This window comes from Kribbella sp. NPDC055071 (assembly GCF_053608045.1).
This window is the reverse complement of record NZ_JBSGUS010000003.1, coordinates 180,784-237,593: the sequence shown is the minus strand read 5'-3', so window position 1 is coordinate 237,593 and position 56,810 is coordinate 180,784. Positions and strand designations below refer to the sequence as shown.

The following is a 56,810-nucleotide window of genomic DNA, read 5'->3' as shown; positions in this document are numbered from 1 at the left end:
GCCAGGCGTCGTACGACGGGGTCCGGCCGGCCGCCGCGATCTCGGCCCGCAGCGCCGCGAGCAGGTCGGTGATGACCTCCTTGCAGTCGCCGACGATCGGCACGTCGACGGCCCGGTTCTTGCCGATCTCGGCCGGGTCGATGTCGGCGTGGATGACCTTCGCTTCGGGCGCGAACGAGTCGAGCTTGCCGGTCACCCGGTCGTCGAAGCGGGCGCCCAGACAGATCAGCAGATCGGACCGCTGCAGCGCGCCGACCGCGGAGACCGAGCCGTGCATACCGGGCATCCCGAAGTGCAGATCGTGCGTGTCCGGGAGTGCGCCGCGGGCCATCAGCGTGGTGACCACCGGGATGCCGAGGAGCTCCGCGAGTTCCTTCAGCTCGGCGTGTGCCTGGGCCCGGATCACGCCGCCGCCGACGTACAGGACCGGCTTCTCGGCCGCGGCGATCAGGCGGGCCGCCTCGCGCACCTGCTTGGGGTGCGGGCGGGTCACCGGGCGGTACCCGGGCAGGGACAGCTCGGTCGGCCACTGGAAGTCGACCTTCGCCTGCATCGCGTCCTTGGTCACGTCGACCAGCACCGGACCGGGCCGGCCGGTCGAGGCGATGTGGAACGCCTCGGCGACCGTGGTGGCGATGTCGTTCGGGTCGTTGACCAGGAAGTTGTGCTTGGTGATCGGCATGGTGATGCCGCGGATGTCGGCCTCCTGGAACGCGTCCGTCCCGATCGCGGCACCGGCCACCTGACCGGTGATCGCGACCAGCGGGACCGAGTCCATGTAGGCGTCGGCGATCGGCGTCACCAGGTTCGTCGCGCCGGGGCCGGAGGTCGCCATGCACACGCCGGTCTTGCCGGACGCGGAGGCATAGCCCTGCGCGGCGTGGCCGGCACCTTGCTCGTGACGTACCAGGATGTGGCGAATCTGGGTCGAGTCGAGCATCGGGTCGTACGCCGGGAGGATCGCGCCCCCCGGGATGCCGAAGACGGTGTCCACTCCGGCATGTTCCAGTGCGCGGATCAGAGCCTGTGCCCCGGTCAGCTGCTCACTCATGAGTGCCTTCCCTGTCAGTCACGTTCGTTGGGCTTGCCTTTTCGCGACCGATCCATCCTCGCTTGTGGTTGTCGTAGGGCTTCCGCTGGGTCTCAGATAGTCGCCCGTGCAACAAAAAACCCCTTCGGCCGGTTTGGCTGAAGGGGCGCGCTCGACTCGGAGGTCGCGTCAGTCGGCGCGCCGCACAAGTACGAGGAGAATCGATCGCATGTAGGCATTATTCGCCGATACCCGGCAACCGGGTCAAGCCGGGCAGCCAGTCGTCTCGACAAATGAGACGACTGTCTTATCAACGCGACGGTCAGATGCAGACGGCGCCTTCGGAGGCTGAGCGGACCAGGCGGGTGTACTTGCCGAGGACGCCCTTGGTGATGGCGGGAGCCTTCGGGGTCCAGCCCTCTTGTCTGCTCGCGAGTTCTTCGGGGGTGAGGTGCAGGTCGAGGGTGCGGTTCTTCACGTCGAGGGTGATCCGGTCGCCGTCGCGGACGAACGCGATCGGGCCGCCGTCGACGGCTTCGGGGGCCACGTGGCCGACGCAGAGTCCCGTCGTACCGCCGGAGAAGCGTCCGTCGGTGAGCAGGAGGACGTCCTTGCCGAGGCCGGCGCCCTTGATCGCGCCGGTGACGGCGAGCATCTCGCGCATCCCGGGACCGCCCTTGGGTCCTTCGTACCGGATCACGACGACGTCGCCGGGGTTGAGTTCAGGTACGGCGTCCATCGCGGCGCGCTCGCCGTCGAAGACGCGCGCGGTCCCTTCGAAGACGTCGGAGTCGAAGCCGGCGCTCTTCACGACCGCACCTTCCGGTGCGAGCGAACCGTGCAGGATCGTGATGCCGCCGGTGGGGTGGATCGGCTTGTCGAGCGCGCGAATGATCGCGCCGTCGACGTCCGGCGGCGCGATGTCGGCGAGATTCTCGGCCATGGTCTTGCCGGTGACGGTCAGGCAGTCGCCGTGCAGCAGGCCGGCGTCGAGCAGTGCGCGCATCACGACCGGAATGCCGCCGACCCGATCGACGTCGGTCATCACGTACCGGCCGAACGGCTTGAGGTCGCCCAGATGCGGGACCCGGTCGCCGATCCGGTTGAAGTCGGCGAGAGTGAGGTCGACCTCGGCCTCACGGGCGATCGCGAGCAGATGCAGTACGGCGTTCGTCGAGCCGCCGAGCGCCATCACGACCGCGATCGCGTTCTCGAAGGCTTCCTTGGTGAGGATCTGGCGGGCCGTGATTCCCTGCCGGAGCAGGCCGACGACTGCCTCGCCGGACTTGCGGGCGTAGCCGTCGCGGCGGCGATCCACGGCCGGCGGCGCGGCCGATCCGGGCAGCGACATGCCGAGTGCTTCGGCCGACGCGGCCATCGTGTTCGCGGTGTACATCCCGCCGCAGGCGCCCTCACCCGGGCAGATCGCGCGCTCGACCGCGTCGACCTCCTCGCGGGTGATCAGACCGCGAACGCAGGCGCCGACCGCCTCGAACGCGTCGATGATCGTGACGTCCTTGTCGCCGAGCTTGCCGGGCATGATCGAGCCCGCGTACAGGAACACGCTGGCCAGATCCAGCCGCGCGGCGGCCATCAGCATGCCGGGCAGGGACTTGTCGCAGCCCGCCAGCAGGACCGAGCCATCCAGCCGCTCGGCCTCCATCACGGTCTCGACCGAATCGGCGATGATCTCGCGGCTGACGAGCGAGTAGTGCATGCCGACGTGACCCATCGAGATGCCGTCGGAGACGCTGATCGTGCCGAACTCGAGCGGGTACCCGCCGGCCGCGTGCACGCCGTCCTTGACCGCCTTCGCGAGCCGGTCCAGCGACAGGTTGCACGGGGTGATCTCGTTCCAGCTCGACGCCACCCCGACCTGCGGCTTCACCCAGTCGTCGTCCCCCATCCCCACCGCACGCAGCATCCCCCTGCTCGCCGTGGCTTCCAGCCCATCGGTCACCGTCCGGCTACGAGGCTTCACATCGACCATGCGGATCACTCTAAGCGGCCTCCTGCATGCCGACGGCTCAAACCGTGCAGGTCGACAGGACGTATACCTCCACTGAGGCGCCCGCGGCGGTTGTCTGAGCGTGCGTTGGCCCGGCCGATACGGACACATCCTGTCGATCTGCACATTGCGCTGGCCTAAGCTGAGTGAACCGCGACTGGCGAGGGTGGAGTACCACCGGGGAGCGGGATACCGACAGGGCGTCGTCCGCCTGGGCGCCTCCGATGAGTCACTCGGAGGTTTCTGATGCGCTATGGGATGAATCCACACCAGCCCGCCCGCTTGACGGTTCTCGGGGTGGCGCCGTTCGCGGTGGTTTCGGGGGTGCCGTCGTACGTCAACGTGCTGGATGCGCTGACCGGGTGGCAGTTGGTGCGGGAGGCTGCCGAGGGGTTGGGGTTGCCGGCGGCCGCGTCGTACAAGCACGTGTCGCCGGCTGGGGTGGCTGTTGGGGTGGACGCTTATGTGCGGGCCCGGGATGTCGATCCGAAGTCGTCGTACGGCGATTTCATTGCGGTGTCGGAACCTGTGAGCGCGGAGCTTGCGGGGGTGCTCAAGCGGGTGGTGTCGGACGGGATCATCGCGCCTGGGTACGACGAGGGCGTGGTCTCAGTGTTGGCGGCGAAGAAGCGTGGGACGTTTCTCGTGTTGGAAGGGGACCCGTCGTTCGAGCCGCCTGCCGAAGAAGTGCAGGAGGTCTACGGCGTGCGGCTGACTCAGGCACGGGATGACGTGCCGCTGACACGGGAGCTGCTGGAGCCCGCTGTTCCGGAGGCGGCGGCGCGGGATCTGGTGCTGGGGATGATTGCTGCTCGGTACACGCAGTCGAACTCGGTGGTGATGGTCAAGGACGGCACGGTGATCGGGGTTGGGGCTGGGCAACAGTCGCGGGTGGACTGCACCCGGCTGGCCGGCGAGAAGGCGGCCGCTTGGTGGGCTCGGCGTTCGGATGAGCCGCTCACCGGAGTGTCGATGGTGTCGGACGGCGCGCTCCCCTTCGTCGACAACATCGAGGAAGCGCACCGGTTCGGGGTTGCGCATGTCGCTGAGCCAGGTGGTTCGATCCGCTCAAGTGAGGTTGCGGCTGCCTGCTCGGAGCGTGGGATTACCTGGTCGCCGACCGGCGTGCGGTTGTTTCGACACTGAGGCCGGTCATGGGCCGGCGACGACGTTGATGAGCGGCTGGCCCGCGGCGTACCGCTCGAGTTGGGCACGCACGAGGCGAGCCACCCGAGGCGCAAACGCGGTCGACGCTCCCCCGCGGTGCGGATTGATGATCACGTTGGGCGCCGACCAGAGCGGATGCCCCGACGGAAGTGGCTCGGGGTCCGTCACGTCCAGGGCCGCGCTGATCCGCCGGGTGTTGAGCTCAGCCAAAAGCGCGTCGGTGTCGATCAGCACGCCGCGACCGACGTTCACGAGGAGCGCGCCGTCCTTCAACTGCGCCAGGAACTTGGCGTCCACCATCCCGCGGGTCTCATCGGTCGCGGGAGTCAGCAGTACGACGACGTCCGCGCGCGGCAGCAACTCCGGCAGCTCGGTGATCGGATGTACGCCGTCCCGAGCCCGCCGCGCAACCCGGATCACGTCGCACTCGAACCCGGTGAGCCGTCGCTCCAACGCCTCGCCGATCGACCCGTACCCGAGAATCAGCACGGTCCGATCCGCGAGCGAGTCGTCGAGTTCGTCGTACCCCGGCCAGACGTGCTGCTCCTGGTTCTGGACCGCCCGCGGCAACCGTCGGTACGACGCGAGAATCAACGCAACCGCGAGCTCGGACGTCGAGGCATCGTGCACCCCACGTGCGTTGCACAACGTGACACCGGCGCCCAGGTGCGGCTGGACGTTCTCGAAACCGGCCGTCTGGAGCTGCACCACCTTCAGCGCCGGCATCTCCCGCACCACCTCGGCCACCTTGCTTCCACCCATGTAACTGGGCACGTAGAACTCGACCTCGGCGAGCGACCCCGGCAGCTCGCCACCGTTGTAGAAGTCGACGTCGAACCCCGCCGGCAGTCCGCCGAGAAACGCATCGGGGTCCTCCCACGGCAGCCACGCCTTCACATCAGCCATGGACTGAACTTACCTCCGCGTGATCCAACTCCCATGCCAGATCCCGGGCGTCGTCGTACTCTTGATCGGTGCCTTCGACATCGGATCTGGCGGGGACGCTCGAGCATGACCAGGCCGTAGGGCGGTTGCGCGAGTCGTATCAGCGCATTCCCGCCGGTGATCCGGTCCGGCTGGCCAAGCGCAGTTCGAACCTCTTCCGCCCGCGGACCGAGATCGAGCGGCCCGGCCTGGACGTGTCGAAGCTCACCGGCGTGATCAGCGTCGATCCGGTCGCGCGGACCGCGGATGTCCAAGGCATGTGCACGTACGAGGACCTGGTCGCGGCGACGCTCCCGCACGGGCTGACCCCCATGGTCGTGCCGCAACTGAAGACGATCACGCTCGGCGGCGCGGTGACCGGGCTCGGCATCGAGTCCTCGTCGTTCCGGGCCGGTCTGCCGCACGAGTCCGTGCTGGAGCTCGACATCCTCACCGGCGCCGGTGACCTGGTGACCGCGAGGCCCGAGGGCGACCACGCCGACCTGTTCCGGATGTTCCCGAACTCCTACGGCACGCTCGGCTACGCGACCCGGCTGACGATCGAGCTCGACAAGATCTCGCCGTACGTCGCACTCCGGCACGTCCGCCTCGGCCTCGACGAGCTGGCTCCCGCGATCGAGGAGATCGTTGCCTCCGGCACATATGACGGCTCGCCGGTGCACTTCGTCGATGGGGTCGCGTTCACCCCGTCGGAGGCTTATCTCACCCTCGGCCGCAACAGCGATGCCGCCGTGCGGACCAGCGACTACACGGGCCAGCAGGTCTACTACCGCTCGATCCAGCAGCGGCAGGAGGACTTCCTCACCGCACACGACTACCTCTGGCGCTGGGACACCGACTGGTTCTGGTGCTCCGGTGCGTTCGGCGCGCAGAACCCGGTCGTACGGCGGCTCTGGCCGTCGCGCTACCGCCGCAGCGACGTGTTCCACAAGATCGTCGGTTTCGAGAACCGGCATCAGGTTGCCGCGCGGATCAACCGGCGCCGGGGCCGGCCGGATCGCGAACGGGTCGTCCAGGACGTGGAGATCCCGGTCGACCGGCTGGCCGGGTTCCTGCGCTGGTTCGACGCCGAAGTGGGGATGCGGCCGGTGTGGCTGTGTCCGCTGCGGCTGCGTGGTTCCGAGGCCTGGCCGCTCTATCCGCTCAAGCCCGGCGAGACGTACGTGAACGTCGGCTTCTGGGGGACCGTGGCAATCGCCGACGGCGCCGCCGACGGCGACGTCAACCGCCGGATCGAGGCGGCCGTGACCGAGTTCGGCGGGCACAAATCGCTGTACTCCGACGCGTACTACGACCGTGACACGTTCGACCGACTCTACAACGTCCCGGCCCTGACCGAGGTGAAACAACGCTACGACCCGAACGCCCGGCTTACTGGACTCTACGAGAAGGCGGTGACGCGGCGATGACCACGCTCGCGACCCAGGTTTCGATCGCTGACGCACTCACGACGGTGACGCCGGACGGGCTGCCGTTCCGGTTCACGGCGTACGACGGCAGCGCGACGGGCCCGGAGGACTCGCCGATCCACATGCATCTGGCCACCGAGCGTGGCCTGTCCTACGTACTCACGGCACCCGGTGACCTCGGCCTGGTTCGCGCGTACGTGATGGGCGACCTGGAGATCACCGGCACGCACCCAGGCAACCCGTACGAGCTGATGCGGATGATCCTCAACCAGGTGCACTTCGAGCGCCCGACGCCGACCGAGGCACTTCGGATCGTCCGCGGGCTCGGCTGGAGTCACCTGAAGCCGCCGCCTCCCCCGCCGCAGGAGCACCTGCCGAAGTGGCGTCGTACGTTCGAGGGGTTCCGGCACTCGAAGGCCCGCGACAAGGCCGCGATCCACCACCACTACGACGTGTCGAACACCTTCTACGAGTGGGTCCTCGGGCCGTCGATGACCTACACCTGCGCGGTCTATCCCTCAGTGGATGCAACGCTGGAAGAGGCGCAGCACGAGAAGTACGACCTGGTCGCGCGGAAGCTCGACCTCAAGCCCGGGATGCGTCTCCTCGACGTCGGCTGCGGCTGGGGTGGCATGGTCCGTCACGCGGCCCGCGAGTACGGCGTGACCGCGCTCGGCGTCACCTTGTCCGCGGCGCAGGCCGAGTGGGCTTCTGCGGCGATCAAGCGGGAGGGGCTGGAGGACAAGGCCGAGGTGCGGTTCCTCGACTACCGCGATGTGCCCGAGCGGGACTTCGACGCGATCAGCTCGATCGGCCTGACCGAACACATCGGCGTCCGCAACTACCCGTCGTACTTCGGCTTCCTGCTGGACCGCCTGAAGCCGGGCGGCCGACTGCTGAACCACAGCATCACCCGGCCGGACAACCGCTTCCGGTCCACGGGTGCGTTCATCGACCGCTACATCTTCCCGGACGGTGAACTGATCGGCTCCGGCCGGATCATCGCCGAGGCCCAGGACGCCGGCTTCGAGGTCCGCCACGAGGAGAACCTCCGCGAGCACTACGCCCTCACCCTGGCAGCCTGGTCCGAAAACCTCGTAGCCCACTGGGACGAGGCCCTCGCCGAGGTAGGCCCCGGCACCGCCAAGATCTGGGGCCTCTACCTGGCCGCCTGCCGAGTCGGCTTCGAACGCAACAACACCCAACTCCACCAGGTCCTGGCCGTAAAACTGGACGACGAAGCCAACGCCCACTTCCCCCTCCGCCCCACCTGGCAAAGCTGACATACGCCCCGCGCATGAACTAGTCGCCAGATCGGCATTGGACCGACCCGAGCTCGACGGGTGAAGGTGAAGCGGTGACCGTCGAGTTCGGGGTACTGGTGGACGTCCGGCAGGAAGGCGCCGGCTACTCGGCCGAGCGGATCGACGAGGTCGTACTTGCCGATCGGCTCGGTTTCGACACGGCCTGGCTGTCCGAGCACCACCTGGCCCCGGACGGGATCCTGCCGTCGCCGCTGGTGATGGCAGGGATCCTGGCCGCACGGACCGAGCGAATCCGGATCGGCACCAACGTCGTCGTCCTGCCCCTGCACCACCCACTCCGAGTCGCCGAGGACGCCGCCGTACTAGACCTCGTCTCCGGCGGCCGCTTCGTCCTAGGCGTCGGCCAGGGCTACTCAGAACGAGAGTTCGCCGCCTTCGGCGCCGACCGCCGCCGCCGCGGCGCACTCCTGTCGGACGGCGTCGCGACGATCCGGCAGGCCTGGGCCGGCGAGCTCGGCGTGACCCCACGCCCTCACGGCACCATCCCCATCTACGCAGCCGGCGTAACCGCCGCAGGCCTCCGCCGGGCCGCCAGCATCGGCGACGGCATCATCATCTACTGCGCCACCCCCGCCGACCTCATCGCCCGCCGGACTCTCCTCGACGAGGTAGTCGAAACTCCCCCACCCCTCCTCTGCACCGGCATCATGCACGTAGCCGAAACCCCGACCAAGCCTGGTCCGACGCCGCCCCCGGAATCGCCTACCTAGAAGGCGAAATCGCCTCGTACGGCGCCACCGAACCCCCACCCCTGAACCGCGACGACTACCTGGTAGGCACCCCAGCCGACATCACCGCCCGCCTAATAACCCTCCACAAAGCAACCAACTTCACCCACTTCGCCCACTGGCTCCGCCTACCCACCATGTCCCACAACACCGCCATGCACTCCCTCGAACTACTCGCCACCGAAGTCATTCCGGCCGTACGAGCGGGGTGCGGAGCCACCACTCCGCACCCCAGTCCGTCACGACCCGACTGAGATCCGGACCTCGGTCGGCCCGGCGCTCCGGTTGCCGGCCCGGTCGAACGCCCACGCCTTGATCGTGGTCGGACCCGACGACGTCAGCTTGAGCTTCACCTTGCCGGGGCAGACAGCCACGTGACCGGTTGGCTCGTCGGTGCCGAGGGAGTAGCCGTAGTCGACGACGTCCGTGGAGCCCGCGTTCCCGAACGTCAGCGTGATCTGCTGGCCGACCTTGTACGGGCCTGGGCTGACGGTGAGGTCGGGTGAGTTCGGCCGGACGATGTCGACAGTCAGCTCACACGGGTTGGACCAGGCCGACGTACCGGTGTTGTTCACGACTCGGGCCTGCCATGCATACGTGGTGGCGTCGACCAGGTTCGGCGCGAGCCCCGGCTCATACCACGTGCCAGTCAGCTTCTGAGAGCTCTCGCCGGTGAAGATCTCTGTGCCGTCGGCTGTGTTCGTGACGCGGAACTGCACCGACGCCGAGGTGCCGTCACTGGGTACGAAGGCTTGCAGGCGCGGGTGCAGTCCGTTGACGACGGGCCGAGCCGCTCCGCGGACACACGCGCTGGTGGGATCCAGGGTCTTGAGATTCGCATCGGTGATCGGCGCCGGGGCGGCGTACGCCGTCGTCGGGAGGACGATGGCGGCCACCGCGGCGGTCAATGCCACGGCTAGCAGGCGTGTGCGCATGTGAATTCCTTGCTGAGATAGGCGTCCCCGAGCCTGAGCAGACTACGGTCGGCGATCGGGCGACCTCAATGTCAATAGCTGCAATGCAGGGGCGGGCTGGCGTCGGCGGATAGTTTTGGGGCAGGGCTACTGGAGGAGATGGCGTGCTGGGTCGGGGTGTGGTGATGGTTGCTGCGTTGGCGTTGGTGGCTGGTTGTTCTGAGGACACGCCTACTAGTTCGGGGACTACGTCCGCGCCAAGTACGACGAGCGCGGTTGCGGGGACTGTGAAGGTGGCGGTGGCTTCTACCGTCGCTACGGGGATTGAGGTGCCTTGGGGGTTGGGGTTTTTGCCGGATCAGAGTGCGTTGGTGGCTGAGCGGGATTCGGGGAAGATCAAGCGGATCGTTGATGGCTCGGTGAGTGACGTCGGCGAAGTGGAGGATGTGAATGCGTCGTCCGAGGGTGGGTTGCTCGGGCTGGCGGTGGATCCTGGGTATCCGGGTCGGCCGTACATCTACGTCTACTACTCCGGTAAGGACGACAACCGGATTGCCCGGATCACCTACCAGGACGGCAAGTTGTCGGATCAGCAGGTGATCCTGGAGGGGATTCCGGAGGCGGCGATCCACAACGGTGGGCGGTTGCGGTTCGGGCCGGACGGGTTTCTGTACGCCGGGACCGGCGACGGCGCGGATCAGCCGAACTCGCAGGACGACGGGTCGCTCGGTGGCAAGATCCTGCGCATCACCACAGAGGGCAAGGCGGCGCCTGGGAACCCGGACGGGCGCGTGTGGATCACCAAGGGACACCGCAACGTGCAGGGTCTCGCCTTCGACGGGAGTCAGTTGTACGCGGCGGAGTTCGGCCAGAACACGTGGGACGAGCTCAACGCGATCCAGCCCGGCAACAACTACGGCTGGCCGGCCGCCGAGGGGATCAGCGGGCTCGACGGCATGACCGACCCGATCGCCCAGTGGCCCACGACCGACGCATCGCCGTCGGGCATCGCGTTTACCCAGGGACACATCTTCATGGCGTCACTCAGGGGCCAGCGGCTCTGGGCGATTCCCGTTGCCAACGGCAAGCGAGTCGGCGAGCCACAGGCGTTCTTCACCAACCAGTACGGGCGTTTGCGCACCGTCGAGCTCGCCCCCGACGGCTCCCTGTGGCTGACCACGTCGAACCGGGACGGCCGCGGCGACGCGAAGAAGGGCGACGACCGCATCCTCCGGATCACGGTCAGCCGGCAGTAGACCACTTGCCAACCGTTTCAGCCCTTCGGTCGTCTGGTACTTGTGGAGAGAGTCCCACGACCTCAGGAGGAGATCGGTATGCCAACCGGCCAGGTGCCCGTTCCCAGCAGTGTGATCGCGTCAGTGAGCAGCTTCGACGATGCTCGGGCGACGGTCGGCTATCTGCGAAGTTACGGGATGGATGCGGCGAGCCTGGAGGTGGTCGGCGCCGAGCTCCGGCAGTCCGAGAGACAGCGGGCCGTCCCGGTCGCGCGACTCGCCGGCGTGTCCGCGCTGCAGGGCGCACTCCTCGGCGTTCTCGCCGCGATCTTCGTCACGCTCGTGGCCGAGACGACACTCAACGGTCTGGCCGTCGCCGTCTGGGGCTTCGTGTACGGCGTACTCGTCGGCGCACTGTGGGGATTGTTCCGCGGCCTCGTCCGGAACCGCCCGGATGCCGTCACCACCGAGGTCGTACCGACCCGGTTCGAGGTCCGCTGCCCAGCCGAGGATCTCGCCGTCGCCCAAAGCCTGCTCGCCGACGTCAGCGACGGCGGGGTCGAGCCAGAGCTGGATGAAAAGAACGACGAAAAGCACGCAGCCTGACAGTTCCGGGCCCCAGGTGAAACCACCCTGGGGCCCGGACGGTCAGATACCGAGCTTCGCGTTCAGCAGCTCGCGGACCTTCGCCGCGTCCGCCTGTCCACGCATGTCCTTCATGACGGCGCCGATCAGTGCACCGGCCGCGGCCGGCTTCCCGGAGTTGACCTTCTCGACCACGTCCGGGTTGGCCGCGATGGCCCGGTCGATCGCCTCGATCAGCGCCGAGTCGTCCGAGACCAGGGCAAGGCCGCGGGCCGCGATGATCGCGTCGACGGTCCCTTCGCCCTTGAGCAGACCGTCGAACACCTGCCGCGCGAGCTTGTCGTTCAGCGAACCGTCGTCGACCAGCTTCTGCACCGAGGCAACCTCGGCCGGGCCGACACCGAGCGCGTCGAGGTCCTGACCCGACTCGTTGGCCGCGCGGGCAAGCTCACCCAGCCACCACTTCTTGGCCGCCGCCGGGCTGACCCCGAGCTCGACGGTCGCGATGATCGGCTCGAGGGCGTTGCCGTTGACGACGTCGCGCATCTCGAGATCGGTGAAACCCCACTCCTCCTGCAGCCGGACCCGTCGCAGCGACGGCACCTCGGGCAGCGAAGCGCGGATCTCCTCGACCCACTCGCGCGACGGCGCGATCGGGACGAGGTCGGGCTCCGGGAAGTACCGGTAGTCCTCCGCGTCGGACTTCAACCGGCCGGACGTCGTGATCCCGGTGTCCTCGTGCCAGTGCCGGGTCTCCTGGACGATCTTCCCGCCCGCGGCCAGCACCGCAGCCTGCCGCGTGATCTCGTACGTGACCGCGCGCTCGACCGAACGGAACGAGTTCACGTTCTTCGTCTCGGTCCGCGTGCCCAGAACGCTGGACCCGCGCGGCTTCAGCGACACGTTCGCGTCACACCGCAGCGACCCCTGGTCCATCCGGCCGTCGGAGACGTCGAGCGCGAGCACCAGGTCACGCAGCATGCTCACGTACGCGCGCGCCACCGCGGCGGCCTTGTCCCCCGGCACCTCGATGGTCTTGGTGACGATCTCGATCAGCGGGATGCCGGCCCGGTTGTAGTCGACCAGCGAGTGCGACGCGCCGTGGATCCGGCCGGTCGCGCCACCGACGTGAGTGGACTTGCCGGTGTCCTCCTCCATGTGGGCGCGCTCGATCTCGATCCGGTAGACCTCACCGTCGACGACTACCTCGGTCCACCCGTTGAACGCGATCGGCTCGTCGTACTGGGAGGTCTGGAAGTTCTTCGGCATGTCCGGGTAGAAGTAGTTCTTCCGGGCGAACCGGCACCACTCGGCGATCTCGCAGTTCAGCGCGAGGCCGATCTTGATCGCGGACTCGACGCCGCGCCGGTTCATCACCGGCAGGGCACCGGGCAGACCGAGGCAGACCGGACAGGTCTGCGTGTTCGGCTCCGCGCCGAACTCGGTCTTGCAGCCGCAGAACATCTTCGACCTGGTGTTCAGCTCGACGTGGACCTCGAGGCCCATCACCGGGTCGTACTGCGACAGCGCGTCAGAAATCTCGAGAACGTCTGCGGTCATCGGGTCACCTCCAGCTCCGGAGCCTTGGTCATCAGCACGCCACCCCACTGGTCGGCCAGCGCGGACTCCAGCGCGGCACCGACGGTGTAGCACAGGTCGTCGCGCAGGACCGGCGCCATCACGTGGAAGCCGACCGGCAGCCCGTCCTCGTCGGCCAGGCCGCACGGGAACGACGCCGCGGCGTTGCCGGCCAGGTTGGACGGGATCGTGCAGAGGTCGTTCTTGTACATGGCGATCGGGTCGTTGATCCGGTCGCCGATCGCGAACGCCGTCGTCGGCGTCGCCGGTGAGACGAGCACGTCGACCTGCTCGTAGGCCTTCTCGAAGTCGCGGGCGATCAGCGTCCGCACCTTCTGCGCCTGCCCGTAGTAGGCGTCGTAGTACCCGCTCGACAACGCGTGCGTGCCGAGGATGATGCGGCGCTTCACCTCGGCGCCGAAGCCCGCCTCGCGGGACAGGCTCGTCACCCGCTCGGCGCTGTTCGTGCCGTCGTCACCGACGCGCAGCCCGTACCGCATCGCGTCGAACTTGGCGAGGTTGGACGACGCCTCGCTCGGCAGGATCAGGTAGTACGCCGGCAGCGCGTACTCGAAGTGCGGACACGAGACCTCGACCACCTCGGCGCCGAGCTTGGTGAGCAGCTCGACCGCCTCGTGGAAGCGCGCCTCGACACCCGGCTGGTATCCCTCACCGCCGAGCTCCTTGACCACACCGATCCGCAGACCGGTGACGTCGCCGTTGCGCGCCGCCGCAACCACGGCCGGGACCGGCTGGTTGATCGACGTCGAGTCCATCGGGTCGTACCCGGCGATCACCTCGTGCAGCAACGCCGCATCCAGCGTCGTCCGCGCACACGGCCCAGGCGTGTCCAGCGACGACGCCAGCGCGATCAGCCCGTACCGCGAGGTCCCGCCGTACGTCGGCTTCACACCGACCGTCCCGGTGAACGCACCGGGCTGCCGGATCGAGCCGCCGGTGTCGGTGCCGATGGCAAGCGGCGCCTCGTACGCCGAAATCGCGGCCGAGGACCCACCTCCCGAACCACCGGGGATCCGGCTCAGGTCCCACGGGTTGTGGGTCGTCCCGTACGCCGAGTTCTCCGTGGAGGAGCCCATGGCGAACTCGTCCATGTTGGTCTTGCCGAGGATCACGATGCCGGCCGCCTTGAGCCGCTGCACGACCGTCGAGTCGTACGGCGGCTTCCAGCCCTCGAGGATCTTCGAACCGGCTGTCGTCGGCACACCCTCCTGGGTCAGCACATCCTTCAGCGCGAGCGGGACACCGGCCAGTGGGCCGAGCGTCTCGCCCGCCGCGCGCTGCGCGTCCACGGCAGCGGCCTGCGCCAGCGCGCCCTCGGTGTCGACATGCAGGAACGCGTGCACGTCACCGTCGACGGCGGCGATCCGGTCCAGATGCGCCTGCGTGACCTCGACCGAACTGGCCTGGCCGGACGTCATCAACTCCGCGAGCTCGGCCGCGGTCTTGCGAGTGAGGTCAGACATCAGTCCTCCTCCAGGATCCGCGGCACCCGGAAGCGCTGCTCCTCCACGGCCGGCGCGCCGGAGAGCGCCTGCTCGGGTGTGAGGCACGGAACATTCTCGTCCGGGCGCATCACGTTGGTCAGCGGCAGGGCGTGTGAGGTCGGCGGAATGTCGTCCGCGGCCACCTGGCTGACCTGCCCGACCAGGGTGATGATCTGGTCGAGCTGTGGCGCGAGGTGGTCGAGCTCGGCGTCGCTGAGCTCGATCCGCGCCAGTTGCGCCAGGTGCGCAACCTCTTCGCGGGTAATCGAAGGCATGAACTGTCCAATGCTTGCAAAGTTGCCGATGGAGCCACAGGTTTCTAGTGGCACCCGAGCCATCCTAGTAGGCGGGAATGACAGTCTCGTGTCCTTGTCCCCCGGGCTGTGGACAAGCGGGTCGTGACCGTGGTGAGTTCAGTTGCTGGAAGGGCCGGGCGTGTCTTCGCGTTCCGCTCTGTAACATTGGCGGCGACAGGGCGTTACGCGCATGGTGATCGGCTGGGAGATGATCGTTCGGTGTTCCTGCTGCGATTGATCATCCCGGACCGGCCTGGTTCGCTCGGCACCGTGGCGACCGCCCTCGGTGAGGTGAACGCCGACATCCACGCGATCGAGATCGTCGAGCACCGGCGCGAGAACGGCACCGCCGTCGACGACATCGTGGTCGACCTGCCCCCCGGCGTGCTGCCCGACCGCCTCGTCTCGGCCTGCAACAGCGTCGAGGACGTCGAAGTGATCTGGTTCTCGCGGTACGGCGCCGGCGGCGGACTGCACATGGATCTCGAGGCCGTCGAGCAGATGACCTCGGCCCCGATGGACGCGATCGACATTCTGGTCGAGCAGTCGCCGGCCGTGCTGCACGCCGACTGGGCCGTGTTGCTGGACGGCACCGGTAGCGAGGTCAAGGTCGCGCTGGAGACCAGCGCCACGCCCGAGTTCGGCGAGAAGGCCGCTCAGTGGCTGCCGATGGAGAAGGCGACGACGCTGGAAGCGCCGGATCACAAGGGTTTGTCCGAGTCGGTGCTGGTCGCGGCGCCGCTGGAGTCCGACCGCCGGATCCTGGTCATCGGCCGCCGTGGCGGGCCCGAGTTCCTCGGCTCCGAGGTCGCCCGCCTGAGCTACCTCGCCTCCCTGGCCGTCACCATCCGCGCCAGCGCCTGACGACAGACAGACAAGGACCGCTCCCCGGTAAGCCGGGGAGCGGTCCTTTCTACGTGTACTGGAAGTAGGCGAGGGTCCACAGGCCGGCGATGATCAGCAGCACGACCACGCCGACCAGGATCACGATCAGGATGGCCTGGCTGTTGCTTCCGCCCCGGTCCGGCAGATCGAACTGGGTGGGACCCCAGGCCCCACCACCGTCGACGCGCCGAACAGCCTCCGGGGGTGGCGCGACCACGTCGCGTGAATCCCGCTTCTCCCGGGGGAACTTCATCCAGCCACTCCTCGTGTTTGCCCCAGCGCCAGATCAGACGTAGAACGACTCGTAGGTGATGTTGACCTCCTGCGAGGCGTAGCTGTCCGAGCCGTTGACCGTGATCTCGACCCGCCAACCGGCCACATAAGAAGCGTACGACTTGCCGTCGGAGTGGGCCTTGATGTACGCCTGCAGCGCTCCGACATCCGGGCCCTTCAGGCTCGCGAACACGTCGTTCATGGCGGACGTCAGCGTGTTCTTCACGTCGGACGGATCGCCGGAACCGCTCATGTCGACCACCTTCAGGCCTTCGCCCTGGCTGCCGTACATGTACACGCGCTGCTGGCCGGACCGGCCGACCGTCTTGAGGCAGGACGCCGTACAGACGTACTTCTTCGACTTCAGCACCGTCACCAGCTGGGCCTGCGTCGTCTGGAACGTCTTCTTCGGCAGGTCGTACGAGTCCGCACCGGACTTGCGGCCGGTCAGCTCGACCAGGTCACCGTCGTTGCTCAGCTGGAACTCGCCCCACTCGGTGCCGACCTTCTGGTCCTTCTGGCCGTTGCTGACCGCGTCCTGGACCTTCTTGACCGGGTCACCGCCGATGGTGTCGTTGCCGAGCGCCTGAAGCTGCGCGTCGAAGGTGACCTTGGCGTTGTTGACGTTGTCCTGGTTCTTCGAGATCAGGCGTACGCCGATGATCGTGCCGTCGGGCTGGAACTGGAACACCGCCTCGGCCTCGGTGGCGCCGTCGTACTTGAAGCACCCGCGCTGCGCACCCTGGGTGGTGTTGAACAGATCGCTGCAGCCGTAGCCGATGCCCTGCAGCTTCTCGGTCGCGGTCTTCGCCTGACCGGTCGCGTTGCCGAGCTCGCCGTTGTCCCCGCCACCCTCGCTCGGGTTACCGGACGGCTGCGTGGTGGTCGGGTTGTTGGACTCCGGCTCGTCCTTGCCGCCGAACGCGTGAATACCGAGGAAGACCAGCAGACCGATCAGCACGATGCCGACCACACCGCCACCGATCACCAGCGGCATCTTGTCCTTGCTGATCCCGCCAGGACCCTTGGAACCGCCACCAGGACCGCCCTGCTGCCACCCGGGCTGTCCGCCCTGCTGCTGGTGCTGCTGTTGCCAGCCGCCCTGTGGCTGCCCCTGCTGACCCCACGACTGCTGCTGGTACGGACCGCCTTGCTGCTGCGTGGAGCGCTGACCCCAACCACCCGGCTGCGAGGGCGGTTGACCCTGCGCGGGCTGACCCGCCTGCGGGCGCTGACCCCAACCACCCTGCTGCGGCGGCTGCTGCCCTTGCTGCGGCGGCTGACCCTGCTGCGGTGGCTGTTGAGCCGGTTGCTGAGCCGGTTGTTGGGCCGGTTGTTGGGGCCGTTGACCCCACCCACCCTGGCTCGGAGGCTGCTGCCCCCACCCGCCCTGCTGCGGCGGCTGTTGCGGCTGGCCGCCCTGTCCCCCTTGCTGCCCGCCTGGCTGGCCCCCCGGCTGCCCAGGACCCCACGGTCCCTGCGGCGGCGTCGTCATATTCGCTCCTTTTGACCCACGTCTCGACGTGCAAAGCTAACAGTCCGGCGGCTCAGTCAAGCCGCCGGACTCACCGAGCTACGACGCGCTCAGGCCTGCTCAGGATCCCCGGTCGTCGCCACGTCCGCCGCGGCCTCCGCGCCCTGGTCCAACAGCACCTGGAACCCGGCCGCGTCCAGGATCGGTACGCCGAGCTGCACAGCCTTGTCGTACTTGGATCCCGGTGAGTCACCGACCACCACGAACGACGTCTTCTTCGACACCGAGGACGCGACCTTGCCGCCACGCGACACGATCGCCTCGGTCGCCTCGTCGCGGCTGAATCCTTCGACCGTCCCGGTCACGACGACCGAGAGCCCGGTCAGGGTCTGCTCCACGGTCGGTCCGGTGCGGTCCGCGTGCAGCTCGACGCCGGCGGCCTTCCACTTGTCGACGATCGCCTCGTGCCAGTCGACCTCGAACCACTCGATCACCGCCCACGCGATCGTCGGCCCGACACCCTCGATCTCCGCCAGCTCTTCCTCGCTCGCCGCGCGAACCGCGTCGATGTCCGCGTACACGGCCGCGAGTGCCTGCGCCGCGGTCGGCCCGACGTGCCGGATCGACAGCGCGACCAACCCACGCGACAGCGGCTGCGTCTTGGCCTGCTCGAGGTTCGCGATCAGGCGATGAGCGTTCGCCGACAGCGCTCCGGCCTTGGTCGTGAAGAACGAACTCCGCGCCAGGTCTTCCTCGGTCAGCCCGAACAGATCGCCCTCGTCGGTGATCAGCCCATCGCCGATCAGCGCATCCGCCGCCTTGAACCCCAGCACCTCGATATCGAACGCCGATCGCCCGGCCAGATGGAACAGCCGCTCGCGCAACTGCGCCGGACACGCCTGGGTGTTCGGGCAACGGATGTCGATGTCGCCCTCCTTCATCGGCCGCAGCACCGTGTTGCAGGACGGACAGTTCGTCGGCATCACCCACGGCTTAGCGTCCTTGGGCCGCAGCTCGATCACCGGGCCGAGGATCTCCGGGATGACGTCACCGGCCTTGCGCAGTACGACGGTGTCGCCCGGATACACACCCTTGCGCTCGACCTCGCGCGCGTTGTGCAGGGTCGCGAACTCGACAGTCGACCCGGCGACGCGGACCGGCTCCATCACGCCGTACGGAGTGACTCGACCGGTGCGGCCGACGTTGACCTCGATGCTGAGGAGCTTGGTGGTGACCTCCTCCGGCGGGTACTTGTAGGCGATCGCCCAGCGCGGCGCGCTCGACGTGGACCCCAACGCGCGCTGCAGGTCGACCTCGTCCACCTTCACCACGACACCATCGATCTCGTGGTCGACCGAGTGCCGGTTCTCGCCGTAGTACGCGATGAACTCGTTGACCTGATCAAGCGTCTCGACCTTGCGAGCCCGGTCACTGACCGGCAGACCCCAAGCCTTGAACTGCTCGTACGCCGATGACAGCCGGCTGACGTGATATCCGTCCACCCGGCCCAGACCGTGGACGACGAAGCGCAGCGGGCGGGTCGCGGACACGCGCGGATCCTTCTGCCGCAGCGATCCGGCCGCACTGTTGCGTGGATTCGAGAACGGGTCCTTGCCCGCCTCGACCAGGTGCGCGTTCAGCTCCTCGAAGTCCTCGACCCGGAAGTAGACCTCGCCGCGGACCTCCAGGAACGACGGCAGGTCCTGGCCGGTCAGCTCGTTCGGGATGCTCTTGATCGTGCGGACGTTGAGCGTGACGTCCTCACCGGTCCGGCCGTCGCCGCGGGTGGCACCGCTGACCAGCTTGCCGTCCTCGTACACCAGGTCGAGCGCGAGCCCGTCGACCTTCAGCTCGCAGATGAACCCGCTGTCGTGGATCTGCTGGAGCGTAACCTCGCGCTCCAGACGCTTGGCCCACGCCTCCATCTGCTCGGCGGAGAACGCGTTTCCCAGGCTCTCCATCCGGGTCGGGTGCTGCTTGGGGGTGAACAGCGTGGAGATCGGAACGCCGACCTTCTGCGTCGGTGAGTCCGGCGTCCGCAGCTCGGGGTACTTCTCCTCGATCGCCTGCAGCTCGTGCATCAGCGCGTCGAAGTCCGCGTCCGAGATGGTCGAGGTAGCCAGGTAGTACCGCTCCCGGTGCTCCTCGATCTCCTTGCTCAACGCCGCATGCCGAGCCCGAACTTCCGCAATCTCCTCGCTCATAAGCAGAATCTACAAGGCGCCACGGACATTTCAGGAAGGAAAGATGAGCCGCCTCCGGCGGCGATGTGGGGGCGGCACCGACGTTTTAGCTGTTCTCCGCACCTTCGGCGACTGCATCTGCGGTACGGCGCAACAGTTCCAGGCGGGTCCGTGCGTCGGCCGGCGACGGTGCGGCAGCGAGCCCACAGGCGGGCGTGATCACGACCTGCTTCAAGAACTCCGGGTCCAGCCCGAGCTCTCGCCACCGACGAACCAGCGGGTCCGCGGCCTGCTCCGGATTCGGCAATGCGCCCGTCGTAGGGATGAGACCGGCGTACAGCGTGGTTCCAGCCTCCACCGCGATCGCAATCTGATCCCAGGCGGCGTTGTTGAGCAGCGAGACGTCCACAGCCATCCCAGTCGCACCAGACTTGGTGAACACCTCGATCGGCGGCCGCGCAGCACAGCAATGGACGACTGTAGGTGCCGCAGTAGTGACAAGACTCAACAACTCAACCGCACCCGGCCCATCCACCGACCGGTGCTTACTCCAGCCAGATGCAGTCGGAACAGCCCCAGCCAACACAGCAGGCAGCGCAGGCTCATCGATCTGTACGACGACCTCCGCGCCAGGCACCCGCCGCCGCAGCTCGGCCACGTGGTCCGCCAGCCCCATCGCCAGTGCCTCAGCCAGGTCCCGCCGAGCGCCATAGTCGGCCAGAACCTTGTCCCCGCGCGGCAGCTCGACAGTAGACGCCAGCGTCCACGGCCCGGTCAGCTGCACCTTGAAAGGCCCGCTGTACCCGTCCGCGAACTCCTCGACCACATCCATGTCCTCAGCCAGCAACGACCGCGCCCGCCGCTGATCCAGACTCGCCCGCGGGTCAGTCCCCCCGGTCAGCCGCCACCCGGCCGGCTGCAGATCCGCGGCCAGCTCAGTCAGTACGGCGACCGCCCGGCTCACCATGTCGCCGTACGGACGGACCGGCAGCTCAGCCAGGAACGGGATGTCCACCGCCTCGAGCAGGACCTTGGTCCACTCGCGAATGTCGTCTCCCGGCAGTGAACCCAGACCGGTAGTCGTCATGCGTGCTGCGCCGCCACGCGCGCGACCGTGTCGATCGTCGCCGATCCGATCACCCGCGTCCCGTCGTACAGCACCACTGCCTGACCTGGCGCGACCGCGGCCGTCGCCTCGTTGAAGGCCACGTGCACCTCGTCGCCCTCGAGCCTGGCCGTCACAGCGACCTCTTCGCCGTGTGCACGCAACTGGGCCTTGACGTTCAGCTCCGACGCGGGCGCCGGACCACACCAGCGTGGCTTCGACGCGGTCAGATGCGAGACCGCCAGCTCCTCGCGTGAACCGACCGTCACCGTGCGATCCACCGGGCTGATGTCCAGCACGAACCGCGGCTTGCCGTCGGCCGCCGGCGTACCGATCTTCAGGCCCTTGCGCTGACCGACGGTGAAACCGTGCGTGCCCTTGTGCTCGCCGAGCTTGTTGCCCTGGGCATCGACAATGTCACCCGGCGCCTCGCCGAGCTGCTGGCTCAGGAAGCCCGGAGTGTTGCCATCGGCAATGAAGCAGATGTCGTGGCTGTCCGGCTTGGCGGCAACGGACAATCCACGGCGCTCCGCCTCTTCCCGCACCTCGGTCTTGACCGTGTCACCGAGCGGGAAGAACGCGTGCGCGAGCTGCTGCTGGGTCAGGACTCCCAGCACATACGACTGGTCCTTGGCCGGATCGACAGCGCGGTGCAGCTCCCGACCTGACGGCGCGTCCACGATCCGCGCGTAGTGCCCGGTCGCGACCGCGTCGAAGTCGAGGGCGAGCGCCCGTTCGAGCACGGCGCTGAACTTGACCTTCTCGTTGCAGCGCAGACACGGGTTCGGCGTGCGGCCGGCGGCGTACTCACTGACGAAGTCCTCGACCACGTCGGCGTGGAACCGCTCGGCCAGATCCCAGACGTAGAACGGGATGCCGATCACGTCCGCGGCCCGGCGTGCGTCGCGGGAGTCCTCGATCGTGCAGCAGCCGCGCGCGCCGCTGCGGTACGACTGCGGGTTCCGGCTCAGGGCCAGGTGCACTCCGACCACGTCGTGCCCGGCCTCGACCATCCGCGCCGCCGCGACGGCGGAGTCGACCCCGCCGGACATGGCTGCGAGTACCCGCATCAGTGATTCCTTCCTACGTTCTGCAGACCGGCGGACTTCGCCCGCTCCACGACCGGTCCGATGTTCGTCAGTACGGCGTCGATGTCAGCGGCTGTGGTCGTGTGTCCAAGGGTGAACCGCAGCGACCCACGGGCGCGCTGGTCGTCGTACCCCATCGCAAGCAGCACGTGGCTCGGCTCGGCAACCCCGGCGTTGCAGGCGGAGCCGGTCGAGACCTCGATCCCGCGCGCGTCCAGCAGCAGGAGCAGCGAGTCACCCTCGCAGTCGCTGAAGGACAAGTGTGCGTTGTTGGGCAAGCGGTCGGTCGGATCGCCCGACAACTGAGCGCCCTCGACGGTACTCACCACGCCGTCGATGAGGGCGTCCCGCAACTCCGTCAGCCGGGCCGCCTCGTCCGCCTGATGCTTGATCGCGTGGTCGACGGCCGCTGCGAACCCGGCCGTCGCGGGTGTGTCCAGCGTGCCGGACCGTACGTCGCGCTCCTGCCCACCACCGTGCAGGATCGGCGTCAGCTTGGTCTCCTTGTGCACAACGAGCGCACCGATCCCGTACGGCCCGCCGAGCTTGTGAGCCGAGACGGTCATCGCGTCGACACCCAGCTCGGCGAAGTCCACCGGCACCTGCCCGATCGCCTGGACCGCATCGGTGTGCACGGGTACGCCGTACTCCTGCGCGATCTCCGCGACCGCACGGATCGGCTGGATCGTGCCGACCTCGTTGTTGGCCATCATCAGCGTGACGAACGACACTGACCCGGGATCGCTCTCGATGGCCCGGCGTACGTCGTCCGGCCGCACCCGGCCGAGGCCGTCGACCGGAAGCCACTCGATCTCGGCCTGCTCGTGCTGGCCCAGCCAGATGGCCGGATCGAGCACGGCGTGATGCTCGATACCGCTCAGCAGGATCCGGCGCCGGCGGGGATCCTCGGCCAGCCGGGCCCACCACAGGCCCTTCAGTGCGAGGTTGTCCGCCTCGGTACCGCCGGAGGTGAACACGACCTCACTGGGCTGTGCCCCGAGCGCCGCGGCGATCGTCTCGCGCGATTCCTCCACCGTCCGCCGGGCCGCCCGGCCGGAGCCGTGCAGCGACGACGCGTTGCCGGTCCGCCCGAGGTGACAGGTCATCGCCTCGATCGCGGCCGGGAGCATCGGAGTCGTCGCCGCGTGATCCAGATACACCACGCGCCGCTCGGAAGAAGTCATAACAGTTTCAAGGGTATGTCCGCCGAGCTTGTTCCCACGCATCCGACCAGAAATGAGACCGCCCGGGCCCCACTGTGGGGACCCGGACGGCAGGCGTCAGCCCTTGCGCTTGGTGACCTCTTCGGTGGCGGCGGGGAGGACCTTGTGGAGGTCGCCGACGACGCCGAAGTCGACCAGCTCGAAGATCGGGGCTTCCTCGTCCTTGTTGACCGCGACGATCGTCTTCGAGGTCTGCATGCCGGCGCGGTGCTGGATCGCGCCGGAGATACCGGCCGCGACGTACAGCTGCGGCGACACCGTCTTGCCGGTCTGGCCAACCTGGTACGCGTGCGGGTACCAGCCGGAGTCGACGGCCGCACGCGACGCGCCCACCGCGGCCCCGAGCGAGTCGGCGAACGCTTCGATCGGTCCGAAGTTGCCACCGGTGCCACGTCCGCCGGACACGATGATCGCGGCCTCGGTCAGCTCCGGGCGACCGGTCGCCTCGCGCGGCTTGGTGTCGGTGATCCGCGCGGTCTTGGCGGCGTCGGAGATCGTCACGTCGAACTCCTCCACCTCCGGCGAGGTCTCCGCCGCTTCCGGCGTGGCGGCGTTCGGCTTGACCGTGATGATCGGCGTGCCGTGGGTGACCTTCGCCTTCACGGTGAAGTTGCCCGCGAACACGGACTGCGTGGTCACCGGACCGGCCTGAACGTCGACCGCGTCGGTGATCAGCCCGGACTCCAGCTTGACCGCCAGCCGGGCCGCGATCTCCTTGCCCTCGGCGTTCGACGAGATCAGGATCGCCGACGGCTCGATCTTCGCCGCGACCTGCTGCAGCGCCTCGGCCTTCGGAGCGACCAGGTACTGCGTGAGGTCCGGATTCGTCAGCGCGATCACCTTGGTCGCGCCGTACTGACCGAGCGCGGGCAGTGCGTCCTGCACACCCTCGCCGATGAAGACCGCGACCGGCTCACCCAGCCGCCGCGCGATCGTGAGGAGCTCGGCGGTCGTCTTGCGGACAGTGCCCGCGGTGTGGTCAACGAGAACCAGAACGTTCGACATGAACTGATCGCCCCTCAGAGGAACTTGTTGGTGGACAGGAACTCGACGAGCTGAGCGGCACCACTACCGTCGTCGGTAACGATCGTGCCGGCGCTGCGCGGCGGACGGGCGGTCACCTCGACCACCTCGGTCCACGCACTCGCGCCACCCACCTGCTCGGGGGAGATCTCCAGGTCGGTCAGCGACCAGGTCTCGACCGGCTTCTTCTTCGCGGCCATGATCGCCTTGAACGACGGGTACCGCGGCTCGTTGGCCTGGTCGGACACCGACAGCACCAGCGGCAGCGTGCCCTCGATCGTCTCGCTCGCGGTGTCGCCGTCACGGCGGATCCGGACGGTCTGCCCGTCGACGGTCACCTCCGAACCCAGCGTCACCGCCGGCAGCCCGAGCCGCTCCGACACCATCGCCGGCACGACACCCATGCCGCCGTCGGTCGAGCCCATCCCGAACACGATCAGGTCCGCTTCGAGCTTGGCCAGCGCCTTCGCCAGGATCAGCGAGGTCGCGACCGCGTCGGAGCCGTGGATCCCGTCGTCGATCACGTGGACACCGGCGTCGGCGCCCATCTGCAGGCCCTTCTTCACCGCGTCCGCCGCCTGCTCCGGGCCAACGGTCAGCACCGTCACCTCGGCATCGCCGGCTTCTTTCACGGTCAGGGCAGTCTCGACGGCGTACTCGTCCAGCTCCGACAGCAGCCCGTCGACCCCGGCGCGGTCCACCGTGTTGTCCTCGGAGCGGAACCGACGGTCCGCCGTGGCATCCGGCACGAACTTCGCGCAGACGACGATCTTCATAGCGTGTGGGACCCCTTCTGGTTAACGGTCTCTGCCCAGCCTGCCACGGATGTTACTCGCGAGAAACATAAGCCACGTGCGAGCCCCATCACACCCCCGGCGCGCCCTCAGGCTATCCGACCGTGATCCGCACCGATCCGGACGGGACGATCACCCAGAGCGTTTGGCCGATCACCCGTCGGGTACCCGTCGGGTGTTAGTTGCTCACCGCAAACAACACACGGGGTTGATCGCAATGACCATGCAAGGAATCGAGAAGGTTGTCGGCGAGACGGCGTACGACGGAGCCGGCGACAAGGTCGGGTCGGTCGGGAATCTGTATACCTCCGACACCACCGGACAGCCGGAGTGGGTGACGGTGAACACGGGGATGTTCGGCACCAAGCACACGTTCGTCCCGCTCGCCGGTGCGCACGTCGAGGGCGATGGCCTCCATCTCGCGCCGACGAAGTCGAAGATCAAGGAAGCACCGCGCGTCGACGCCGGCGGACACCTGTCCGAGCAGGAGGCATCGCAGCTCTACCAGTACTACGGACTGCGGTTGCCGCAGCAGACCCGTGGCCAGCAGATGGGCCAGCAGGCCGGTGGTAAGCATCGCGATACCGAGAGCGGCCAGCAGAACGGCGATCAGAGCATGATTCGGTCCGAGGAGCAGTTGCGGGCCGGGACCGAGACGGTCGAGTCCGGTCGGGTCAGCCTGCACAAGTACGTCGTGACCGAGGAGCAGCAGGTCACCGTGCCGGTGAGCCATGAAGAGGTTCACGTGGTTCGCGAGCCGCTGGCCGAAGGTGACGGACGGCGTGGCGACGCCGCGATCGGCGACGAGGATCGCGAGGTCGTCCTGCACGAGGAGCGGGTGGTGGTCGCGAAGGAGACCGTGCCGGTCGAACGCGTCGGCCTCGAGACCGAGACGGTCCGCGGCGAGGAGCAGGTCTCCGACACCGTCCGCAAGGAACAGATCGAGGTCCAGGGCCTCGACGACACCAAGAAGAAGCACTGATCCACCGGAGCTCCTAGGGTGGCAGCTGTGATGGAGACGTTGCAGCTGACCGGGGAGCGGACCGCACCGGGGATCTGGCATGAGAACTACTGGTTCGCGCGTCATGACGCCGCTTACCGGTGGATCATCGCCAACCTGCCGGCCGGAGGACGCGTACTCGACGCGGGATGTGGTGAAGGGTACGGCGCCGAGTTACTCCGGTCGGCAGGCGCGGGCTTCGTGGCTGGTCTCGACTACGAAACCGCGACTCTCGAGCACGTACGCCGGGTCTATCCACAGATCACCGTGGTTCGCGGCAACCTGGTGCAGACGCCGTACGCGAACAGTTCCTTCGACCTGGTCACGTCGATGCAGACGATCGAGCATCTCTGGGAGCAGCCGCGGTTCGTCGCCGAGTGTGCGCGCATCGTCGGGCCGGCAGGCACCGTCGTCCTGAGTACGCCGAACCGCCTGACCTTCCCGAGCGGCAACTGGTACCACACCCGCGAACTGACCGCCGCCGAGTTCACCGAGCTCCTCGAACCACACTTCGAGATCACCCACGCTCTCGGCCTCCACCACGGCGACCGCCTACGGACGTGGGAGGGTCAGCACGGCTCCTGCGTGGACGCACAGCTCGCATCGCCGTACGACGAATGGGACGCCGGGCTCAGCACCCTCGTCCGGACCACCACCGCCGCCGACTTCGAGATCCGCCCAGGCACGCTGGACGAATCTCTCGATCTCATCCTCGTGGCGAAGCCTACGGACGGACGAAGCGCTCGATGATCTTGCCGGCGATCAGGTAGACCAGGGCCGCGATCCCCCAGTTCACCAGGAGCGTGTTCTTCGCGGTCTCGAGCCGGAACAGGTCCTTGAACGGGCCGACCAGGTCGTGTCCGCGCTCGAGGATCCAGCGCACGATCTCGTTGCTCTGGTTGGTCTGGTCGAGCGCGGTGAACAGCGCACCGAGCGCCAGCACGGCGGCGGCGAGAACGGCGATCAGCCAGATCAGCGATGCGATCAGGTTCCGCAGTTTGCGTACGCCGGAACCCACCGAGCTCAACGCCTGCTGGCCCCGGCCTGACGAACCCTTACCCGACGAACCCTTGCCCGAGCTGACCGCGGTCCGGCCGGTCGGCGGTTTGTTGCCGGATGCACCGGCTGACGCCGCGGACACCCGCCCGACCGGCTTCGTCACCGAGGTCTCGGCCGGACCAGTGCCGTCGCCGGCAGGCTTCGGCGCGGCCTCCTCCGAGTCGGTCGCACCCCCACCAGCACCCGAACCGGCACCTGAACCAGCACCCGAACCAGCAGCAGCACTTGCGGCCGCCTTCTCGCGGGCCTTCTGCTCGGCGACGATCTCCGCGGCGGTCTTCGCCCGGCCCGTCTTCGTGGCGGTCGCGGTCGAACCCGAACCCGAACCCGTCTCCGCACCGGCGTCCGTCGTACCGGCCTGCTCGGCTTCGGCGGCCCCAGAGCCCGCTACAGAGCCCGCAACAGGGCCCGATCCTGCCTTCTCGTCCTTGGTACTCACGTCGTCCATCTCCTCAGCCGGGGTCGGTTCCTCGTCCGTCACCACTGCTGCTACCTCTGCTTCTGGCCCTGGTATCGGCTCGGTGGCCGGCGGTCTCCTGCGCCGGTTCACCGGGACCGGGCGCGGCGACAACCTGCGCCGGGCGCCCGCGATCGGCGCCGGTGCCGGGGTTGATGCCCCTGTTGATGCCGGGGTTGATGCCGGCGCGCCGTCCGCAGCTGCTGTCTGCGTCTGTACCTCTGAGTCCACCTTGCGATTCACGCCCATATCCGGATCGTTTGTTTCAAGCACTGGTTCCAACGTAGCGCCCTGGGGTTCCGTCACGATCGGAACCGGGTCGACGGCGCGGATCCGGGCTCGCGTGATCGAGTCGTCGGCCGCCGCCTGGTCCAGCAGCGACGGCCCACCCGAGGGCGCGCCAGAGGGCGCGGCAGGGGGATCCAGCCCGGCCTGATCAGCCATGGCGGGTCTCCTTTCCGGCCGTCAACCGATCGTGAGGGACGTCTGACGCCTCGTGCGGGCCATAGTGCCCGACCGGTGAGTAACTTGAGAACCCCTCACCGAGATCCTCTTTCGCACCCGCCTCCGGCGGAGCCCCGGTCCGGAGCCGTTCGGCGATCCGGTCGTTGGCCTCGGCCAGCCCGGCCAGGTACCGGCGGCGGGCCGCACCGGCGGCGTAGCGCGTGGTCCGATCGGCGACGACGACAGCGGGAACTCCAGCGGCGACGGCGTACGCAGGAATGTTGCCACGGGCAACACTGTTGGCGCCGATCACCACGCCGCGGCCGATATCGGTGCCGCGGGTGACGGTCACCTTCGTGGCCAGCCAGCAGTCCGGGCCGATCCGGACCGGCGTCTTGACCAGGCCCTGGTCCTTGATCGGCAGATCCAGATCGTCGGTCTTGTGGTCGAAGTCGCAGATGTAGGTCCAGTCGGCGATCAACGTGGACGCGCCGATCTCGATGTCCAGATAACAGTTCACGGTCACGTCCCGGGCGAACACGACCTTGTCGCCGATCCGCAATGTGCCCTCGTGCGCACGCAGCCGGGTCTCGTCACCGAGGTGCACCCACTTGCCCAGCACGATCCGGCCGTGGCCGGGCCGCGCCACGATCTCGAGGTGCTTGCCCAGGAACACGAATCCCTCGGTGATCACCTGCCGGTGGCGCAACTTGAACCAGGCGAACCGCCAGTAGCGCTTCAAGTAGTACGGCGTCCAGGCCCGATGGCGCACCACCCAGCCAAGATTCGCCGCGGTCAACAACCGCATTGCGTCACCCTACTGCTCTGAATTCCTTCCCCGCCCCGGGGCCACTCCAGTAATCGAGACGTTGTAGTACAGCTCGTCGGGCACAACATTCGACAGCACCTTGTCCACCTTCGACAGCTGCAGCCACGACTTATACGCGAACATCCGCCACCCGAACCCGAGCTTCTGCTCCGGAACCGCCGCCTCGAACGTCCGGATCGGCCACCCGACCCACGCCGCCAACAGCTCCTCGGTGACAGTCCGTACGTCGGAAGCCCCGGCCCGCGAAGCCATCCGGGCCAGCGTGTCCGGGTCGAACGTGTGCAGGTCGACGACCGCTTCCAACGCGGCCGCGCGCGACGACTCGTCCAGCTCGGCCTGCGGGCGACGCCAGTCGGTCAACGCGGGCAGCTTGGTGACGTTGGTGGTCGCCCACCAGGTGAAGCGGGACAGGCGTCGCGCCACGAAGTCGCCGTACCGGGTCGGTTCGCCGCAGATGACGAAGCGGCCGCCGGGCTTGAGCACGCGCAGCATCTCGCGGAAGGCGAGCTCGACGTCCGGGATGTGGTGGATGACGGCGTGCCCGATGACGAGGTCGAAGGAGTTGTCGTCGTACGGGAGTTTCTCGGCGTCCGCGACCCGGCCCTCGACCGCGAACCCGAGGGTCTTCGCGTTCTTCTTGGCCGCCTCGACCATGCCGGGCGAGAGATCGGTGACGTGGGCCTCGTCGAGGACTCCGGCCAGCTTGAGGTTCAGGGTGAAGAAGCCGGTGCCGGCGCCGATCTCGAGCGACTTGCCGTACGGCCAGCCGTCGGTGCCGGCGATCGCGGTGAAGCGGTCCCGGGCGTAGGTCACGCAGCGTTCGTCGTACGAGATCGACCACTTCTCGTCGTACGTCGACGCTTCCCAGTCGTGGTAGAGCACCTGAGCGAGCTTGTTGTCGTTCCAGGCCGCCTCGACCTCTTCGGCGGTCGCGGCGGGCTTCTCGGCAGAGGTCGTCATCAGATTCCCTTGAATTCGGCTTTTCCGGGCCCGTTCTCGACGAAGGACTTCATCCCGATCGTGCGGTCCTCGGTGGCGAACAGGCCGGCGAACTGCTGGCGCTCGATCTCCAGGCCGGTGGTCAGGTCCACGCCGAGGCCGGAGTCGATCGACTGCTTGGCCGCGCGGAGTGCGAGGGCTGCGGCGTGGGAGAACTGCTTGGCCCAGGCAACGGCCGCGTCGTACACCTCGGCGGCCGGGACGACCTTGTCGACCAGACCGATCGCGAGCGACTCGGTCGCGTCGACGAAGCGGCCGGTGAAGATGATGTCCTTGGCCTTCGACGGGCCGACCAGGCGGGACAACCGCTGGGTGCCGCCGGCGCCCGGGATGATGCCGAGCAGGACCTCGGGCTGGCCGAGCTTGGCGTCGTCGGCCGCGATCCGGTAGTCGGCGCAGAGGGCGAGCTCACAGCCGCCACCGAGCGCGTACCCGGTGACCGCGGCGACCGTGGGCTTGGGGATCGCGGCAACCGCGGACAGCGAGGCCTGCAGTGGGCCGGAGCGCTTGACCATGTCGGCGTACGACATGTCCGCCATCTCCTTGATGTCCGCGCCGGCGGCGAAGACGCGCTCGCCGCCGTAGATCACGACCGCCCGGACGTCGTCGTTCGCACCCGCCTCGACGGCGGCGACGCGGATCTCCTCCTGGACCTGGATGTTCAGCGCGTTCAGCTTCGGCCGGTCCAGCCGAATCGTGCCGACCCCGTCGCTGACGGTGAGGTTCACGAACTCGCCCATTCCACGCTCCTTACCAGCGGGTCACATTCCCGGGAACCGTACCGGACCAAGTCAACCCGCTGGTGCTGGGGCTAGAGGTTCACCGGTTGGCCCGTGGTGGCCGAGCGGCGGGCTGCGTCGACGATGCGGAGGGTTCGCAGGCCTACGGCGCCGTCTGGTTGGGGGATGGTGGTGGGGGGTTGGCCGGGCTGGGCCGGGCCGGATGCGCGGACCGCCTTGAGGAAGGTGTTGAGCATGGTCGCGTCGTAGTTGTCGATGATCGACAGGTACACCTCGCCCTTGGCGTCGGTGCCGCCGATGTGCGGGCCGAAGGGCTCGATCTCGACCGAGCCGTTGGTCCCGGTGACCTGCAGCGTCACGCCACCCCAGGTCGGGCCGTTGTCCGGCACGCTCCACGAGCAGTCGATCGTTGCCAGCAGCCCGTTGTCGTAGTTGATCGTGACCAGTCCCCCGGTCTCGACGTCGACGCCCTTGTCCTGCTGCAGGATTCGGTTCGCGGCGGCGTACACGCGGGTCGGCGACGCGCCGCCGGTCAACCCGTCGATGAGGTCCGCGCAGTGCACGGTGTGGTCGACCAGCGCACCACCACCGGCCAGCTTCGCGTCCGTGAACCACTTCCGCGACCCGAACGGCATCATCCCGTTGTTCGTCCCGAGCACGGCGAACACGTCCCCGAGCAGCCCCGCCTCGACGGATGCGCGCAACCGCAGGTACTGCGGCGAGAACCGCACCGGATACGCCACCATCAGGATCGACCCCGACGCCTCGCACGCAGCGAGCATCGCCTCACCATCGGCGACCTCGGTCGCCAGCGGCTTCTCGCAGAGCACGTGGGCACCAACCGCGGCGGCCCGCTCGACCAGGTTGCGGTGCAGCGCATTCTCGCTCGTCACGACGACCGCATCCGGTCCCCAGGCGAACAGTTCGTCGTACGTGTCGACGTACGGCAGGTTCAGTTTCTTGGCGAACTCCGCACCGCGTGGGCCTTCGTCGGGAGCGTCGGCGCCGTCCGGGTCGGCCGCGAGGACCTCGACGTCCGGCAACTGGTTGAGCAGCCAGGCGTACGACATCGCGTGCATGTGCGCGAACGACGCGATGCCAACCTTGAGAGTCATGCCGCCGCTCCGCTCGGGTCGAAGGTCTTCATGTCGATCGCCTGGCCGGTCTCCATCGACGCGCGCGCGGCCTCGGCGAGGTACACCGCGTTCGCGCCGTCCAGGGCGCTGACGCGCGGCTCGGGTCCGCCGCGCAGGGCAACGGCGAGCTCACGCAACTGGGTCAGGTACGGGCTCTCGCCCAGGGTGTTCGCGGGAATCATCAGGTCGGCCGCGGCCGCGCCGTTCTGCAACTCTTCGCTGTAGCCGGTGACCGAGTCGGAGCTGTACTTCAGGACTCCGCCCGATCCGGCGATGTTGTAGCCGGTCACGAAGTGCGAACCGGACGCTGCCCAAGTGGCCCGGCAATGGCTGATCGCGCCAGAGGCGTGGGTCAGCGTCACGTGCGCCGCGACGACGAGCGGGCTGGTCCCGTCCACGGTCGGCGGGTTCTGTACGGCGTACACGCTCACGACATCACCCGAGATCCACCGGGCCTGGTCGAGGTCGTGCACCATCAGGTCCATGATCACGCCGCCGGACCGGGCCACATCGCCGTACCAACTGCCTGCGGGCGACGCCGCCTGGCGATAGAAGCGCGCCACCGCAACGTCGCCGATCCGGCCGTCCACGACCGCGGCGTGGGCGGTCGCGTACGCGGGAAAGAAGCGGACGACATGCGCCGGATACACGCGGACACCGGCCGCCGTGGCGGCAGCGATCACCTCGTGCGAGTCGGCGGCGGTCAGGGTGAGTGGCTTCTCGCAGATGACGTCCCGGCCGGCCTTGATCGCGGCCAGCGTGACTTCCTTGTGCGTCGCGGACGGCGTCACGATGTCGGCGAACTCGGCCTCGGCCAGGCAGGCGTCCAGCGAGCTCGCGACCTCGAGGTCGTACTGCTCGGCCAGCTGCTCGGCTCCCTCGACGGAGTGCACCAGGACGCGGGCACCGAGTGCCTTCCACGCGCCGACATGAAGATGTGCGATGTTGCCCGCGCCGATCAGACCGACGGTCAGACCGGCCAACTGTTGCGACATGAGGCCCCTCAGTCCCGGTAAATTAGTAACGGTTCTTGCGTATCATTGCGCAGAGTCGTTCGCAAGCACCGTCTCATGAACACATCCACCATTGATATCGTGAACTTCCCCCGCCCCCGCGACGGTTCGAGAGGTCTTGTGCAGAATGTGCCGGTGACCGACGCGACCGCCGCCCCGAGTGCTCTCGGCCAGCCACCCGAGGCCCAGCCGCGGCTGGGGGCAGTGGTCCAGACCGACGGGACGGCGTTCACGCTGTGGGCTCCCTCGGCCGACCGTGTCGAGCTCGCGCTCGTCGCCGACGACGGCAGCCAACGAAACGTCGATCTGGCGCAGACCGGTGAGTTCTGGACCGGATTCGTCGCTGGCATCGGGGCGGGCCAGCGGTACGGGTACCGCGTGCACGGCCCCTTCGACCCGTCCAACGGACTGCGTTTCAACCCGTCCAAGCTCCTGCTGGATCCGTACGCGCGGGCGATCGACGGCTCACTGGACTTCTCCAGTCCGCTGATCTACGACTCCTCCGACGACGACTCCGCCGGCCATGTGCCCGTCGGCGTCGTGGTCGCCGACTCCGATCCCCCACAGCCGATCAGCAGGCCGGTGCACTGGGGTGAAACGGTCATCTACGAGCTGCACACCAAGGGTTTCACCAAGCTGCATCCCGACGTACCCGAGCATCAGCGCGGGACGTACGCCGGCCTGTCACACCCGTCCGTGATCAACTATCTGATCGAGCTCGGCGTGACGTCGGTCGAGTTGCTGCCGATCCACCACTTCCTGACCGAGCCCGCGATCGCGGCCCGCGGCCTGCCGAACTACTGGGGTTACAACACCCTCGGGTTCTTCGCCCCGCATGCGCCGTACTCGTCGGCCGGCTCCTGCGGTGAGCAGGTGCACGAGTTCAAGGCGATGGTCGCCGCGTTCCATGCCGCGGGCATCGAAGTGATCCTGGACGTGGTCTACAACCACACTGCCGAAGGTGGATTCGACGGCCCGACGCTGAGCTTCCGCGGCATCCACAACCGGGCGTACTACCGGCTCACCCACGGCGGCACGATGTACGACGTGACCGGCACGGGCAACTCGGTCGACACCTCACACCCGCAGGTACGGCGGCTGGTGATGGACTCGCTGCGGTACTGGGTCGAGGAGATGGGCGTCGACGGATTCAGATTCGACCTGGCCGTGACGCTGATCCGCAACGAGCGGCACGAGGTCGACACGGCCGACCACCCGTTCCTCGCCGAGGTCGCCGCCGATCCGGTACTGGGCCGGGTCAAGCTGATCGCCGAGCCGTGGGACGTCGGCCCGTTCGGCTACCAGGTCGGCAATTTCGGCACACCGTGGTCGGAGTGGAACGGCATCTTCCGGGACAGCGTCCGCGACATCTGGCGGAACACCTCCGACGGCGTGAAGGACCTCGCGTACCGGCTCTCCGGTTCCAGCGACCTGTACGGCGATGACGGCCGCTACCCGTACGCATCGATCAACTTCGTCACCGCGCACGACGGGTTCACCCTGCGGGACCTGGTCAGCTACAACCACAAACACAACGAGGCGAACCTCGAGGACAACCGCGACGGTACGAACGACAACCGGTCCTGGAACTGCGGTGTCGAGGGTGAAACCGACGACCCGGGCGTGATTGCCTTGCGCAAGCGTCAGATGGCGAATCTGATGTCCACGCTGATCCTGTCGACCGGCGTACCGATGATCACGGCCGGCGACGAGTGCGGACGGACGCAGGCCGGCAACAACAACCCGTACTGCCAGGACAACGAGCTGTCCTGGTTCGACTGGACTCTGCCGGCGGAGTGGTCCGAACACCTCGATCTGACCAAACAACTGCTCGCATTGCGCGCCGCACACCCCGTCTTGCGACAGTGGCACTACTTCTCCGGTGGGCCCGTCGTTCCGGGCGGTCGCAAGGACCTGTCCTGGATCGCGCCGCACGGCGGCGAGATGACGGACGCCGATTGGTACGACGGCAACCTGCGGACGATCGGCATGTTCCTGGCGGGTGACGCACTGCGGGCGACCGATGCCGAGGGCAACGCATTGACCGACAGCTCGTTCCTGCTCGCGCTGAACGCAACGGCCGAGACCCGACAGGTCGTCGTACCGGATCCGTCCTGGGCCCCGGCGTACGAGGTCGTCCTGGACACCAGCTACAGCATGGTCACCGAGGTCGAAGCCGGCGCAACCGTCCCCCTCGCCCCCCGATGCTTGGTGCTCCTGCGCGCACTCTGATCCACCTTCTGCGACCATGACGGGCATGGTCTCCGCCGTGGCTCGGATCGCGACCGTCCGGACCGTGTTCTTGCTCGCCGGACTGGCGTGCGGGGTGGTCACGCTCGTAGTGGTGCAGCAGGCGCCCGAGTACTCGTTCAGTGGCGGTTCGTGGACAGGGGGAGTTGTCGAGGCGCTGGTCGGCTGGGGGCTTGTCGGCGCGGGTTTGGCCGCGGCCCACCGTCAGCCGCGCGCGGTCTTCGGCCCGGCGCTCACAGCGGCGGGATTCGCGTGGTTCCTGCTCGAATGGAACAACCCAGCAGCGGGCTCGCCGATCGTGTTCACGATCGGACTGGTCGCGTACGCCGGCTGCCTACCACTGGTGGCGTACGCCGTCCTCTCGTACCGGACTGTCCGTTTCTCCGCGGTAGGTGCACTGGCCGTGGCAATCCTGTTCGTGGGCGCGTTCATTGGGCTCGGTGTGGTGCCCGCCCTGCTGACCGATCCGGCCGCCGTGGGGTGTGCAGCGTGCCCCCGCAATCTCCTGCTCGTGCATGCCACCTCGGCTGCGGGGACCGTGACCCGTTTCGGCCTCTGGCTCGTCGCCATCGGAGCTTTGGCGGCTGCGGCATCGGCCGTGGTGCAACTGGTCCGATCGACAGTCGCTCGGCGCCGGACCATCGCGCCGGTCGTCATCCCGGGTACGGCCTACCTGATCCTGATCGCAGGGTGGTGTCTGCGTTCGTCCGAGCGCGGATTCCTCGGCAACGACCCCATGGATCGGGCGCTCTGGTTCGGGCAAGGCGCGACGCTCATCGCGATGGTCCTCGGTGTCGCTGCCGAAGGAGTGCGCGCGCGACGAGCCCGTACGGCGGTCGCCCGGCTGGTGGTGGAAGTCGCCGGCTCACCACCGCCCGGCGGCCTCCGCGACGCGCTCGCCGGCTTGCTCGGGGATCCGTCGCTACGGGTCCTGTACGAGCTGACCGACGGGCGGTTGGTCGACGGCCGGGGCCGACCCGCGGTGACCGGTGACGGGCAGTCCGAGACCCGGCTGGTGCGCCGCGACGAGACGGTCGCGGTCGTGACCCATCGCCCTGGCCTGCTGGACGATCCGCACCTGGCCAGTGAGATCGCCGGTGCCGCTCGCCTTGCCCTCGACCACGAACGGCTCCAGGCGGAGGCGGCCGCACAACTGGAGGATCTGCGGTCGTCGAGTGCGCGGATCATCGAGGCCGGTGACGCCGAACGGCGCCGGCTGGAACGCGACCTGCACGACGGCGCCCAGCAGCGACTGATCTCGCTGGCGCTGTCGCTCAGGCTGATGGCCCTACGATCCGACGGTGATTCTCAGCGACTCCACGAAGCGGAGGCACAGGTGAGGGCCGCGCTGGACGATCTCCGCGAGATCGCCCACGGGCTCTATCCGAACGCGCTGGCCGACGAAGGCCTGGCGGCGGCTCTCGAGACCTTGGCGGAAGCGCACCCGATCCGGATCACTCTCGGGTCGCTCCCGGACGGCCGATTCGCTTCCCCGGTCGAGTCGGCCGCGTACTTCGTCGTCGCGGAGACCTTGAACCGCAGCTACCAGAGCCGGCTGGCGACCGTCCATGCGGCGCAGCTGGACGGTCGCCTCGTCGTCGACATCGAGACGGACGCGCAGCCGCCCCAGGATCTGACCGACCTCGAGGATCGCGTCGATACGCTGTCCGGGCAACTGGTGGTCGAGCGCCTGGGCACCGGCGGCACCCGGATCCATGCGGAGGTACCGTGCGCGTCGTAGTGGCAGATGACGAGGTCCTGCTGCGAGAAGGCCTGACCCGGCTCCTCGGCGAGGTCGGCGTCGAGGTCGTCGGCACTGCCGGCGACGCGCCCACACTGTTGCGTCAGGTCGGGCTGGCCCATCCCGACGTCGCGATCGTCGACATCAAGATGCCGCCGACGCACACCGACGAAGGTCTCGTCGCGGCCCTGACCATCCGCGAGCGGCATCCGTCGGTCGGGGTGCTGGTGCTGTCGCACTACCTCGAGTCGCGGTACGCGATGCGCCTGTTCGAACGACAGCCGGAGCGGGTCGGCTACCTGCTCAAGGATCGGGTCTCCGATATCGCCGTACTGGTGGACAGCCTGCATCGGATCGCGGAACGCGAATGCGTGCTCGACCCGACGATCGTGTCCCGCCTGCTGGCCCGACGGCGTGCACCCACGGCCCTCGACCAGCTGACCGGTCGGGAGCGCGAGGTTCTCGCGCTGATGGGCGAAGGGCGGTCCAACCAAGGCATCAGCCAGGTACTGCAGCTCAGCCTGAAGACCGTCGAATCACATATCAGCCACATCTTCGTCAAGCTCGGGCTGCCCGACACGGCCGGCGATCACCGCCGGGTTCTCGCTGTTCTGGCGGCTCTCCGGACCGGCTGAATTCGCTCCCGGATCGAGGGTCAGCCCTGACTCCACGGGCTCGAAGCTGTGCAACGATCGACGCATGGCCGAGCGGGTTCTGATCGTCGACGATCACGCACCTTTCCGTTCGGTCGCCCGTGCGCTGCTGACGGCCGAGGGCTTCGAGGTCGTGGGTGAGGCAGGCGACGGACGCTCCGCGCTCGAGGCCTGCCGCCGGTTGCGACCGACCCTGGTCCTGCTCGACATCCAGCTACCCGACCTGGACGGATTCGAGGTCGCTCGCCGGCTTGCCGAGGATCCGGACGGACCGGCCGTGGTGCTCGTCTCCAGCCGCGACAGCTCGTCGTACCGTCGGCGCCTCGCCGACAGCAGGGCGCGCGGCTTCATCGCCAAGGCGGAGCTGTCGGGGGCCGCAGTAGCAGCGCTGGTCGGCTGAGCTGTGCAGGACGTCGGCCTCACCGTCGCGGACGCCATCGTCGGTACGACGTTTGCCGGTGTCGGCGTCGCTGCCTGGGCGACCCGCGCACGAGCCGTCGGGCTACTCATGATCGCCACCGCCGCCACCTGGTTCGCCGGAGATCTCGGCGGTCCCGCGCTGTTCCTGCACCGGGGACCGCTTGTTCACCTTCTCCTCAGCTATCCACGCGGCTGGCCAAGCAGGCGGCTCGAACGAGTCGTCATCGTCATCGCGTACGTCGACGCACTCGTCTATCCCCTGGGGAGAAACGACGCCATCACGCTGGCGCTGGCCGTCCTGGTCATCGCGACCGCTCTGGTCGGCCACTTCAGGCAGCCCCAGGCAGCGCGGCGGGTCCGGGTGCCGGCCGTCGTCGCGACACTGGCCATCATCCTGGTGCTCGGCCTGGGCGCAGCCGCCCGGTTGATCGGCGCTCCGGCCGACACTGCAGCGCTTTGGGCCTACGAGGTGGCGGTCGGAGCCTCAGGCCTGCTCATGTTCCGGGGTCTCCGCCGAGACCACGCGGCCATCACGGGGCTCGTTGTCGATCTCGGTGAGGTGGAGCAGACCGGCGTACTGGCCGACAAGCTGGGGCAGGCACTCGGTGATCCGTCGCTGGTGCTCGGGTATTGGCTGCCGGACACACAGGGCTACGTCGACGAAGCGGGCCGCCCGGTTGATCTGGCGCGCGGCGACCCGACGCGCGTGCTGACCGAGCTGGTGTCCGACGGTCAGCGCATCGGAGTACTCGTCCACGATGCCGCGGTGCTCGACGATCCCGTCCTGGTCGAATCGGTGGTGGCGCTCGCTCGGATGGCGGTCACGAACGTCCGCCTGCAAGCGGAGGTCCGGGCCCGCGTCGGCGACGTCGAGGCAGCACGTCATCGCATCGTCGAGGCTGCCGATGCCGAACGACGGCGGCTGGAGAGGCTGCTGCAGAAGGGCGCGATCCGCCGGTTGTCGGAGGTCGCCGAATTGATCACAGCCGACGACCAGGGCGACCTGAGAGCGCACCTCGATGCGTCCCAGGTCCTTCTTCGGGAGTTTGCCCACGGCATCCATCCCCGGCTCCTGACCGAATCGGGGCTTGCCGCGGCATTGCCCGACCTGGCAGGCAGTTGCTCGACGCCCGTACAGGTCCGGGTCCATCCCGTCCGGGTGACACCCGCTGTCGAGGCGACGGCCTACTTCGTGTGCTCCGAGGCGCTGGCCAACATCGGCAAGTACGCGCAGGCCACCGCGACCTCGATCGTCGTCCGGGTGGACGAGGGCGAGCTGATCGTCGACGTCACCGACAACGGTGTGGGTGGGGCCGACCCGACTCGCGGCTCGGGTCTTCGTGGCCTGGCCGACCGGGTCGCCGCGGTCGGCGGAACCTTCTTGGTCGACAGTCCCCCGGCGGCCGGCACTCGACTGACGGCGCGGATGCCCTGTTCGCCGGTCAGCCGACCCGCCGCCACGGCTTGACCAGGAACGGCGTCGGCCCCGGCCCGAGCGACTCGTCGCGGCGCAAGGTGAGCGTGTCCCGGTAGAGGTTCCAACGGAATCCGAACGTCTCCCCGGTAGTGCCGAAGGTGAGCAGGACCGTATCCGCTCGGACGACGCACGTGCCGGTGTCCAAGCCGCCGTCCCGCCTGCTCAGCGTGACCCGGCCCTCCTTGATGGTCAGAGTGAGGTTGCCCCAGTTGTCGTCATTGACCTCACCCTGGTCGTAGAGGAGCGGCGAGGCGGCCAGCTCCGCTTTCGTGAAGCTCGTCCGATACACCCCGTCCAACTTGCTCGCGGCGGTGGCGGCCGGCGGCTCGGATCCCGCACAGGGCTGGGCGTCGCTCGTCGATGCGGCCGGCAGTTGCGCCCGGAGGCTTTCGATCCGTTCGAGATAGGACCGAGTCCTGGTGTCCTGCCGCAGCCAGGAGTAGACCGGCGCGAAGGCTTCGTGGAACTGGTGGAGCTGCGCCGCGCTCGCGTTGACGAACTGGAGTTTGCCGCGTCGACACAGCACGGCCGCGGAGTCGGTCTCCAGCTTCTGCTGCAGGTCGGCCGTGCTCCGAACCGCCGCTTGCGCGGCCCTGCGCAGCGTATCCACCTGGGCAGCATCCAGCGCTGCGAGCTTCTTGCCATTGGCAACGACAATGAGCGGCCGGACCCAGAGGGTGACGTTGTCCGTGATCGTCGTCGCCATGCCGTCGTACAGGTTGCTCTGGACACTCGTGACCTGCTGCTCCAGGCCGTCCATCCCGGCGAGCGACGTACCGGCGAATCCGGACGGCACCGGCGTGGCGCCGAGGGTTTGCAAGGCGCGAGCTCCCACGTCCGACTCCGAGAAGCCGATGCGCAGGCCGCGGAAGTCCGCGGGGCCCAGCAGTTTGCGCGTGATCCCCACGGGTTTGCGCAGCGGTCCTGGCAGGATGCCGATTCCGACAAGCCCGATCGAGTTGACCGAAGCGAGCATGTCCGTGGTCACATCACTGGCCAAGACCTGCTGCTCGACGGTGAGGCTGTCCAGTGCCATCGGCGCGATCAGAGCGTCGAAGTCCTTGATTCCGCGGGCGTGCCACGCCCGGGCCGGAACGACAGCGAGGTCGACCTCGCCCGACTCGACCGATCGGATCATCGCGGCCTCGGACAGTCCGGTCGACCGCCCGTCGACGACGTCCAGACGGATGGAGTTGCCGGAGACCCGGCCGACCTCGTCGACGAACGGCGGGATCTCCTCGAGCGCCGAGGCGGCCATCGTCAGCGTGACCGGAGCTGGAGACCGGCTCCCACCCGCCTTGTCGACCGGTCCACCACAGCCGACGACGGCAGCGACCACTACCAGCGCCAGGCCGGCCTTGCTCACCAGCTTCATCGACAGCCCCTCTCCCCGTGGTCGAAGCTACCGACGCAATCGGTCCGGCGAATCCAGACGCGCACTGATCCCAGGACGGAGGTTCTCAGGGAGAACCCGCACACCGGTCGAGAGATCACCCCGATTCGCATCTGCGCCGTGGCACCTAGCTTCGACCGCAAGCGCCAAGAATTCCAGGCACCGAGGCTAGGGAGCGAACCGATGTCACATACAAGAGAAGGCTCACGGGCACTCGCGGCGACGACCGCCCTGGCGGTGGTGCTCGCGACTACGCCGATCGCCCTGGCTGCACCCGCCGGTGCGGCACCAGCGAAGGCGACGCTCCACTGCGGCGACACGATCACCACCGATACCACCCTGCACGCCGACCTCGTCAGCTGCCCGGGCATCGGCCTCGCCATCGGCGCCGATCACATCACGCTCAATCTCAACGGCCACACCATCGACGGGAACGGCGTACCGGCCGACTGCGGCGACGACGGACCCTGCGACATCGGGGTGGCCAATCTCGACGGCCACGACGACGTGACGATCGTCGGCGGAAAGATCCGTCAGTTCGCAGCCGGCGTGTTCGTCGCGCAACATGCAGCCCGCAACCGTCTCGGTCGGCTGGTCGTTGCGGACACCAGCGACGCCGGGATCATCGTGGTGGAGTCCACCGACAGCGTGATCGAGAGGAACGCCGTCTCAGGAAGCTCCGGTTTCGGCATCGTGCTGGCTTCCCTCGATGACAGCGCGGTCGAACGCAACGCAGTCGACGGCAACGACCAAGGAATCGCCATCTTCGGCAGCTCCCACCACAACAGTGTTCGAGGAAACGCTCTGACCCACCAGGCTGGGTCTGCGCTCGACCTCGGCGAGGGCGCCACGGACAATCGACTGGTCGACAATCGCTTGGCCGACAACGGCGATGGCATCGTCCTCCAAGAAGCAGCAGACAACGTGGTCAGCCGCAATGTCGTCACCGGCACGGGATCGTTCGGCTCCCCCGACACGGGCGGATTCGGGATCGTCCTCGACGGCGCCGATCGCAACCAGCTGGACCGGAACACCGTGACCGGCGGCCGCGGGCCGGCCATCTTCGTGGCGACCCTCGACGCAACGACCTCCCCGGAGGGCAACCTCATCTCCCGCAACACTGTCAACAGCAAGCAGTACGACGGGATCTTCGTCGACCGCTCTGCGACCGCGACCGTCATCGAGCGCAACATCGCCAACCACAACGGGACGGACGGCATCCACGTCGACGCACCTTCGACCACGGTGACCCGGAACGTCGCCGGCTACAACCACAACCTGGGGATCGAGACGGTCCCAGGTGTCACCGACGGCGGCGGGAACCGGGCCGTCCACAACGGCAGCCGCCCGCAATGCACCAACATCGCCTGCTGAGTTTGATTTCCTCGGGTACTCTCTTTGGTCACCGTCTGTTCATCTCCGGGGGGACCGATGTTTGCACTGCGCCGAGTGGCTCGGGAGCGTACGACTACGCCGATCGGCGCGTTGCACCAGGCGGTCATGCGCTGGGGTGAGGCAGAGCGGGCGAGTTCCCGGCTGGCCATCCGGCGGTGGGTGTGACGGTGTCGCGTACGTCGATGTCCAGGCGCGGACGTACGCCGAGTTCTGGTCCTGGCAGAACGAGCAGGCCCTGGCCGCGGAGGGACCGTTGTGGGTCGTGCTCGGCGACTCGACCGCGCAAGGACTCGGCGCCTCGTCACCACTACATGGGTATGTCGGTCAGGTGCTCAACGCACTTCGTCGTACCGGCAGCCCGTGGCGAGTGCTCAACCTGTCCCGCTCCGGTGCGCAGACCAAGCATGTGCTGGCGGATCAGCTCCCCTTGGCCGATGGCCTGCAGCCCGCACTGGTGACGTGCGGCATTGGCAGCAACGACATCCTCAGTACGCCGCCGAAGCGGTTCCGCGACCACCTCCGTGAGGTGATCGAGCGACTGCCGTCTTCGGCGGTGATGATGGACCTGACCGTCCCGGACGGTTTCTGGCGCATCGGCGGCGTCGCCAGTCCGTATGTGGCCGGCATCAACGAGTGGATCAGCACGACCGCGACTTCACGCGGCCTGCCCGTGGCCGAGGTCTCTCGCCACGCCCGGCCGCCGTGGCGCGGCATGCTCGCGCCAGACAGCTTTCATCCGAACAACCTCGGCTACCGCCGCCATGCGGATGCCTTGCTCGCCGCCCTACCGAGCGGCATCCTCAAGCCTGCTTAGGCTTCCGGGGTCTGGGGACCGTCGGCAAGCAGCAGGTACAGCGCGCGGCGCGCGTCGGCCAGGATCTTGGCGGCGGCAGTGCGCTGCTCTTCCGATCCACTGCGGGCGACCTGTCGAGTGGCTGAGTGCAGCTCCTCGAGCAGTCCACGCAGGTCGGTCGCGGGCTCAGTGTTCGCGAACGCGGCGAACGGATCGGTCGACGTCTCGCGACGGCTCTCGACGTACTCGCGGCCGGCGTCGGTCAGGGTGACGAGCTTGCGGCCGGCCTCCGCGGTCACGGTGACCAGGCCCTCGTCTTCCAGTTGGTTGATGGTCGGGTAGATCGCGCCGGGGCTGGGGGTCCAGCGCCCGCCGCTACGGTCGGCGATGGCCTGCATCAGTTGGTAGCCGTGCATCGGCTCCTCGGCAAGCAACATCAGGACGGCCGTTCGGACATCACCGCGCGGGGCTCGCCCACGGCCTGAGCCACGGCCGGGACCACGACCACCGCGGCCACGGAATTCACCGCGTTCGCCAGGTTGGTCATGGCCGCCGTGCATCGGCATGCCTTCGCCCATCCGCGGTCCACCGCGGCGGGGGTGATGATGATGGCCGCGTCGGCGGCCTTCTCGTTCATCGGGGGTGTTCATAATATCCTCCTAGATAGTCTTGATGACACTAACGATATATCGTTACCGTCTCTAACACAACCCCTGCCGCAAAACTTCCCTCTGCCCCAGGGGCAGGGTGTTCACTGACATCCATGAGTGGGGGACACGACACCGACAGCCAGTTGACGATCAGCGAGTTCGGCCGCCGGGCCGGGCTCTCCCACAAGGCACTCCGCCTGTACGACGTCTCCGGGCTCCTCGCCCCGGCCCGCGTCGATCCGGTCACCGGCTACCGCCAGTACTCCGTCAGCCAGCTCGAACGCGCCCGCCGGATCAGCGTGCTGCGCCAACTGGACATGCCGCTGACGACCATCGCCGAGGTACTCGCGGGCTCCGATGAGGACGGCTTGATCCGCCTCGACCGCTGGTGGGCCGCCCAGGAGGCGACCACGGAGGCCCGCCGCTCGACGCTGCAATACCTGCGCGACCGCCTCTCCCGATCCGGTACGCCGGGACTCGCGCCACGACCCGTACTGACCCGGGACGTGCCGGCCACCAAGATCGCCTCGATCCGCGCCGACACCAACCAGCAGTTGCTCGTCGGCGTGATCGTGTCCTCGACGTACCAGCTCCGCGAGCACCTGTTCGAGGCGGGTGCGACGCTGACCGGCGAATCGTGGGTGATCTACCACGGCGCGGTGACGCCCGAGGCGGAGGCGACGGTCGAGGTCTGCGTGCCCTTCACCGGGCTGGTCGATCCGTCCGGCCCGATCGCGATCCGGGTCGAGCCGGCGCATCAGGAGGCGTACTGCACGATCACGATGGACGAGTGCGCGTATCCGCGGATCATGCTCGCGTACGACCTGGTCGTCGACTGGGTCCGCGCCGCCGGGGTGCCGGAGACCGGGCCGTCCCGTGAGATCTATCGCCCCGACTGCAATCTGCTGCCGCGCGACGAGCCGGCCGTCGACATCGCCGTACCTGTAACTCTGGAGAGGAAAGCTTGATGGACTACGCAGTTCACACCCAGTTCAGCGACCCGGGCGCGCACGCGCAGCTCTTCGACGCGCTGCCGGACGACCCGTCCGCGATCGGCGCGGTCGTCCGCAACCTGCTGATCCACTACCGCGGCGGCGGGATCACCTTCACCGGTGAGCGGTTGGCCGAGATCGACAACCGCTGGGTGTCGACGATGCTCGAGACGGATCAGCGGCGCAACGGTACGGCGCTCGCCGTACCGCGGGAGCCGTTCGACCACGTGGTCGGCTGCTGCCGCGACTTCACGCTGATGTTCGTCTCGATGCTGCGCCACAAGGGGATCCCGGCCCGCAGCCGGATCGGGTTCGCCGTCTACTTCGCCGAGGGGTTCAACGTCGACCACGTGGTCGCGGAGTACTGGAACGGCGATCGCTGGGTCATGCTCGACCCGCAACTCGACCCGGCCGGCAACCACCCGTTCACCACCGAGGACATGCCGCGCGGCCCGTTCGTGTCGGCCGCCGAGGTCTGGCTCGGTGTCCGCGCCGGCGAACTCGACGCCGACACGTACGGCGTCGACCCCGGCCTCCCGACCATCCGCGGCGAGTGGCTGATCCGCAACTACGTCCACCTCCAGCTCGCCCACCTGCACGGCGACGAGCTCCTCCTCTGGGACAACTGGGGTTCGATGTCCGACACCGTCGACGGCGCCGACCTCGATCTCACCGACACCGTCGCCCGCCTCTTAGTTGCCTCCGACAACGGAGATGAGACCGCGACGCAGCAGGTCGAGGACCTCTACCGCACCAACCCGGCCTTCACCTTCACCGGTCGCTCCTTCGTCACCTCCCCCGCCAGCAACGGCAAGTTCTTCTCGACCGACCTCCGCAACCCTCAGGTCGCCTGACCCAGAACCCTGGCAGAGTCGCCGCTGTGGATCTCCCCGCCGACGGTCATACGCACAGTGAGTGGTCCTGGGACACCGACCGGGCCTCGATGGACGGATCGTGTGCCCGGGCGATCGAGGCCGGGGTGCCGGTGATCGCCTTCACCGAGCACCTCGACTTCACGCCGTTCCGGGCCGGGGACCTGGAGGAACGGTTCGGCCGGTTCATCTCCGGGGGTGTACTGCGGGTTCCGGCGCTAGACGTGGACGGATACCTGGAGTCGGTGGCGAGGTGCCGGGCCGCGTATCCGGAGCTGCGGATCCTGACCGGCCTCGAGATCGGTCAGCCGCATCTGCACGCGCGCGAGGTGGCCGACGTACTGGCCAAGGGGACGTTCGACCGCGTGCTCGGTTCACTGCACTGCTTGCGGGACGAGCAGGGGTACGCCGAACCCGGCGAACTCTTCACACTCCGCCCCGCAGCCGACGTCTTCCGGGAGTACCTGCAGGAAATCCCGACGATGGTTGCCGGGTCGGATGTCTACCAGGTGTTCACCCACATCGACTACCCGGTGCGCTACTGGCCCGACGACCAACCGCCCTTCGATCCCCACGACTTCGAGGACGATTTCCGCCCCGCCCTCCGCACCCTCGCCGAGGCAGACCTGGCCCTGGAGTTCAACACCAAGCTCCCCCTAGATCCCGCCATCCTCACCTGGTGGCACGAGGAAGGCGGCCGCCAACTGACCTTCGGCAGCGACGCCCACACCCCCGACCGGGTAGGCCACGGCTTGTCCGCAGCCGCCGAGGTAGCCAGATCCCACGGCTTCCACCCCGCCGCCTCCCCCACCGACCCCTGGACCACGTAGGAAGAAATCGACCCCGCCTGGTGAGGCAGGCGGGGTCGCGGGGTTAGAACTCGGAGCCGGCTGGGAGGTCGGGTGGGGTGGGGGCGTCGGGGCCGGCGGCCAGGCCCATTTCGGCGGGGGTGGCCAGGCCGGTGTGGTTGGGGATGACGCGGACGGTGTAGCCGAAGGGGCCGGTGCGGTCGAGCTTCAGTTCACCCTCGTACCGGTGCCGGTTGCCCTCGTACGTCTCCGCCAGCGACAGCGACGCCCGGACCGGGTCGGTGATCTCGTCGTTGGTGTCGACGCGACCGTGCAGGACCTCGACACAGATGTCGGCCGGTGTCAGGTCGCCGATCGCCGCGAACGCGCGGATACCGACGGTGGTCCCGAGCTCCGGTACGTCGCCCAGTCCCTGCAGCTCCACGTGGTCGACCCGGATCTCCGGCCACGCCGTACGGACCTTCTTCTTCCACGCGGCCAGTTCACGGGCGCCGTCGTACGTCGAGTTCAGCGAGCGCGACGACTTGGCCGCCGGCACGTACAACTGCTCGACGTAGTCGCGGACCATCCGGGTCGCGAGGACCTTCGGGCCGAGCTCCTTGATCGTGTGCCGCAGCATCTCGATCCAGCGGGTCGGCACGGCGCCGTCGTAGAAGCGCGGTGCGACCTGCTTCTCGATGATGTCGTACAGCGCGTGCGCCTCGAGGTCGTCGCGGCGTTCGGTGTCCTCGATCCCCTCGGCGGACGGGATCGCCCAGCCGAACTCGTCGTCGTACCACTCGTCCCACCAGCCGTCGCGGATCGAGAGGTTCAGTGCGCCGTTCAGTGCCGCCTTCATGCCGGACGTGCCACACGCCTCGTACGGGCGCAGCGGGTTGTTCAGCCAGACGTCGCAGCCCGGGTACATCGGCTGCGCGAGCGCGATGTCGTAGTCCGGCACGAACACGATCCGATGCCGCACCTCAGGATCGTCGGCGAACCGGACCATCTCCTGGATCAGCTTCTTGCCGCCCTCGTCGTGCGGGTGCGCCTTGCCCGCGATGACGATCTGCACCGGCCGCTGCGGGTGCAGCAGCAGCGCCTTCAGCCGGGCCGGGTCGCGCAGCATCAGCGTCAACCGCTTGTACGACGGAACCCGCCGCGCGAAGCCCATGGTCAGAACGTCCGGGTCGAGGATCGAGTCGACCCAGCCGAGCTCGGCGTCGCTGGCACCACGGTTGATCCAGGACTGCCGCACCCGGGACCGGGTGTCGTCGATGAACCGCTGCCGCAGGATCCGCTTGGTCTCCCAGATCTGCTGGTCAGTGGTCTTGTCGAGACCCTCGAAGACCGAGTCGCCCTCGGCCGTGTAGTTCGCGTAGGTCAGGTCGTGGATCTCCCGCGCCACCCACGTCGGCGCGTGTACGCCGTTCGTGATCGAGGAGATCGGTACGTCGACCGGGTCGAAGCTCGGCCACAGACCGGAGAACATCCCCCGGCTGACGACGCCGTGCAGCTTGGAGACGCCGTTCGCCCGCTGTGCCAGCCGCAGACCCATGATCGCCATGTTGAACAGCGCGGGGTCGCCACCCTCGAAGTCCTCGGCACCGAGCTCGAGGATCCGCTCGATCGGGACACCCGGACCGAACACGTCCGGCGAGAAGTGCTGCTGGATCAGCTCGACCGGGAACCGGTCGATCCCGGCCGGGACCGGTGTGTGAGTAGTGAACACTGTGCCGCCGCGGTTGACCTCGAGCGCGGTGTCGAAGTCCAGGTCCTTGTCAGAGGCAAGCTCGCGGATCCGCTCAACACCGAGGAATCCGGCGTGGCCCTCGTTGGTGTGGAACACCTCGGGCGCCGGGTGACCGGTGATCGCGCAGAACTTGCGGACCGCGCGGACCCCGCCGACGCCGAGCAGGAGCTCCTGCAGCAGCCGGTGCTCGGTGGTACCGCCGTACAGCCGGTCGGTCACCTCGCGCTCGGCCGGCTCGTTCTCCTCCATGTCGGAGTCGAGCATCAGCAGCGGCACCCGGCCGACCTGGGCGACCCAGATCTGCGCGTGCAGCTGGCGGCCACCAGGCAGCGTCAGCGTCACGGTCGCGGGGGCGGCGTTCGGCTCCGGGCCGTCGCGGAGCAGGCTGATCGGCAGCCCGTCCGGATCCACCAGCGGGTAACGCTCCTGCTGCCAGCCCTCGCGGTTCAGCGACTGCGCAAAGTAGCCGTGCCGGTACAGCAGACCGACACCGATCAGCGGTACGCCGAGGTCGCTGGCGGCCTTGAGGTGATCACCGGCCAGGATGCCCAGACCACCGGAGTACTGCGGCAGCACGTGCGTGATGCCGAACTCCGGGGAGAAGTAGGCCACGGCGTCGACCGGCGTACCGGCCTCGGTCTGGAACCACCGGTCGTCGGTCACATAGCCGTCCAGGTCGGCTACAGCCAGTTCGAGCCGGCGTAGGAAGGCGTGGTCTCCCGCCAGCTCGTCGAGGCGCGCCGCCGGGACCTCGCCGAGCAGCTTGACCGGGTCGCCGCCGGTGCTGCGCCACAGCTGGGGGTCGACCGCTTCGAAGACGTCCTGGGTCTCCGGGTGCCAGGCCCAGCGGAGGTTGTTCACCAGGGTGCCGAGGCCGGTCAGCGGCTCGGGCAGGACAGGGCGGACGGAGAATCGTCGTATCGCTCGCACCGGGACACCGTACCGGCCACAGGGGCAGCAAACACCCCCGGCATGCATCGATCTTGCAACACCAGCAAGATTTTGCAGAGGGTGTTGGCCTACGAACACAAATGTTCCACGGCTCGGACCGAACCGTGACCACTACATGTCACGGATGGGTACTGGGAACCGATAACGTCAGACCTGTAGTTCACCCGCCGACCCACAACTCGGAAAGCGAAGGTTCGTCTACGCCATGACTGGGCGCATCCCGATCACCGACGTCACCCCGACCGTCGACGCCGGAGCGTATCCGGCCAAGGCCGCCGTCGGCGAGACGTTCACCATCGCCGCGACGGTCTTCCGGGAGGGTCACGACGCGGTCAACGCGAACGTCGTACTGACCTCTCCCTCGGGTCAGACCAGACGGATGCTGATGGCACCGGTCGGGCAGGGCACCGATCGCTGGACCGTCGACGTAACCCTGCAGGAGCAGGGCGCGTGGACGTTCGCGGTCGAGGGCTGGAGCGATCCGTACGGGACCTGGCGGCACAACGCCGAGATCAAGGTGCCGGCCGGAATCGACGTCGACCTGATGTTCGCCGAGGGCGCCGCGTTCTTCGACCGGGCCGCGGCCGGCGTGCCCCCCGCCGTACGGGCCGACCGGAACACTTTGGGCGACGCAGCGCATGCACTCGCGAACGGCGCGTTGCCGCCGGAGGCACGCCTGGCCGCGGGAATCTCCCCGCAGGTCCGCTCCGCGCTCGGGCGGTATCCGGTCCGCGAGCTGATCACCTCGTCGGAGACCTACCCGGTGTGGGTCGACCGCGAGCGCGCGCTGTACGGCAGCTGGTACGAATTCTTCCCGCGGTCGGAGGGTGCGACGTACGACGACGCCACCGGCACCTGGAAGTCCGGCACCTTCAAGACCGCGGCCAACCGGCTCGAGGCCGTCGCGAAGATGGGCTTCGACATCCTGTACGTGCCGCCGGTGCACCCGGTCGGTCACTCGTTCCGCAAAGGCCCGAACAACACGCTCGACCCGAAGCCGGGCGACCCCGGTTCGCCGTGGGCGATCGGCTCCGAGGACGGCGGCCACGACGCGATCCACCCCGAGCTCGGGACGTTCGAGGACTTCGACAACTTCGTCGCCCGGGCCCGCGAGGTCGGCCTCGAGGTCGCGATCGACCTGGCCCTGCAGGCGTCGCCGGATCACCCGTGGGTGACCGAGCACCCGAAGTGGTTCAGCGTCCGCGCCGACGGTTCGATCGCGTACGCCGAGAACCCGCCGAAGAAGTATCAGGACATCTACCCGATCAACTTCGACAACGATCCCGAAGGTATCTACGCCGAGGTCCTGCGGATCGTGAAGCTGTGGATCTCGCACGGTGTCACCGTGTTCCGGGTCGACAACCCACACACGAAGCCGGTCAACTTCTGGGAGTACCTGCTCGGCGAGATCCGCAAGACCGACCCGGATGTGGTCTTCCTGTCCGAGGCGTTCACCCGCCGGCCGATGATGCGGGAGCTGGCCAAGGTCGGCTTCCACCAGTCGTACACCTACTTCACCTGGCGCAACGAGAAGTGGGAGCTCGAGGAGTACCTGACCGAGCTGACCAAGGAGACCGGCCACTTCCTCCGGCCGAACTTCTTCGTCAACACCCCGGACATCCTCACCGCCTACCTGCAGTACGGCGGTCCCGGCGCCTTCAAGATCCGCGCCGCGATCGCGGCCACGGCATCCCCGAGCTGGGGCGTGTACGCCGGTTACGAGCTGTTCGAACACGTGGCACTCCGGCCGGGATCCGAGGAATACCTGGACACCGAGAAGTTCCAGCTCCGTCCGCGGGACTGGGATGCCGCCGCGGCCGAGGGTCGCACGCTGGCGCCGTACCTCACGCTCCTGAACACGATCCGCCGCCGGCACCCGGCCCTGCAGCAGCTCCGCAACCTCAGCCTGCACTCGGTCGAGGACGAAGCGATCATGTGCTACTCCAAGCGCACAACCGCACCGGACGGCCACAGCGACACCGTCATCGTCGTCGTGAACACCGACCCGCACTCCGTCCGCGAGTCGATGGTCCACCTCGACATGCCCGCCCTCGGCATGCGCCCCGAAGACACCTTCACCGTCTACGACGAAATCACCGGCGCAACCTGGCGCTGGGGCCAACAGAACTACATCCGCTTGGATCCCAACGGAGAACCAGCCCACATCCTCGCCGTACGCCGCGGCCAGGCATAAAACCTGTCAGGCAGCGAGTTAACGCGCGGTTGGCAGGTCGTGGCGTACCCAGACGTTGGGTTCGACGTAGACGGCGTGATTGTGGGTGACGTCGCAGTGGACTGGTGTGAGCGCCTTCGGGACCAGGACGTCGCCGGTTTCGGTGAAGGGGAGGCCGGTCCAGCGGCGCCACTCGGGCAGAGTGCCGGTGATCACCATCGATCGTGGCGCAACCCCGATGATCGTTCCGCCTGCCTTGACGTGCACTCGCAGCCAGGGGTCGACCGGCAGGCCGTCGTCTCTGCGCTGTTCGACATACTCATCCATCGGCTGCCGCGGGTCGGCCTTCCCGTTGGGGCGGACGGGCGCGTAGAGAGCCGTATGACCCTTCGCCTGAACCGCCGCGCGCATGGCGGCGAGCAGGTCGTGCGACAACCCGCTGCCGAGATGCGACGGCCGGATGACGATCTCCAACGCGCTCGACACACTGGTCTGCCGACCTTCTCGCAGGTCGTCGAATCCCCAGTGCAGAACCCGATCCCAGCCACCACTCGGCAGCTCCGCGCGGATCTCGGTCGGAAAGGCGAACGGGATGCTCCGGCCATGGGCGATCAGTTCGCCGTCGTCGGTTGCGACGACACACTGATCCGGGAAGTGATCCGGTACCCGCCCGAAGAACACATTGCCGATCGGATCGTGAATCATGAACTCCGGCCAAACACCGTCCATCTCGGACAGACGTTCGCGGTACGCCGGTCGCTCGGCAAGCGTCGTGATCACGATCTCGGCCGCTGACGACTTCCTGGTCTCTTCAGAGTTCATGACCCAAGGATCCAGCGAAGGCTTCGCCCTGTCATGCGTGTTTCCTACCGATCTACAGCGGCACGGTTTCTGGGTATTTGAGGCCGGCGCCGGTGTTGAGGGCAACAACCTGGTCGTCGGCGTGGATCCAGCCGGATTCGCGCAAGGCGCGGATAGCCGCGAAGTTGGCTGCGCCTTCCGGGCAGATGAAGGTGCCTTCCAGGCGGGCTACCTCGTGCTGTTCGCTGAGGATGTCTTCGTCGTCGACGGCGACCGCGCATCCATTGGTCTCCGCGATCGCCTGAAGGACCAAGAAGTCCCCCAACGCTTTAGGCACAGTGATGCCGAAGGCAACGGTGTGGGCGTCTGGCCACGGCTCGCTTTCCGGGAGGCCCTTTTCCCAGGCGCGGACGATCGGGGCGCAACCAGTGGACTGTACGGCGACCAATCGCGGCAGTGGGCCTGTGATCCAGCCGAGTTCGCGTAGCTCGACGAGCGCCTTCCAGATGCCGATGATGCCGACGCCGCCTCCGGTCGGGTAGACGATCACGTCCGGGAGTTGCCAGCCAAGCTGCTCGGCGATCTCCAACCCCATCGTCTTCTTGCCCTCGATCCGGTACGGCTCCTTCAGCGTCGACGCGTCGAAGTACCCCGCCTGCTGACGGACATACGCCGCCGCATCCCCGATCAGCCCGTCGATCAGGACGAGCTCGGCGCCGACGACCGACACCTCCCGCCGGCAGATCTCCGGCGCCGCGAGCGGCATCGCGATCAACGCTTCCATCCCGGCACGAGCGGCGTACGCGGCCCACGCAGACCCGGCGTTCCCGTTCGTCGGCATGGCGATCTTTCGTACGCCGACCTCGTAAGCCCGCGACACCCCAACGGCCGCACCCCGCGCCTTGAACGACCCGGTCGGGATCAGCCCCTCGTCCTTCATCAGCAGGCGCGAGACGCCCACCGCGGCACCGTACCGAGGCATCGGCAGCAGCGGCGTCATCCCCTCCCCCAGCGTGACGATGTTGGCCGCGGACCGCACCGGCAGCAGCTCGTGGTACCGCCACAGGTTCGGCGGCCTGGAGGCCAGCTCGGCGGGAGTCAGCGTGATCGACGGGAGCGCGTACCGGGCGAGCAAGGGTGATCCGCACGGGCACAGCCCGATGATCTGGTCGGCGTCGTGGACGGATCCACATTTCGGGCACTCGAGGTGGCTCAGCGCTGAGAAGGTCACATCAGCAGAAACTACCCCGCGCGCAATCCGATGATCGCCGGGCGTTGGTGATCGGTGAGGCAGAACCCGATCCCGCGGACGGCGTCGATCGTGACCGTCGTACCGAGCTCGTCGAGCTTGCGGCGCAGGCGCTTCACCACCGAGTGCACGTCGGCGGTGCCACGCAGGTGCCGGTTGCGCCAGACGGTCTGGTGCAGAGCGTCGTACGTCCAGACGCGAACCGGCGCCGAGGTGAGCCGGGCGAGCAGGTCGTGTTCGAGCTCGGTCAACTGGATCTCCCGGCCGCGCCAGCGAGCGAGCGATCGGATCCGGTCGATCGTCAGTACGTCGGCGTCCGGTTCGTCGGGGTGCTCACGGTCAGTGCGGCGGACGGTGGTGGTGTCGACCTCGGCGGGCTCCGGTGGTTCCGGTTGCTCGGGGGCGGCGGGTGGTGGCTGCTGCGCTGGAACGAGCAGCTTGCGCAGTTCGTCGAGACTGGAGACCAGCAGCAGCGGGGCGACGCCGTCGACGAGCTCGGCGAGTTGCACGCGCTGCTCGGCCGAGGCCGCGACCGCGATCAGCAACGGAAACGACTCCGGACCGGTCGTGGTCAGATCGACGTCGTCCGCAGGGGCGGGGACACGGGCGGTGACCATCCGATCACGATGTCAACCTTTGCCCGGGATCGTCAACGGACTGCCACTGTTTGACCACGTTGCCTCGATCGGTGCGACAGCTAGTCACATGTTGCTCACCAGGTGTGCTTGTTACCACGTTGTTCTGAAACATAGGGTCCTCGACAGGCTCGCGGTGTCACCTATCGCGAGCTTGGGGGCACGGAGCGTTCGCCCAACCGGTCCAACCGCCCAACGCGAACCCCCATGCACCTCTGCACCGATGACTCGGGGGAGTCGACTCGGGGTCTGTCAAGTGAGGGGCTGCAGAGATGTCACATCAACCACGAAGGGGACTCGCCAGATCACTGGTGGGTGCCCTGGCGACGGTGGCCGTTCTGGCGACCGGGCTGGCCGCGGCCGGCCAGGCGCAGGCGTCGCCGCCCACCAAACCAGAAGCCACTCCGGCATCAAAAATCAAGCCGGAACTGGCGGCGCAACTCGAGGGCAAGGACGCCAAGTCCGTCTCGGACTACTGGGTCCGCTTCGGCGCGAAGGCCGACCTCACCGCCGCCAGCCGCATCACCGATTGGAACGAGCGCGGCACCGCCGTGGCCGCCGCGTTGCGTAAGACCGCCGCGGAAAGCCAGGCCGGCATTCGCGCCGAGCTGGACGCACAGCACGTGAAGTACACGGCGTTCTGGGGTACGAACGCGATCCGCATCCAGAGCGGAACGCTGACGCTGGCCCAGAGCCTGGCCACCCACACCGAGGTCGAGGGCCTGTACGCCCCGACCAAGGTCGAGGTCCCCAAGGTGACCCCGGCCCAGACCGAGCACGAGGTCCAGGCGGTCGAGTGGGGTGTCGCCAACATCAAGGCGAACCAGGTCTGGTCGCAGTACGGCGACAAGGGTGAGGGCATCGTCGTCGCGAGCATCGACACCGGGGTCCAGTACGACCACCCGGCGCTGGTGAAGCAGTACCGCGGCAACAACGGTGACGGCACCTTCGACCACAACTACAACTGGTTCGACGCGGCCGGCACCTCGCCGACGGCACCGGCCGACGGCAACGGCCACGGCACCCACACGATGGGCACCATGGTCGGCGACGACGGCGCGGGCAACCAGGTCGGGGTCGCGCCGGGGGTGAAGTGGATCGCCGCGAACGGCTGCTGCCCGAGCGACGAAGCACTGATCAGCTCCGGTCAGTGGATGCTCGAGCCGACCAACCTCGCCGGGCAGAACCCGGACGCGAGCAAGCGGCCGAACGTCATCAACAACTCGTGGGGCAGCACGCTGCCGTCCAACGACCCGTTCATGGAGGACGTCACCAACGCCTGGACCGCGTCCGGGATCTTCGGTGCGTTCGCCAACGGCAACAGCGGACCGGGCTGTAACACCAGCGGTTCGCCGGGTAGCGAGCAGAGCATCTACTCCGCCGGCGCCTATGACATCAACAACAACATCGCCTCGTTCTCCGGCCGCGGTTCCGGCCAGAACGGCGTGATCAAGCCGAACATCTCGGCGCCTGGCGTCAACGTCCGGTCCAGCCTGCCGGGCAACACCTACGGCAGCTTCAGCGGTACGTCGATGGCCACACCACACCTCGCGGCGACGATCGCGCTGTTGTGGTCGGCGTCGCCGACGTTGAAGGGTGACGTGGCGGCAACTCGCGCGCTGCTGAACCAGACCGCGGTCGACGCGCCGGACACCTCGTGCGGTGGCACCGCGGAGAACAACAACGTGTTCGGTCAGGGCCGTCTGGACGCACTGGCCCTGCTGAACGCCGCACCGATCGGCAACACCGGCACTCTGTCCGGCAAGGTCACCGCCGCCACCGGTGGTGCCGCGATCGCCGGTGCCAGCGTGACGGTCAAGGCCGCCGGTCAGCCTGACAAGGTCCTGACCACCAGCAGCACCGGTACGTACTCCTCGGTCCTGCCGGAAGGGAGCTACGACCTGACCGTGGCGTCGTTCGGGTACGGGACGCAGACGGCCACCGTCAGCATCACCACCGGTCAGACCACGGTCAAGGACTTCGCGCTGGCGAGCACCCCGCAGGTGAGCGTCGGCGGCACCATCACGGACGGCTCCGGCCACGGCTGGCCGCTGTACGCGAAGGTGAGCGTCGAGGGTCCGGGTGGCGTGTTCGACTACACCACGCCGACCAACGGTCGCTTCAGCCTGAAGGTTCCGTCCGGTGCGGCGTACTCGCTCAAGGTCGAGGCGCAGTACCCGGGCTACCAGACGGTCAGCCAGCCGATCACGGTCGGGAGCGGCAACCTGACCAAGAACATCGCGGTTCCGGTGCGGTCCGACGCGTGCGCCACGGCGCCGGGTTACCGCAACGGCTCCGACGGCGTCTACGAGACGTTCGACTCCGGTGCGGTCCCGAGTGGCTGGACCGTGGTCGACGGCAAGGGCAACGGTCAGGTCTGGCAGTTCAACGACCCGGGCAACCGGGGCAACCTGTCCGGTGGTGGCGGCAAGTTCGCGGTCATCGACAGCGACAAGTACGGTCCGGCCGGCTCGCAGGACACGTCGCTGGTCAGCCCGGTCGTGAACCTGAGCGCGGTCACCGCCCCGGTGATCCGGTTCAACCAGGACCTGAACTACCTGTCCGGCGAGAAGGCCGACGTCGACCTGTCGATCGACGGCGGTGCCACCTGGAGCACCGTGGCCGCGCAGGCCGCGGACCTGCGCGGTGTCAAGGAGATCGCGATCCCGCAGGCGGCCGGCAAGTCCGCCGTACAGGTTCGCTTCCACTACTACAACGCCTCGTACGAATGGTGGTGGGAGGTCGACAGCGTGCTGATCGGCAGCCAGATCACCTGCGAGCCGACCGGCGGCGGCATCGTCGTCGGCAACGTCAAGGACGCCAACACGAACGGTTTCCTGAACGGCGCCGTCGTCACCCGTGACGGCAGCTCCGAGTCCGGTACCACCGTGGCGACGCCCGAGGACACCGGCCTGAACGACGGCTTCTACTGGCTGTACTCGTCCACGGACGGCGACCAGGGCTTCACCGCCAAGGCCGGCAACTACGTCACGGCGAACCAGACCGTCAACGTCGAGGCGGACTGGGTCACCCCGGCCGACTTCTCGCTGAAGGCCGGACAGCTCAGCGTCACGCCGGGCAGCATCACTGGCAACCTCAAGCTGCCCAGCGGCAAGGTGACCAAGTCGTTCACCGTCAAGAACACCGGTGGCGCCGACGTCAACGTCAAGTTCGGTGAGAAGGACAACGGCTTCGTCCTGGAGAACGCGAACGGCACCAAGACCACCAAGTCCCAGGTGCTGAACAGCACGGGCGCGCCGCTGCAGCGGCTCTCCGTGCCGACGACGTTCGCCAATCTGCTGTCGGGCAAGATGGCCACGGCAAGCACGGCGGCCGCACAGCCGCAGGCCGCACCGTGGACGAGCATCGCCAAC

The 56,810-nt window shown here is 67.9% G+C and carries 50 protein-coding genes and 1 riboswitch (2 of these 51 only partly in view); of the genes, 22 read left to right on the top strand and 28 right to left on the bottom strand.

From position 1 onward, the window contains the following. Both ACWF4Z_RS07745 and ilvD read right to left on the bottom strand, forming a co-directional pair. Window positions 1-1,051, bottom strand: the 5' portion of a protein-coding gene (locus tag ACWF4Z_RS07745) for an acetolactate synthase large subunit (protein WP_452242172.1). The gene continues 698 nt to the left of window position 1, outside the view; 1,051 of the gene's 1,749 nt are visible here — the first part of the coding sequence; its start codon is at window positions 1,049-1,051; its stop codon lies beyond the left edge, outside the window. A gap of 301 nt (window positions 1,052-1,352) precedes the next feature. Next, window positions 1,353-3,020 carry a dihydroxy-acid dehydratase gene (gene ilvD / locus ACWF4Z_RS07740; protein ID WP_452242171.1) on the bottom strand — a complete coding sequence of 556 codons (1,668 nt, stop codon included), beginning with the start codon at window positions 3,018-3,020 and terminating at the stop codon, window positions 1,353-1,355. Between the two features lie 161 nt (window positions 3,021-3,181). Then, window positions 3,182-3,262: riboswitch (ZMP/ZTP riboswitch) on the top strand. Window positions 3,263-3,284: 22 nt separating this feature from the next. Here ilvD and ACWF4Z_RS07735 point away from each other — a divergent pair. Continuing rightward, window positions 3,285-4,184 carry a 5-aminoimidazole-4-carboxamide ribonucleotide transformylase gene (locus ACWF4Z_RS07735; protein ID WP_452242170.1) on the top strand — a complete coding sequence of 300 codons (900 nt, stop codon included), beginning with the start codon at window positions 3,285-3,287 and terminating at the stop codon, window positions 4,182-4,184. 6 nt (window positions 4,185-4,190) lie between these two features. Here the strand turns inward: ACWF4Z_RS07735 and ACWF4Z_RS07730 are convergent, their stop codons facing one another. Then, the gene (locus tag ACWF4Z_RS07730; protein ID WP_452242169.1) at window positions 4,191-5,111 is read right to left on the bottom strand and encodes a 2-hydroxyacid dehydrogenase; all 921 of its coding nucleotides are present in this window, start codon (window positions 5,109-5,111) and stop codon (window positions 4,191-4,193) included. A 68-nt stretch (window positions 5,112-5,179) separates the two neighbouring features. Between ACWF4Z_RS07730 and ACWF4Z_RS07725 the strand changes: the two genes are divergently transcribed. From ACWF4Z_RS07725 to ACWF4Z_RS07715, 3 genes are all read left to right on the top strand, one after another. Further along, window positions 5,180-6,559: an FAD-binding oxidoreductase gene (locus ACWF4Z_RS07725; protein WP_452242168.1), complete on the top strand. Its 1,380-nt coding sequence runs from the start codon at window positions 5,180-5,182 to the stop codon at window positions 6,557-6,559. After that, window positions 6,556-7,842: a class I SAM-dependent methyltransferase gene (locus ACWF4Z_RS07720; protein WP_452242167.1), complete on the top strand. Its 1,287-nt coding sequence runs from the start codon at window positions 6,556-6,558 to the stop codon at window positions 7,840-7,842. Before ACWF4Z_RS07725 ends, ACWF4Z_RS07720 begins: the two co-directional genes overlap by 4 nt. Window positions 7,843-7,916: 74 nt before the next feature. After that, window positions 7,917-8,594, top strand: a complete 678-nt coding sequence (locus ACWF4Z_RS07715; RefSeq protein ID WP_452242166.1) for an LLM class flavin-dependent oxidoreductase — start codon at window positions 7,917-7,919, stop codon at window positions 8,592-8,594. Between the two features lie 257 nt (window positions 8,595-8,851). On the opposite strand, the gene ACWF4Z_RS07710 is transcribed toward ACWF4Z_RS07715, so the two are convergent. Beyond that, window positions 8,852-9,547 (bottom strand): hypothetical protein, encoded by a 696-nt coding sequence (locus ACWF4Z_RS07710; protein ID WP_452242165.1) that lies wholly within the window; start codon window positions 9,545-9,547, stop codon window positions 8,852-8,854. 164 nt (window positions 9,548-9,711) lie between these two features. On the opposite strand from ACWF4Z_RS07710, the gene ACWF4Z_RS07705 reads away from it, so the two are divergent. Next, window positions 9,712-10,782, top strand: a complete 1,071-nt coding sequence (locus ACWF4Z_RS07705; protein WP_452242330.1) for a PQQ-dependent sugar dehydrogenase — start codon at window positions 9,712-9,714, stop codon at window positions 10,780-10,782. A gap of 78 nt (window positions 10,783-10,860) precedes the next feature. Beyond that, on the top strand, window positions 10,861-11,367 hold the full coding sequence (locus ACWF4Z_RS07700; RefSeq protein WP_452242164.1) for a general stress protein: 507 nt from the start codon (window positions 10,861-10,863) through the stop codon (window positions 11,365-11,367). Between the two features lie 42 nt (window positions 11,368-11,409). On the opposite strand, the gene gatB is transcribed toward ACWF4Z_RS07700, so the two are convergent. Genes gatB through gatC form a run of 3 tightly spaced genes read right to left on the bottom strand, consistent with a single transcriptional unit; the run spans window position 11,410 to window position 14,704 of the window. Beyond that, a complete protein-coding gene (gene gatB / locus ACWF4Z_RS07695; protein WP_452242163.1) occupies window positions 11,410-12,906 on the bottom strand; it encodes an Asp-tRNA(Asn)/Glu-tRNA(Gln) amidotransferase subunit GatB in 1,497 nt (498 codons plus the stop codon). Then, window positions 12,903-14,408: an Asp-tRNA(Asn)/Glu-tRNA(Gln) amidotransferase subunit GatA gene (gatA, locus tag ACWF4Z_RS07690; protein ID WP_452242162.1), complete on the bottom strand. Its 1,506-nt coding sequence runs from the start codon at window positions 14,406-14,408 to the stop codon at window positions 12,903-12,905. Before gatA ends, gatB begins: the two co-directional genes overlap by 4 nt. Continuing rightward, entirely contained in the window at window positions 14,408-14,704 is a 297-nt protein-coding gene (gene gatC / locus ACWF4Z_RS07685; protein WP_452242161.1) for an Asp-tRNA(Asn)/Glu-tRNA(Gln) amidotransferase subunit GatC, read from the bottom strand. Before gatC ends, gatA begins: the two co-directional genes overlap by 1 nt. Before the next feature lie 240 nt (window positions 14,705-14,944). Here gatC and ACWF4Z_RS07680 point away from each other — a divergent pair, with 240 nt between their 5' ends. Beyond that, window positions 14,945-15,589 (top strand): ACT domain-containing protein, encoded by a 645-nt coding sequence (locus ACWF4Z_RS07680; RefSeq protein ID WP_452242160.1) that lies wholly within the window; start codon window positions 14,945-14,947, stop codon window positions 15,587-15,589. A 49-nt stretch (window positions 15,590-15,638) separates the two neighbouring features. Here ACWF4Z_RS07680 and ACWF4Z_RS07675 read toward each other — a convergent pair whose 3' ends face one another. Continuing rightward, on the bottom strand, window positions 15,639-15,863 hold the full coding sequence (locus ACWF4Z_RS07675; protein WP_452242159.1) for a hypothetical protein: 225 nt from the start codon (window positions 15,861-15,863) through the stop codon (window positions 15,639-15,641). A gap of 33 nt (window positions 15,864-15,896) precedes the next feature. Continuing rightward, entirely contained in the window at window positions 15,897-16,880 is a 984-nt protein-coding gene (locus ACWF4Z_RS07670) for a hypothetical protein (RefSeq protein WP_452242158.1), read from the bottom strand. 84 nt (window positions 16,881-16,964) lie between these two features. Between ACWF4Z_RS07670 and ACWF4Z_RS07665 the strand changes: the two genes are divergently transcribed. Beyond that, a complete protein-coding gene (locus ACWF4Z_RS07665; protein ID WP_452242157.1) occupies window positions 16,965-17,393 on the top strand; it encodes a hypothetical protein in 429 nt (142 codons plus the stop codon). A 74-nt stretch (window positions 17,394-17,467) separates the two neighbouring features. Here ACWF4Z_RS07665 and ligA read toward each other — a convergent pair whose 3' ends face one another. From ligA to ACWF4Z_RS07635, 6 genes are all read right to left on the bottom strand, one after another. Then, the gene (gene ligA / locus ACWF4Z_RS07660; protein WP_452242156.1) at window positions 17,468-19,561 is read right to left on the bottom strand and encodes an NAD-dependent DNA ligase LigA; all 2,094 of its coding nucleotides are present in this window, start codon (window positions 19,559-19,561) and stop codon (window positions 17,468-17,470) included. 85 nt (window positions 19,562-19,646) lie between these two features. Beyond that, entirely contained in the window at window positions 19,647-20,627 is a 981-nt protein-coding gene (locus ACWF4Z_RS07655; protein WP_452242155.1) for a methionine synthase vitamin-B12 independent, read from the bottom strand. Then, window positions 20,624-21,715, bottom strand: a complete 1,092-nt coding sequence (gene mnmA, locus ACWF4Z_RS07650) for a tRNA 2-thiouridine(34) synthase MnmA (protein WP_452242154.1) — start codon at window positions 21,713-21,715, stop codon at window positions 20,624-20,626. The genes ACWF4Z_RS07655 and mnmA overlap by 4 nt, the downstream gene beginning before the upstream one ends. Next, window positions 21,715-22,917 carry a cysteine desulfurase family protein gene (locus ACWF4Z_RS07645; protein WP_452242153.1) on the bottom strand — a complete coding sequence of 401 codons (1,203 nt, stop codon included), beginning with the start codon at window positions 22,915-22,917 and terminating at the stop codon, window positions 21,715-21,717. Before ACWF4Z_RS07645 ends, mnmA begins: the two co-directional genes overlap by 1 nt. 96 nt (window positions 22,918-23,013) lie before the next feature. Continuing rightward, window positions 23,014-23,961: an electron transfer flavoprotein subunit alpha/FixB family protein gene (locus ACWF4Z_RS07640; RefSeq protein ID WP_452242152.1), complete on the bottom strand. Its 948-nt coding sequence runs from the start codon at window positions 23,959-23,961 to the stop codon at window positions 23,014-23,016. 14 nt (window positions 23,962-23,975) lie between these two features. Next, on the bottom strand, window positions 23,976-24,755 hold the full coding sequence (locus tag ACWF4Z_RS07635; protein WP_452242151.1) for an electron transfer flavoprotein subunit beta/FixA family protein: 780 nt from the start codon (window positions 24,753-24,755) through the stop codon (window positions 23,976-23,978). Window positions 24,756-24,990: 235 nt separating this feature from the next. Between ACWF4Z_RS07635 and ACWF4Z_RS07630 the strand changes: the two genes are divergently transcribed. Continuing rightward, a complete protein-coding gene (locus tag ACWF4Z_RS07630) occupies window positions 24,991-25,755 on the top strand; it encodes a DUF2382 domain-containing protein (RefSeq protein WP_452242150.1) in 765 nt (254 codons plus the stop codon). A 30-nt stretch (window positions 25,756-25,785) separates the two neighbouring features. Continuing rightward, window positions 25,786-26,523, top strand: a complete 738-nt coding sequence (locus ACWF4Z_RS07625; RefSeq protein WP_452242329.1) for a methyltransferase domain-containing protein — start codon at window positions 25,786-25,788, stop codon at window positions 26,521-26,523. On the opposite strand, the gene ACWF4Z_RS07620 is transcribed toward ACWF4Z_RS07625, so the two are convergent. The 6 genes from ACWF4Z_RS07620 to ACWF4Z_RS07595 form a co-directional block, all read right to left on the bottom strand. Next, window positions 26,498-27,313, bottom strand: coding sequence for a hypothetical protein (locus tag ACWF4Z_RS07620; RefSeq protein WP_452242149.1), 816 nt, complete (start codon window positions 27,311-27,313; stop codon window positions 26,498-26,500). The two genes, ACWF4Z_RS07625 and ACWF4Z_RS07620, sit on opposite strands and share 26 nt — an antisense overlap. A gap of 412 nt (window positions 27,314-27,725) precedes the next feature. Beyond that, window positions 27,726-28,541, bottom strand: a complete 816-nt coding sequence (locus tag ACWF4Z_RS07615) for an acyltransferase (RefSeq protein ID WP_452242148.1) — start codon at window positions 28,539-28,541, stop codon at window positions 27,726-27,728. 9 nt (window positions 28,542-28,550) lie between these two features. After that, a complete protein-coding gene (locus ACWF4Z_RS07610) occupies window positions 28,551-29,522 on the bottom strand; it encodes a class I SAM-dependent methyltransferase (protein ID WP_452242147.1) in 972 nt (323 codons plus the stop codon). Then, complete coding sequence (locus ACWF4Z_RS07605; protein ID WP_452242146.1) at window positions 29,522-30,301, bottom strand: enoyl-CoA hydratase/isomerase family protein; 780 nt, start codon at window positions 30,299-30,301, stop codon at window positions 29,522-29,524. Before ACWF4Z_RS07605 ends, ACWF4Z_RS07610 begins: the two co-directional genes overlap by 1 nt. 71 nt (window positions 30,302-30,372) lie before the next feature. Then, window positions 30,373-31,416, bottom strand: coding sequence for a Gfo/Idh/MocA family protein (locus ACWF4Z_RS07600; RefSeq protein ID WP_452242145.1), 1,044 nt, complete (start codon window positions 31,414-31,416; stop codon window positions 30,373-30,375). Then, the gene (locus tag ACWF4Z_RS07595; RefSeq protein ID WP_452242144.1) at window positions 31,413-32,432 is read right to left on the bottom strand and encodes a Gfo/Idh/MocA family protein; all 1,020 of its coding nucleotides are present in this window, start codon (window positions 32,430-32,432) and stop codon (window positions 31,413-31,415) included. The genes ACWF4Z_RS07600 and ACWF4Z_RS07595 overlap by 4 nt, the downstream gene beginning before the upstream one ends. A gap of 153 nt (window positions 32,433-32,585) precedes the next feature. Here ACWF4Z_RS07595 and glgX point away from each other — a divergent pair, with 153 nt between their 5' ends. From glgX to ACWF4Z_RS07570, 5 genes are all read left to right on the top strand, one after another. Further along, the gene (glgX, locus tag ACWF4Z_RS07590; RefSeq protein ID WP_452242143.1) at window positions 32,586-34,682 is read left to right on the top strand and encodes a glycogen debranching protein GlgX; all 2,097 of its coding nucleotides are present in this window, start codon (window positions 32,586-32,588) and stop codon (window positions 34,680-34,682) included. A gap of 16 nt (window positions 34,683-34,698) precedes the next feature. Continuing rightward, complete coding sequence (locus tag ACWF4Z_RS07585) at window positions 34,699-36,441, top strand: sensor histidine kinase (RefSeq protein WP_452242142.1); 1,743 nt, start codon at window positions 34,699-34,701, stop codon at window positions 36,439-36,441. Further along, complete coding sequence (locus ACWF4Z_RS07580; RefSeq protein ID WP_452242141.1) at window positions 36,429-37,076, top strand: LuxR C-terminal-related transcriptional regulator; 648 nt, start codon at window positions 36,429-36,431, stop codon at window positions 37,074-37,076. The genes ACWF4Z_RS07585 and ACWF4Z_RS07580 overlap by 13 nt, the downstream gene beginning before the upstream one ends. A gap of 64 nt (window positions 37,077-37,140) precedes the next feature. Continuing rightward, window positions 37,141-37,494 carry a LytR/AlgR family response regulator transcription factor gene (locus tag ACWF4Z_RS07575; protein ID WP_452242140.1) on the top strand — a complete coding sequence of 118 codons (354 nt, stop codon included), beginning with the start codon at window positions 37,141-37,143 and terminating at the stop codon, window positions 37,492-37,494. Between the two features lie 3 nt (window positions 37,495-37,497). After that, window positions 37,498-38,982, top strand: a complete 1,485-nt coding sequence (locus ACWF4Z_RS07570; protein ID WP_452242139.1) for a sensor histidine kinase — start codon at window positions 37,498-37,500, stop codon at window positions 38,980-38,982. Here the strand turns inward: ACWF4Z_RS07570 and ACWF4Z_RS07565 are convergent. Further along, window positions 38,957-40,366 carry a TRAP transporter substrate-binding protein gene (locus tag ACWF4Z_RS07565; RefSeq protein ID WP_452242138.1) on the bottom strand — a complete coding sequence of 470 codons (1,410 nt, stop codon included), beginning with the start codon at window positions 40,364-40,366 and terminating at the stop codon, window positions 38,957-38,959. The two genes, ACWF4Z_RS07570 and ACWF4Z_RS07565, sit on opposite strands and share 26 nt — an antisense overlap. Before the next feature lie 201 nt (window positions 40,367-40,567). On the opposite strand from ACWF4Z_RS07565, the gene ACWF4Z_RS07560 reads away from it, so the two are divergent. Both ACWF4Z_RS07560 and ACWF4Z_RS07555 read left to right on the top strand, forming a co-directional pair. Next, entirely contained in the window at window positions 40,568-41,758 is a 1,191-nt protein-coding gene (locus ACWF4Z_RS07560; protein WP_452242137.1) for a right-handed parallel beta-helix repeat-containing protein, read from the top strand. A 136-nt stretch (window positions 41,759-41,894) separates the two neighbouring features. After that, the gene (locus ACWF4Z_RS07555; RefSeq protein WP_452242136.1) at window positions 41,895-42,593 is read left to right on the top strand and encodes an SGNH/GDSL hydrolase family protein; all 699 of its coding nucleotides are present in this window, start codon (window positions 41,895-41,897) and stop codon (window positions 42,591-42,593) included. Here the strand turns inward: ACWF4Z_RS07555 and ACWF4Z_RS07550 are convergent. Then, a complete protein-coding gene (locus tag ACWF4Z_RS07550; RefSeq protein ID WP_452242135.1) occupies window positions 42,590-43,009 on the bottom strand; it encodes a PadR family transcriptional regulator in 420 nt (139 codons plus the stop codon). The genes ACWF4Z_RS07555 and ACWF4Z_RS07550 overlap by 4 nt on opposite strands. Then, the gene (locus tag ACWF4Z_RS07545; protein WP_452242134.1) at window positions 43,009-43,209 is read right to left on the bottom strand and encodes a hypothetical protein; all 201 of its coding nucleotides are present in this window, start codon (window positions 43,207-43,209) and stop codon (window positions 43,009-43,011) included. The genes ACWF4Z_RS07550 and ACWF4Z_RS07545 overlap by 1 nt, the downstream gene beginning before the upstream one ends. Before the next feature lie 126 nt (window positions 43,210-43,335). Between ACWF4Z_RS07545 and ACWF4Z_RS07540 the strand changes: the two genes are divergently transcribed. Genes ACWF4Z_RS07540 through ACWF4Z_RS07530 form a run of 3 tightly spaced genes read left to right on the top strand, consistent with a single transcriptional unit; the run spans window position 43,336 to window position 45,916 of the window. Then, window positions 43,336-44,190 carry a MerR family transcriptional regulator gene (locus tag ACWF4Z_RS07540; protein ID WP_452242133.1) on the top strand — a complete coding sequence of 285 codons (855 nt, stop codon included), beginning with the start codon at window positions 43,336-43,338 and terminating at the stop codon, window positions 44,188-44,190. Further along, entirely contained in the window at window positions 44,190-45,068 is an 879-nt protein-coding gene (locus ACWF4Z_RS07535; protein ID WP_452242132.1) for a transglutaminase domain-containing protein, read from the top strand. Before ACWF4Z_RS07540 ends, ACWF4Z_RS07535 begins: the two co-directional genes overlap by 1 nt. A gap of 26 nt (window positions 45,069-45,094) precedes the next feature. Further along, window positions 45,095-45,916 (top strand): PHP domain-containing protein, encoded by an 822-nt coding sequence (locus tag ACWF4Z_RS07530; RefSeq protein WP_452242131.1) that lies wholly within the window; start codon window positions 45,095-45,097, stop codon window positions 45,914-45,916. A 43-nt stretch (window positions 45,917-45,959) separates the two neighbouring features. On the opposite strand, the gene glgP is transcribed toward ACWF4Z_RS07530, so the two are convergent. Continuing rightward, window positions 45,960-48,557, bottom strand: coding sequence for an alpha-glucan family phosphorylase (gene glgP, locus ACWF4Z_RS07525; protein WP_452242130.1), 2,598 nt, complete (start codon window positions 48,555-48,557; stop codon window positions 45,960-45,962). Between the two features lie 226 nt (window positions 48,558-48,783). Here glgP and ACWF4Z_RS07520 point away from each other — a divergent pair, with 226 nt between their 5' ends. Next, window positions 48,784-50,772 carry an alpha-1,4-glucan--maltose-1-phosphate maltosyltransferase gene (locus ACWF4Z_RS07520; RefSeq protein WP_452242129.1) on the top strand — a complete coding sequence of 663 codons (1,989 nt, stop codon included), beginning with the start codon at window positions 48,784-48,786 and terminating at the stop codon, window positions 50,770-50,772. 18 nt (window positions 50,773-50,790) lie between these two features. Here ACWF4Z_RS07520 and ACWF4Z_RS07515 read toward each other — a convergent pair whose 3' ends face one another. From ACWF4Z_RS07515 to ACWF4Z_RS07505, 3 genes are read right to left on the bottom strand one after another with little or no spacing between them, the layout of a single operon-like run. Further along, entirely contained in the window at window positions 50,791-51,573 is a 783-nt protein-coding gene (locus ACWF4Z_RS07515) for an N-acetyltransferase (protein WP_452242128.1), read from the bottom strand. Window positions 51,574-51,625: 52 nt separating this feature from the next. Then, window positions 51,626-52,783, bottom strand: a complete 1,158-nt coding sequence (locus ACWF4Z_RS07510) for a threonine synthase (protein WP_452242127.1) — start codon at window positions 52,781-52,783, stop codon at window positions 51,626-51,628. Window positions 52,784-52,794: 11 nt separating this feature from the next. Further along, the gene (locus ACWF4Z_RS07505) at window positions 52,795-53,418 is read right to left on the bottom strand and encodes a winged helix-turn-helix domain-containing protein (RefSeq protein WP_452242126.1); all 624 of its coding nucleotides are present in this window, start codon (window positions 53,416-53,418) and stop codon (window positions 52,795-52,797) included. A gap of 347 nt (window positions 53,419-53,765) precedes the next feature. On the opposite strand from ACWF4Z_RS07505, the gene ACWF4Z_RS07500 reads away from it, so the two are divergent. Next, window positions 53,766-56,810, top strand: the 5' portion of a protein-coding gene (locus tag ACWF4Z_RS07500; protein ID WP_452242125.1) for a S8 family serine peptidase. The gene runs 1,308 nt beyond the window's last position; 3,045 of the gene's 4,353 nt are visible here — the first part of the coding sequence; the start codon lies at window positions 53,766-53,768; its stop codon lies beyond the right edge, outside the window.

Excerpts from the sequence above, each read along its gene's own strand:
- ilvD (WP_452242171.1), bottom strand. The coding sequence starts at position 3,020 with ATGGTCGATGTGAAGCCTCGTAGCCGGACGGTGACCGATGGGCTGGAA.
- ACWF4Z_RS07735 (WP_452242170.1), top strand. The coding sequence starts at position 3,285 with ATGCGCTATGGGATGAATCCACACCAGCCCGCCCGCTTGACGGTTCTC.
- ACWF4Z_RS07730 (WP_452242169.1), bottom strand. The coding sequence starts at position 5,111 with ATGGCTGATGTGAAGGCGTGGCTGCCGTGGGAGGACCCCGATGCGTTT.
- ACWF4Z_RS07720 (WP_452242167.1), top strand. The coding sequence starts at position 6,556 with ATGACCACGCTCGCGACCCAGGTTTCGATCGCTGACGCACTCACGACG.
- ACWF4Z_RS07710 (WP_452242165.1), bottom strand. The coding sequence starts at position 9,547 with ATGCGCACACGCCTGCTAGCCGTGGCATTGACCGCCGCGGTGGCCGCC.
- ACWF4Z_RS07705 (WP_452242330.1), top strand. The coding sequence starts at position 9,712 with ATGGTTGCTGCGTTGGCGTTGGTGGCTGGTTGTTCTGAGGACACGCCT.
- ACWF4Z_RS07700 (WP_452242164.1), top strand. The coding sequence starts at position 10,861 with ATGCCAACCGGCCAGGTGCCCGTTCCCAGCAGTGTGATCGCGTCAGTG.
- gatB (WP_452242163.1), bottom strand. The coding sequence starts at position 12,906 with ATGACCGCAGACGTTCTCGAGATTTCTGACGCGCTGTCGCAGTACGAC.
- gatA (WP_452242162.1), bottom strand. The coding sequence starts at position 14,408 with ATGTCTGACCTCACTCGCAAGACCGCGGCCGAGCTCGCGGAGTTGATG.
- gatC (WP_452242161.1), bottom strand. The coding sequence starts at position 14,704 with ATGCCTTCGATTACCCGCGAAGAGGTTGCGCACCTGGCGCAACTGGCG.
- ACWF4Z_RS07675 (WP_452242159.1), bottom strand. The coding sequence starts at position 15,863 with ATGAAGTTCCCCCGGGAGAAGCGGGATTCACGCGACGTGGTCGCGCCA.
- ACWF4Z_RS07670 (WP_452242158.1), bottom strand. The coding sequence starts at position 16,880 with ATGCCGCTGGTGATCGGTGGCGGTGTGGTCGGCATCGTGCTGATCGGT.
- ligA (WP_452242156.1), bottom strand. The coding sequence starts at position 19,561 with ATGAGCGAGGAGATTGCGGAAGTTCGGGCTCGGCATGCGGCGTTGAGC.
- ACWF4Z_RS07655 (WP_452242155.1), bottom strand. The coding sequence starts at position 20,627 with ATGACGACTACCGGTCTGGGTTCACTGCCGGGAGACGACATTCGCGAG.
- mnmA (WP_452242154.1), bottom strand. The coding sequence starts at position 21,715 with ATGCGGGTACTCGCAGCCATGTCCGGCGGGGTCGACTCCGCCGTCGCG.
- ACWF4Z_RS07645 (WP_452242153.1), bottom strand. The coding sequence starts at position 22,917 with ATGACTTCTTCCGAGCGGCGCGTGGTGTATCTGGATCACGCGGCGACG.
- ACWF4Z_RS07640 (WP_452242152.1), bottom strand. The coding sequence starts at position 23,961 with ATGTCGAACGTTCTGGTTCTCGTTGACCACACCGCGGGCACTGTCCGC.
- ACWF4Z_RS07635 (WP_452242151.1), bottom strand. The coding sequence starts at position 24,755 with ATGAAGATCGTCGTCTGCGCGAAGTTCGTGCCGGATGCCACGGCGGAC.
- ACWF4Z_RS07630 (WP_452242150.1), top strand. The coding sequence starts at position 24,991 with ATGACCATGCAAGGAATCGAGAAGGTTGTCGGCGAGACGGCGTACGAC.
- ACWF4Z_RS07625 (WP_452242329.1), top strand. The coding sequence starts at position 25,786 with ATGGAGACGTTGCAGCTGACCGGGGAGCGGACCGCACCGGGGATCTGG.
- ACWF4Z_RS07615 (WP_452242148.1), bottom strand. The coding sequence starts at position 28,541 with ATGCGGTTGTTGACCGCGGCGAATCTTGGCTGGGTGGTGCGCCATCGG.
- ACWF4Z_RS07610 (WP_452242147.1), bottom strand. The coding sequence starts at position 29,522 with ATGACGACCTCTGCCGAGAAGCCCGCCGCGACCGCCGAAGAGGTCGAG.
- ACWF4Z_RS07605 (WP_452242146.1), bottom strand. The coding sequence starts at position 30,301 with ATGGGCGAGTTCGTGAACCTCACCGTCAGCGACGGGGTCGGCACGATT.
- ACWF4Z_RS07600 (WP_452242145.1), bottom strand. The coding sequence starts at position 31,416 with ATGACTCTCAAGGTTGGCATCGCGTCGTTCGCGCACATGCACGCGATG.
- ACWF4Z_RS07595 (WP_452242144.1), bottom strand. The coding sequence starts at position 32,432 with ATGTCGCAACAGTTGGCCGGTCTGACCGTCGGTCTGATCGGCGCGGGC.
- ACWF4Z_RS07585 (WP_452242142.1), top strand. The coding sequence starts at position 34,699 with ATGACGGGCATGGTCTCCGCCGTGGCTCGGATCGCGACCGTCCGGACC.
- ACWF4Z_RS07575 (WP_452242140.1), top strand. The coding sequence starts at position 37,141 with ATGGCCGAGCGGGTTCTGATCGTCGACGATCACGCACCTTTCCGTTCG.
- ACWF4Z_RS07565 (WP_452242138.1), bottom strand. The coding sequence starts at position 40,366 with ATGAAGCTGGTGAGCAAGGCCGGCCTGGCGCTGGTAGTGGTCGCTGCC.
- ACWF4Z_RS07560 (WP_452242137.1), top strand. The coding sequence starts at position 40,568 with ATGTCACATACAAGAGAAGGCTCACGGGCACTCGCGGCGACGACCGCC.
- ACWF4Z_RS07550 (WP_452242135.1), bottom strand. The coding sequence starts at position 43,009 with ATGTTGCTTGCCGAGGAGCCGATGCACGGCTACCAACTGATGCAGGCC.
- ACWF4Z_RS07545 (WP_452242134.1), bottom strand. The coding sequence starts at position 43,209 with ATGAACGAGAAGGCCGCCGACGCGGCCATCATCATCACCCCCGCCGCG.
- ACWF4Z_RS07540 (WP_452242133.1), top strand. The coding sequence starts at position 43,336 with ATGAGTGGGGGACACGACACCGACAGCCAGTTGACGATCAGCGAGTTC.
- ACWF4Z_RS07535 (WP_452242132.1), top strand. The coding sequence starts at position 44,190 with ATGGACTACGCAGTTCACACCCAGTTCAGCGACCCGGGCGCGCACGCG.
- ACWF4Z_RS07520 (WP_452242129.1), top strand. The coding sequence starts at position 48,784 with ATGACTGGGCGCATCCCGATCACCGACGTCACCCCGACCGTCGACGCC.
- ACWF4Z_RS07515 (WP_452242128.1), bottom strand. The coding sequence starts at position 51,573 with ATGAACTCTGAAGAGACCAGGAAGTCGTCAGCGGCCGAGATCGTGATC.
- ACWF4Z_RS07505 (WP_452242126.1), bottom strand. The coding sequence starts at position 53,418 with ATGGTCACCGCCCGTGTCCCCGCCCCTGCGGACGACGTCGATCTGACC.